The 56,090-nt window shown below is 52.8% G+C and carries 54 protein-coding genes and 1 pseudogene (1 of these 55 cut by a window edge); 28 read left to right on the top strand and 27 right to left on the bottom strand.

All coding sequences use genetic code 11. The annotated features are described in order from the left end of the window. From ACT3RQ_RS08490 to ACT3RQ_RS08480, 3 genes are all read right to left on the bottom strand, one after another. Positions 1-628, bottom strand: partial view of a class I SAM-dependent DNA methyltransferase gene (locus ACT3RQ_RS08490; RefSeq protein WP_444680301.1) — the 5' portion only. Its footprint begins 158 nt before the window's first position; 628 of the gene's 786 nt are visible here — the first part of the coding sequence; the start codon lies at positions 626-628; its stop codon lies off the left edge, out of view. Between the two features lie 136 nt (positions 629-764). After that, positions 765-1,220 carry a carboxymuconolactone decarboxylase family protein gene (locus tag ACT3RQ_RS08485; RefSeq protein WP_444680300.1) on the bottom strand — a complete coding sequence of 152 codons (456 nt, stop codon included), beginning with the start codon at positions 1,218-1,220 and terminating at the stop codon, positions 765-767. Positions 1,221-1,270: 50 nt separating this feature from the next. Next, positions 1,271-2,074: a helix-turn-helix domain-containing protein gene (locus ACT3RQ_RS08480; protein ID WP_444680299.1), complete on the bottom strand. Its 804-nt coding sequence runs from the start codon at positions 2,072-2,074 to the stop codon at positions 1,271-1,273. A gap of 316 nt (positions 2,075-2,390) precedes the next feature. Between ACT3RQ_RS08480 and ACT3RQ_RS08475 the strand changes: the two genes are divergently transcribed. Continuing rightward, positions 2,391-2,708: an antibiotic biosynthesis monooxygenase family protein gene (locus ACT3RQ_RS08475; protein WP_441680236.1), complete on the top strand. Its 318-nt coding sequence runs from the start codon at positions 2,391-2,393 to the stop codon at positions 2,706-2,708. Positions 2,709-2,744: 36 nt separating this feature from the next. On the opposite strand, the gene ACT3RQ_RS08470 is transcribed toward ACT3RQ_RS08475, so the two are convergent. Beyond that, the gene (locus tag ACT3RQ_RS08470) at positions 2,745-3,347 is read right to left on the bottom strand and encodes a YqaA family protein (protein WP_444680298.1); all 603 of its coding nucleotides are present in this window, start codon (positions 3,345-3,347) and stop codon (positions 2,745-2,747) included. A 224-nt stretch (positions 3,348-3,571) separates the two neighbouring features. Continuing rightward, positions 3,572-4,150 (bottom strand): annotated as a pseudogene (locus tag ACT3RQ_RS08465) (LysE family translocator); the annotation flags it as partial. Between the two features lie 145 nt (positions 4,151-4,295). On the opposite strand from ACT3RQ_RS08465, the gene ACT3RQ_RS08460 reads away from it, so the two are divergent. Further along, positions 4,296-5,153 carry a bifunctional transcriptional activator/DNA repair enzyme AdaA gene (locus tag ACT3RQ_RS08460; protein WP_444680297.1) on the top strand — a complete coding sequence of 286 codons (858 nt, stop codon included), beginning with the start codon at positions 4,296-4,298 and terminating at the stop codon, positions 5,151-5,153. 18 nt (positions 5,154-5,171) lie between these two features. Then, positions 5,172-5,684, top strand: a complete 513-nt coding sequence (locus ACT3RQ_RS08455; RefSeq protein ID WP_444680296.1) for an O-acetyl-ADP-ribose deacetylase — start codon at positions 5,172-5,174, stop codon at positions 5,682-5,684. On the opposite strand, the gene ACT3RQ_RS08450 is transcribed toward ACT3RQ_RS08455, so the two are convergent. From ACT3RQ_RS08450 to ACT3RQ_RS08420, 7 genes are all read right to left on the bottom strand, one after another. Next, the gene (locus ACT3RQ_RS08450; RefSeq protein WP_444680295.1) at positions 5,665-6,495 is read right to left on the bottom strand and encodes a phosphodiesterase; all 831 of its coding nucleotides are present in this window, start codon (positions 6,493-6,495) and stop codon (positions 5,665-5,667) included. The two genes, ACT3RQ_RS08455 and ACT3RQ_RS08450, sit on opposite strands and share 20 nt — an antisense overlap. Continuing rightward, positions 6,488-7,579 (bottom strand): ABC transporter ATP-binding protein, encoded by a 1,092-nt coding sequence (locus tag ACT3RQ_RS08445; protein WP_444680294.1) that lies wholly within the window; start codon positions 7,577-7,579, stop codon positions 6,488-6,490. The genes ACT3RQ_RS08450 and ACT3RQ_RS08445 overlap by 8 nt, the downstream gene beginning before the upstream one ends. A 53-nt stretch (positions 7,580-7,632) precedes the next feature. Further along, positions 7,633-8,421: an ABC transporter permease gene (locus ACT3RQ_RS08440; protein WP_172118221.1), complete on the bottom strand. Its 789-nt coding sequence runs from the start codon at positions 8,419-8,421 to the stop codon at positions 7,633-7,635. Further along, the gene (locus ACT3RQ_RS08435) at positions 8,418-9,308 is read right to left on the bottom strand and encodes an ABC transporter permease (protein ID WP_444630917.1); all 891 of its coding nucleotides are present in this window, start codon (positions 9,306-9,308) and stop codon (positions 8,418-8,420) included. The genes ACT3RQ_RS08440 and ACT3RQ_RS08435 overlap by 4 nt, the downstream gene beginning before the upstream one ends. A 2-nt stretch (positions 9,309-9,310) precedes the next feature. Next, a complete protein-coding gene (locus ACT3RQ_RS08430; RefSeq protein ID WP_444680293.1) occupies positions 9,311-10,327 on the bottom strand; it encodes an ABC transporter substrate-binding protein in 1,017 nt (338 codons plus the stop codon). Further along, entirely contained in the window at positions 10,324-11,361 is a 1,038-nt protein-coding gene (locus ACT3RQ_RS08425) for a substrate-binding domain-containing protein (protein ID WP_444680292.1), read from the bottom strand. The genes ACT3RQ_RS08430 and ACT3RQ_RS08425 overlap by 4 nt, the downstream gene beginning before the upstream one ends. 224 nt (positions 11,362-11,585) lie before the next feature. Beyond that, on the bottom strand, positions 11,586-12,506 hold the full coding sequence (locus ACT3RQ_RS08420; RefSeq protein WP_444680291.1) for a glutaminase: 921 nt from the start codon (positions 12,504-12,506) through the stop codon (positions 11,586-11,588). 345 nt (positions 12,507-12,851) lie between these two features. Here ACT3RQ_RS08420 and ACT3RQ_RS08415 point away from each other — a divergent pair, with 345 nt between their 5' ends. The 3 genes from ACT3RQ_RS08415 to ACT3RQ_RS08405 all read left to right on the top strand — a co-directional run bounded on the left by ACT3RQ_RS08415 (position 12,852) and on the right by ACT3RQ_RS08405 (position 16,537). After that, positions 12,852-14,213: a cytochrome P450 gene (locus ACT3RQ_RS08415; protein ID WP_444680290.1), complete on the top strand. Its 1,362-nt coding sequence runs from the start codon at positions 12,852-12,854 to the stop codon at positions 14,211-14,213. A gap of 152 nt (positions 14,214-14,365) precedes the next feature. Further along, on the top strand, positions 14,366-15,817 hold the full coding sequence (locus ACT3RQ_RS08410) for a cobyric acid synthase (protein ID WP_444680289.1): 1,452 nt from the start codon (positions 14,366-14,368) through the stop codon (positions 15,815-15,817). 159 nt (positions 15,818-15,976) lie between these two features. Beyond that, positions 15,977-16,537, top strand: coding sequence for a hypothetical protein (locus tag ACT3RQ_RS08405; protein WP_444680288.1), 561 nt, complete (start codon positions 15,977-15,979; stop codon positions 16,535-16,537). Positions 16,538-16,565: 28 nt separating this feature from the next. Here the strand turns inward: ACT3RQ_RS08405 and ACT3RQ_RS08400 are convergent, their stop codons facing one another. Both ACT3RQ_RS08400 and ACT3RQ_RS08395 read right to left on the bottom strand, forming a co-directional pair. After that, a complete protein-coding gene (locus ACT3RQ_RS08400; protein ID WP_444680287.1) occupies positions 16,566-17,747 on the bottom strand; it encodes a vWA domain-containing protein in 1,182 nt (393 codons plus the stop codon). A 3-nt stretch (positions 17,748-17,750) separates the two neighbouring features. Further along, the gene (locus ACT3RQ_RS08395) at positions 17,751-18,605 is read right to left on the bottom strand and encodes an AAA family ATPase (RefSeq protein WP_444680286.1); all 855 of its coding nucleotides are present in this window, start codon (positions 18,603-18,605) and stop codon (positions 17,751-17,753) included. Positions 18,606-19,169: 564 nt separating this feature from the next. On the opposite strand from ACT3RQ_RS08395, the gene ACT3RQ_RS08390 reads away from it, so the two are divergent. Continuing rightward, on the top strand, positions 19,170-19,775 hold the full coding sequence (locus tag ACT3RQ_RS08390; protein WP_172118208.1) for an OmpW/AlkL family protein: 606 nt from the start codon (positions 19,170-19,172) through the stop codon (positions 19,773-19,775). An 89-nt stretch (positions 19,776-19,864) separates the two neighbouring features. Here ACT3RQ_RS08390 and pepQ read toward each other — a convergent pair whose 3' ends face one another. The 7 genes from pepQ to ACT3RQ_RS08355 form a co-directional block, all read right to left on the bottom strand. Further along, entirely contained in the window at positions 19,865-21,163 is a 1,299-nt protein-coding gene (gene pepQ / locus ACT3RQ_RS08385) for a Xaa-Pro dipeptidase (RefSeq protein ID WP_444680285.1), read from the bottom strand. 14 nt (positions 21,164-21,177) lie between these two features. Next, positions 21,178-22,089 carry a LysR family transcriptional regulator gene (locus ACT3RQ_RS08380; RefSeq protein ID WP_172118206.1) on the bottom strand — a complete coding sequence of 304 codons (912 nt, stop codon included), beginning with the start codon at positions 22,087-22,089 and terminating at the stop codon, positions 21,178-21,180. A 49-nt stretch (positions 22,090-22,138) separates the two neighbouring features. Continuing rightward, positions 22,139-23,185, bottom strand: a complete 1,047-nt coding sequence (locus ACT3RQ_RS08375; RefSeq protein WP_444680343.1) for an ABC transporter ATP-binding protein — start codon at positions 23,183-23,185, stop codon at positions 22,139-22,141. 17 nt (positions 23,186-23,202) lie between these two features. Further along, positions 23,203-24,219: an ABC transporter ATP-binding protein gene (locus tag ACT3RQ_RS08370; protein ID WP_444680284.1), complete on the bottom strand. Its 1,017-nt coding sequence runs from the start codon at positions 24,217-24,219 to the stop codon at positions 23,203-23,205. A gap of 7 nt (positions 24,220-24,226) precedes the next feature. Then, positions 24,227-25,183 carry an ABC transporter permease gene (locus tag ACT3RQ_RS08365; RefSeq protein WP_172118204.1) on the bottom strand — a complete coding sequence of 319 codons (957 nt, stop codon included), beginning with the start codon at positions 25,181-25,183 and terminating at the stop codon, positions 24,227-24,229. After that, positions 25,180-26,229 (bottom strand): ABC transporter permease, encoded by a 1,050-nt coding sequence (locus ACT3RQ_RS08360; protein WP_172118203.1) that lies wholly within the window; start codon positions 26,227-26,229, stop codon positions 25,180-25,182. The genes ACT3RQ_RS08365 and ACT3RQ_RS08360 overlap by 4 nt, the downstream gene beginning before the upstream one ends. A 156-nt stretch (positions 26,230-26,385) precedes the next feature. Then, positions 26,386-27,957 (bottom strand): ABC transporter substrate-binding protein, encoded by a 1,572-nt coding sequence (locus tag ACT3RQ_RS08355; protein ID WP_441679828.1) that lies wholly within the window; start codon positions 27,955-27,957, stop codon positions 26,386-26,388. A gap of 290 nt (positions 27,958-28,247) precedes the next feature. Here ACT3RQ_RS08355 and ACT3RQ_RS08350 point away from each other — a divergent pair, with 290 nt between their 5' ends. Then, positions 28,248-28,748 carry a hypothetical protein gene (locus ACT3RQ_RS08350; RefSeq protein ID WP_444640290.1) on the top strand — a complete coding sequence of 167 codons (501 nt, stop codon included), beginning with the start codon at positions 28,248-28,250 and terminating at the stop codon, positions 28,746-28,748. Between the two features lie 26 nt (positions 28,749-28,774). Here the strand turns inward: ACT3RQ_RS08350 and ACT3RQ_RS08345 are convergent, their stop codons facing one another. Next, a complete protein-coding gene (locus ACT3RQ_RS08345; RefSeq protein ID WP_193053180.1) occupies positions 28,775-29,164 on the bottom strand; it encodes a glutaredoxin family protein in 390 nt (129 codons plus the stop codon). Positions 29,165-29,454: 290 nt separating this feature from the next. Between ACT3RQ_RS08345 and mpl the strand changes: the two genes are divergently transcribed. The 3 genes from mpl to ACT3RQ_RS08330 are packed head-to-tail and all read left to right on the top strand — an operon-like array spanning position 29,455 to position 32,107. After that, positions 29,455-30,840, top strand: a complete 1,386-nt coding sequence (gene mpl, locus ACT3RQ_RS08340) for a UDP-N-acetylmuramate:L-alanyl-gamma-D-glutamyl-meso-diaminopimelate ligase (RefSeq protein WP_444680283.1) — start codon at positions 29,455-29,457, stop codon at positions 30,838-30,840. Further along, on the top strand, positions 30,837-31,490 hold the full coding sequence (locus tag ACT3RQ_RS08335; protein ID WP_444680282.1) for a flavin prenyltransferase UbiX: 654 nt from the start codon (positions 30,837-30,839) through the stop codon (positions 31,488-31,490). The genes mpl and ACT3RQ_RS08335 overlap by 4 nt, the downstream gene beginning before the upstream one ends. Then, on the top strand, positions 31,487-32,107 hold the full coding sequence (locus ACT3RQ_RS08330; protein WP_172118359.1) for a LysE family translocator: 621 nt from the start codon (positions 31,487-31,489) through the stop codon (positions 32,105-32,107). The genes ACT3RQ_RS08335 and ACT3RQ_RS08330 overlap by 4 nt, the downstream gene beginning before the upstream one ends. A gap of 5 nt (positions 32,108-32,112) precedes the next feature. On the opposite strand, the gene ACT3RQ_RS08325 is transcribed toward ACT3RQ_RS08330, so the two are convergent. The 3 genes from ACT3RQ_RS08325 to ACT3RQ_RS08315 are packed head-to-tail and all read right to left on the bottom strand — an operon-like array spanning position 32,113 to position 35,310. After that, a complete protein-coding gene (locus ACT3RQ_RS08325) occupies positions 32,113-33,510 on the bottom strand; it encodes a bifunctional DedA family/phosphatase PAP2 family protein (protein WP_444680281.1) in 1,398 nt (465 codons plus the stop codon). A 28-nt stretch (positions 33,511-33,538) separates the two neighbouring features. Next, entirely contained in the window at positions 33,539-34,465 is a 927-nt protein-coding gene (locus ACT3RQ_RS08320; RefSeq protein ID WP_444640286.1) for a diguanylate cyclase domain-containing protein, read from the bottom strand. Continuing rightward, complete coding sequence (locus tag ACT3RQ_RS08315; RefSeq protein WP_444640285.1) at positions 34,462-35,310, bottom strand: hypothetical protein; 849 nt, start codon at positions 35,308-35,310, stop codon at positions 34,462-34,464. Before ACT3RQ_RS08315 ends, ACT3RQ_RS08320 begins: the two co-directional genes overlap by 4 nt. 198 nt (positions 35,311-35,508) lie before the next feature. On the opposite strand from ACT3RQ_RS08315, the gene ACT3RQ_RS08310 reads away from it, so the two are divergent. The 11 genes from ACT3RQ_RS08310 (at position 35,509) to lipB (ending at position 45,920) form a co-directional block, all read left to right on the top strand. Then, complete coding sequence (locus ACT3RQ_RS08310) at positions 35,509-36,816, top strand: glutamate-5-semialdehyde dehydrogenase (RefSeq protein ID WP_193053140.1); 1,308 nt, start codon at positions 35,509-35,511, stop codon at positions 36,814-36,816. Positions 36,817-36,862: 46 nt separating this feature from the next. Beyond that, a complete protein-coding gene (nadD, locus tag ACT3RQ_RS08305) occupies positions 36,863-37,522 on the top strand; it encodes a nicotinate-nucleotide adenylyltransferase (protein ID WP_441679478.1) in 660 nt (219 codons plus the stop codon). A gap of 86 nt (positions 37,523-37,608) precedes the next feature. Next, the gene (rsfS, locus tag ACT3RQ_RS08300) at positions 37,609-37,995 is read left to right on the top strand and encodes a ribosome silencing factor (protein ID WP_172118365.1); all 387 of its coding nucleotides are present in this window, start codon (positions 37,609-37,611) and stop codon (positions 37,993-37,995) included. Further along, on the top strand, positions 37,992-38,459 hold the full coding sequence (gene rlmH, locus ACT3RQ_RS08295; protein ID WP_172118366.1) for a 23S rRNA (pseudouridine(1915)-N(3))-methyltransferase RlmH: 468 nt from the start codon (positions 37,992-37,994) through the stop codon (positions 38,457-38,459). Before rsfS ends, rlmH begins: the two co-directional genes overlap by 4 nt. 70 nt (positions 38,460-38,529) lie before the next feature. Continuing rightward, entirely contained in the window at positions 38,530-40,437 is a 1,908-nt protein-coding gene (gene mrdA, locus ACT3RQ_RS08290; protein ID WP_193053136.1) for a penicillin-binding protein 2, read from the top strand. A gap of 3 nt (positions 40,438-40,440) precedes the next feature. Next, positions 40,441-41,601, top strand: coding sequence for a rod shape-determining protein RodA (gene rodA / locus ACT3RQ_RS08285; RefSeq protein WP_441679475.1), 1,161 nt, complete (start codon positions 40,441-40,443; stop codon positions 41,599-41,601). A gap of 103 nt (positions 41,602-41,704) precedes the next feature. Beyond that, positions 41,705-42,673 carry a lytic murein transglycosylase B gene (gene mltB / locus ACT3RQ_RS08280; RefSeq protein ID WP_444680280.1) on the top strand — a complete coding sequence of 323 codons (969 nt, stop codon included), beginning with the start codon at positions 41,705-41,707 and terminating at the stop codon, positions 42,671-42,673. Further along, complete coding sequence (locus ACT3RQ_RS08275) at positions 42,670-43,644, top strand: septal ring lytic transglycosylase RlpA family protein (RefSeq protein ID WP_444680279.1); 975 nt, start codon at positions 42,670-42,672, stop codon at positions 43,642-43,644. Before mltB ends, ACT3RQ_RS08275 begins: the two co-directional genes overlap by 4 nt. A 58-nt stretch (positions 43,645-43,702) precedes the next feature. Then, entirely contained in the window at positions 43,703-44,902 is a 1,200-nt protein-coding gene (locus ACT3RQ_RS08270; protein ID WP_444640304.1) for a D-alanyl-D-alanine carboxypeptidase family protein, read from the top strand. 55 nt (positions 44,903-44,957) lie between these two features. Beyond that, a complete protein-coding gene (locus ACT3RQ_RS08265; RefSeq protein ID WP_193053132.1) occupies positions 44,958-45,269 on the top strand; it encodes an HP0495 family protein in 312 nt (103 codons plus the stop codon). Next, positions 45,270-45,920 carry a lipoyl(octanoyl) transferase LipB gene (gene lipB / locus ACT3RQ_RS08260; protein ID WP_441679471.1) on the top strand — a complete coding sequence of 217 codons (651 nt, stop codon included), beginning with the start codon at positions 45,270-45,272 and terminating at the stop codon, positions 45,918-45,920. A 122-nt stretch (positions 45,921-46,042) separates the two neighbouring features. Here lipB and lipA read toward each other — a convergent pair whose 3' ends face one another. Next, positions 46,043-47,095 carry a lipoyl synthase gene (gene lipA, locus ACT3RQ_RS08255; RefSeq protein WP_444680278.1) on the bottom strand — a complete coding sequence of 351 codons (1,053 nt, stop codon included), beginning with the start codon at positions 47,093-47,095 and terminating at the stop codon, positions 46,043-46,045. Between the two features lie 167 nt (positions 47,096-47,262). Then, the gene (locus ACT3RQ_RS08250) at positions 47,263-48,249 is read right to left on the bottom strand and encodes a LysR family transcriptional regulator (protein WP_193053129.1); all 987 of its coding nucleotides are present in this window, start codon (positions 48,247-48,249) and stop codon (positions 47,263-47,265) included. A gap of 237 nt (positions 48,250-48,486) precedes the next feature. On the opposite strand from ACT3RQ_RS08250, the gene ACT3RQ_RS08245 reads away from it, so the two are divergent. From ACT3RQ_RS08245 to ACT3RQ_RS08220, 6 genes are all read left to right on the top strand, one after another. Then, complete coding sequence (locus ACT3RQ_RS08245; RefSeq protein ID WP_444680277.1) at positions 48,487-50,862, top strand: DUF3141 domain-containing protein; 2,376 nt, start codon at positions 48,487-48,489, stop codon at positions 50,860-50,862. A 305-nt stretch (positions 50,863-51,167) separates the two neighbouring features. Beyond that, complete coding sequence (gene topA, locus ACT3RQ_RS08240; protein ID WP_444621861.1) at positions 51,168-53,795, top strand: type I DNA topoisomerase; 2,628 nt, start codon at positions 51,168-51,170, stop codon at positions 53,793-53,795. Beyond that, entirely contained in the window at positions 53,792-54,250 is a 459-nt protein-coding gene (locus ACT3RQ_RS08235; protein ID WP_444621862.1) for a DUF6586 family protein, read from the top strand. The genes topA and ACT3RQ_RS08235 overlap by 4 nt, the downstream gene beginning before the upstream one ends. 91 nt (positions 54,251-54,341) lie before the next feature. Continuing rightward, the gene (locus ACT3RQ_RS08230) at positions 54,342-54,806 is read left to right on the top strand and encodes a 2-hydroxyacyl-CoA dehydratase (protein WP_444621863.1); all 465 of its coding nucleotides are present in this window, start codon (positions 54,342-54,344) and stop codon (positions 54,804-54,806) included. A 158-nt stretch (positions 54,807-54,964) separates the two neighbouring features. Further along, positions 54,965-55,594 (top strand): L,D-transpeptidase family protein, encoded by a 630-nt coding sequence (locus ACT3RQ_RS08225; protein WP_444621864.1) that lies wholly within the window; start codon positions 54,965-54,967, stop codon positions 55,592-55,594. A 209-nt stretch (positions 55,595-55,803) separates the two neighbouring features. Then, positions 55,804-56,067, top strand: coding sequence for an Lpp/OprI family alanine-zipper lipoprotein (locus ACT3RQ_RS08220; RefSeq protein WP_087107516.1), 264 nt, complete (start codon positions 55,804-55,806; stop codon positions 56,065-56,067). Positions 56,068-56,090: the final 23 nt, after the last annotated feature.

The raw sequence follows: 56,090 nt of genomic DNA, 5'->3' as shown, positions 1-56,090 counted from the left end.
GCTCGGCAAAACTAACCGCGACCATGGGGTGCTCATCGTTCCATACTTGGGTATCGTACGCGTTGGTTTTTGCAATACTAAGTTTGAGGGCCTGTTTTTCACCGCTACCGCTGTAATGCCACCCGGAACGAAACGTGAAGGCATCGTCGGCTTTTTTAACGGTGTGGCTCACAAACAGATTGTTGTCGATTTTATCTTTATCGACTGCGTTAAAGCAGAAAACCCCGCCACTCATTAAGGCGCTGTGCGCACTTTCAATACACGCTTTGAGCTTTTCAATTCCGTCGCTGTAGTGAATCGAATATAAAAAACAGGTAATCAAATCCTGCGGGTCGCTTACCTGGAAGTTGCCCATGTCCTGACACGTAAACTGAGCCTCAGGACAACGTGTGGCGGCAATATCCAGCATGGGCTGGTTAATGTCCAAGCCGCTGCTCACGTAGCCATTATCAATAAAATGGCGAACATGAGGCCCGGTACCACACGCTACATCGAGGTGAAGGTTGCCACCGTTACCAAAAATTTGGTGAAGCCTTTGCACGGCGTTGCTTTGCGCCCGGTAGTCGATGTCTTCGCACATCACATCGTAATAGCCAGAAAGGTCGGTATAGAGTGCGTTAAAGGACATGGCGGCCTGGGTAGCTTGGGAGTGAGGGTGGCGCATAGTAAACGAGTGGAGTGGCTTTTAGAAGCCAGCCGTGCGGAAGGGGATTTTGATCAAGACATCGCAGGCCGTCGCACAGGCTTGCGATGTCTTTTTCGGTTTATAGCGAGATGTCAGGCGCAAACTGCATACTTACCGCCACCCGGTTCCAACTATTAATGGCTAGAATCACCGTGGTCAGCTCAAGAAGGTCCTGCTCACCAAAGGCGGCCAGAGCATTCTGGTAGACGCTGTCGCTAACAGACTGTTGGCTGATTAAGGTAAGCGCTTCGGCCCACTCAAGGGCTGCACGTTCCTGTTTATTGAAGCAGGGGGCTTCCCGCCAGGCAGGTAGTACATCCAGTCTTACCTGATGCTCGCCGTCGTTTCGGGCTTCCTGAGTATGCATATGCTGGCAGAAGCAGCACTGGTTGATCTGGGAAACGCGTAGCTGAACGAGGTGGATGATGGCAGGCGTTACCGCGCTATTAGCCGCTACTTCGCCCAGAGGCACCAAATGTTTAGCAAGGCGAGGGGTTAGCTTGTAAACGGCTTGTCGAGAAATACGCTGAGACATGGCAGTGACCTCGTTGATTGGTGAGGTCTCAGCATATAAAGGTGTGCGTACTAGGCCTTGTAAATTTGCGACAACTTGCGCTGGCGGTAAGAGGCGGGTGTTTCGTTGGTAAAAGATTGGAAGGCGTGGGTAAAGTGTGGCTGATCATAGTAGCCACAGTGGAGCGCTATTTCTGATAGCGGCCGGTCAGCTTCAAGTAAGCACCGTCGCGCTCGGTGGAGGCGAGCATACGTCACCAATGTGCCTGGCGAGACACCGACTTCATGTTTTAATCGACGTTCCAGGGTGCGTCGTGTTAACCCAACATTGGCAGCTAACTGCTCAGGTGGGAGTTGTAACTGGTTAATCGCCTGGATAATTCCTGGTACGGGGCTTTTACTCGTTAGTTGACTTTTGAGTAAACCCAGAAGCCATGTTTCAAGCAGGGCTAATCCTTTGGGTGCATCAAGCTGATAAAGGCGCTCCACCACCGGCATTAAACTGTCCATCCAGGAGGGTTTTATGTCATCGCCCAAGCAAAGATGCGCGCCTATACACTGTTCCGGGGCTAAGCCCAGGAGGCTATACATACTGGCCGGTTTAAACCGAATGCCTATCCGGGTGGTGGACGTATCAAACGTCTCAAGCAACATGTGTCTGTTAAAGCAGAGCGTGACGATGGGACGAGAGCTTCCAAGGTGAATGGTGAGGCTGGCGCCTGCATCGGGATAAAGCTTTTCTACGATGGGATGCGCAAGGGGGCTTTGCCCGCCCATCGACCAAAGGCATTGCACCCATGTGCGAAGGTTGGTGTCGGGCAGGCGCTGCTGGAAATTCAAATGAACGGCGTTACCGGGCAGAATAAAGTGGGCCATGGCGACAACCTGCTTTGTTGATGAATGGACTTCATCGCATAAGCTGTATTAAAGCCTAAACACAGGGGCTGGGAAAGTGGCTATGCTTGGATAGTGAAGTTCTCACTTCGCAATGAACTGTTTAATCATTAATTCACGTGGTTGTGCCCTTCAAGCCAAGCGCCAAGCTGGGGCTCTTGCCCGCTGCGCCGTAGGTAAAGCACCATCTCACGCGCAACGATATTGATTTGATGAGTAAACACCAATAATTAGCTATGGAGTCTACTGCTTCGCCTACGGTATGCTTTTTGAACTGCTTTCAGCTCAAGAGAACTTCATGGCCCTTATCGCAACGACTCCAGAGCCCCCGTATTACGCTGTTATTTTCACCTCTGTGCGCACGGGTATTGAGGATGGCTATGATGACATGGCGGAGCGTATGGTTGAGTTAGCCATGCAGCAGCCAGGTTTTTTAGGCGTTGAATCGGCTCGAAATGAGGTGGGGGTTACGGTTTCCTACTGGGCTGACTTGGCCTCGATTAAAGCGTGGAAGGCGCATGCCGAACATAAAGAAGCGCAGCGGCTTGGGCATCAGCAGTGGTATCAGCACTTTAAAACTCGGATTGCCAAGGTCGAGCGGGATTACGGTATCTAGCGGATACTACTTCCCTGGTCTTCTGCTTTATGTCAGTTACATCATCAAGCGCGTGAGTGCTTGTAGCCCCAGAGCAATCAACAACACTATTACGCCGCCTATCAAGCTGGTAAACAACGCATGGCGCTTCCATAGCAACAGCACTCGATTACCGAAGCGATAAACCAGCCAGGCTAAGCCATAGTAGCGAAGGCCACGAGCAATTAATGCCGCCAGCAAGAACAGCAAGACAGGGTAGCCCGAAATGCCCGCCGTTATCATGGCTATCGGAAAGGGGATAGGCAGGATACCCATGGCTATAATGGCAGCGAAACCGTATTGATCAAAAAACAGTTGAAACGCCTGAAAGCTCTCCTGCATACCGGTGACGTTGATAAACCATGTGCCTACCGACGTAAATAACAGCAAGCCTACGCTGTAGCCCACCAGGGAGGCGATCAGACAGCCCAATGTAGTGATGGTAGCCAAAAGCCAGATCCGCTGCTTGTTGGCTGCCATTAGCGGGATGAGTATTAGCTCAATGGGAACGGGTAAAATAATGGTTTCAAGAAATGAGAACATGCCCAATAGCCATAGCATATTCTTTGAGCCGTTAATGCGCTCGAACCACACTTTAGGACTTTTTGAGATAATGGCCATGGATGGGGTCTACATCGGCGGACTAATACGGCGGTACATACTGGGTCAGTCCCATGGTATTGTCTAGCGCGAGTGGTGAGGTGGCGACACGCAGGCGGTAGGGTCATTTTGCTCTTCATCACTTCTCTGATTGGCTGAGATATAACAGATGCCCCCACACTCTTCTCCTTTCGCAGCTCCTGTTTTTTGGCGTGACCCAAAAATGCCGTATATAGAGCTTCGTAAAATAGGCAGCTAGCAGCCAATAACGCTGCAAGCAGTCGATTAATAGCGACTAACAATCGAGGCGTTTGAATGTAGCGCTTTAAGAAAGCCCCCGCGTAAACCCAGCTGGCTAACGATAACCAGCAAATAGGCAGGTAAAGTGCCGCGAACATGGCTATTTGAGCCGGGTCGTTACCCGTTGTATAAGCGCCAATGCCAGACGCCGATGCAATCCATGCTTTGGGGTTTAGCCATTGCATGAGCGCACCTGTCATAAAACCAGGCGGTTTGGTGGTTGCTTGCACAGACAACTTGCCGTCATCCATTGCTAACCTGACACTTAGGTAAAGCAGAAACGCTACTCCGGCCCAACGAAGTAACACTTCAAGTAGAGGCACGGTGGTGAGTAAAGCGTAAAGCCCTGCACCAATTCCTAGAAACAGCGCTATAAACCCTAGTGTGGCTCCTGTCACAAAGATTAACCCTTTAACAATAGGGTAATGGGTGCCGCTACTGAGGCATATCAAATTGACGGGGCCTGGGGAAATGGATGCGGCAAGGGCAAAGGCTGACATGGGTAGTAATAGTGAAACGTTCATATTGATCTCCAAAACAGTGAGTGGAGTATGCGATGACGTGGCGACGGCGTATTGTATAAAATTGATATGCGCAAGATTCGGGTCGGCAGGCCGCTAGGGAGCGCTTAAGCTAGGAGAGCTTCGGTATCACACAGAGGAACCGACAATGGATGATTATGCGCGTATCGAAAAGGCGATGGTCTACATGGTCGAGCGGGCGGTATTGCAACCCAGTTTGGAAGAGGTTGCGGCTCATGTGCATTTAAGTGCCTACCATTTTCAGCGCCTGTTCTGCCGCTATGCAGGTATTTCGCCCAAGCGCTTTTTGCAGGCCCTCACCCTGGAGCGGGGTAAGCAGTTATTAAAAGAGCCGCGGGCATTACTGGATGTTGCCCATGAGCTTGGGCTGAGCGGTGGCTCTCGGCTTTATGATCACTTTGTGCAGTTAGAAGCGGTGACGCCTGGAGAGCATAAACGTCAAGGGGAGGGCGTCTGTATCGAGTACGGCGTGCATGCAACGCCCTTGGGCAGCGTGCTAGTAGCGGTGACTCCGCGCGGCGTTTGCCGTATGGGCTTTGTGGATGCCACGAGCGCCGATGAACTGCTGGCACGGCTTGCCAAGGAGTGGCCGCGAAGCTCGCTCGATCATCGCCCAGCGGCGACGGCGTATGTGGTTGATGCGCTATTGGCAACTTCTAAAACAAAACCTGGTACGTTATCGCTTCACGTGACCGGTACCAATTTCCAAGTCGCAGTATGGCGAGCACTACTCACCATTCCTGAAGGCCAACTGGCAAGCTATACGCAGATTGCTCAAGCGCTGGGCATGCCTAAATCGTCGCGAGCCGTAGGCAATGCGGTGGGTGCTAACCCAATTGCGTTATGGATTCCTTGCCACCGTGTTATCCAGCAAAGCGGGGCGTTAGGCGGCTACCGTTGGGGTGTCGCTAAAAAGCAGATGGTGCAGGCCTGGGAGCTGGCGCACTTAACACCTGAAGTGGAGCCGCTCGGTGCATCTAAATAGCCAACAAGGAGGTTGTAAATGAACATTACCGCGATACAAGCCGATATCACTACGCTTCATGTTGATGCCATTGTTAACGCGGCCAACACCTCATTACTGGGTGGCGGAGGCGTAGATGGCGCCATTCACCGTGCGGCCGGACCGGAACTACTCGATACCTGTCGAACGCTGGGTGGCTGCGCCACTGGCGATGCAAAACTGACCGAAGGCTTTAAACTGCCAGCACGTACTATTATCCATACCGTTGGCCCTGTATGGCACGGCGGAACACGCGGCGAAGCTGAATTATTGGCGTCTTGCTATCAGCGCTGCTTGGCTCTGGCTGAATCGGTAAACGCACGCTCGGTAGCATTTCCGAGCATCAGTACAGGCGTATACCGTTATCCTATTGAAGAAGCTGCACGGATTGCTGTCTCAACGGTGAGCGAGATTCTAAAGCAGGGCTCTACCGTTGAGACGGTGACGTTTTGCTGCTTTTCTGCCGGGGATTTAGCGGTGTATGAAGCGTGTATTAGTCAATTAGACCGTTAGCGTCGTAAAACGGATAAGGGCCCGGGTACTGTTTAATAAAACCTTGGTGCGTCACCATGCCTGCCTCTGCTGACCATTGGTGTAGTAAATACCCTGGCGGCTCTAATTGGAAACGGGAAGGGCCGTCTGGGGTTAGATCCAGGCTGACATAATGCGAAACTCCAGGGCAGCTGATGGCTAACGTATTTCCAAAGCGTGCCTGAATAGTGCGGTGTACATGCCCGCAAAGCACGCGTTCAACCTGGGCATGCTTGTTAATTATCTCGGCCAGCGCGTGGGGCTGCTTAAGAGGCTGGCGATCCATATGATCAATGCCACTGATAAATGGATGATGATGGAGCATCACCAGCGTTGGGGTTTGCGGCTGTTCGGCCAGGGTTTTATCCAGCCAGCACAGGCTTTCCTCGCTTAGCTCTCCGTAAGGCTCGCCCGGCACGGAGGAGTCCAGCCCCACTAGGCGTACTGGGTAGTCATCAATTACCCACTGTAAATAATGAGCGTCTTGAAAGAGATAGTCATGCTCGGGAAAAGCAGTACGCAAATGATCGCGGTCATCATGATTGCCGGGGATCAGATAAACCGGCAGCGTTAGCTCCGCCAAAATCTGTTTAAACGTCGCGTACTCATCGGGGTGGCCAAAGTCGACCAGGTCACCGCTAATGAGTACCAAATCGGGGCGTGGCATTAGCTGATTGAGCGTTTGAATGGCTTGGTGTAGAGCACTGGCAGTATCCACTTGACGATAGGAAAGGCGCCCGCCAGCTTTGATATGCGGGTCACTGATTTGAGCGATAAGACAAGATTTACCCATTGGCCTGCTCCTTGGCGCTTGTGGCGGCTAGTTTTGAATGACTTAGCTCTGGATGAAAAAGCGCTTGCGGGGGCAGGTTCAAACCAATAGCGGCGCCAGTGGGCCAATGCTGGCGCGATGATGCCTTAACCTGAATCGGTGTAGCGCCTCCTGTATCAACCATTAACTGCTGAGACTGGCCTAGAAAAATACTTTGTAGAATGCGGCCTTTTACTTGGGCATCCGCTAGGGCGACCACTTCGATATCCTCTGGACGACAGTAAACGCTTAGTGCCTCTCGTAGGTGAGGCGCGGTCAATTCACCGCCTTGCACCGAGAGATGACCATCAGCCCCTTTTCCGATGACTTCCAAGCGATTCACCGCGCCGATAAAGTCGGCCACAAACGCATTGGCGGGCTGGTGATAAATCTCTTGGGGCGTACCCAATTGTGCAATTCTCCCGGTTTGCATCACTGCGATACGGTCTCCCAAGGCCATCGCCTCGTCTTGATCATGGGTCACATAAACCGCGGTTGTGCCCAGCTCGCGTAGTAGCTGGCCGATTTCCAGGCGCAGCCGGTCGCGCAACTTGGCATCCAGAGCCGCAAGGGGTTCATCAAATAGCAGCACTTTGGGGCGAACGGCAATGGCGCGCGCGAGGGCAACGCGCTGTTTTTGCCCACCTGACAAGGCATCAATACGCCGCTCGCCAAAGCCTTCCAGATCCACCATGCGCATGACCTCGGCCAGCCGTTGCTCAATCTCAGAACGGGGCAAGCGCTGTATTTTCAGACCGTAGGCAATGTTGTCGGCAACACTCATATTGGGAAATAGGGCGTAGTTTTGAAACACCATGCCGACATCGCGCTTTTCAATAGGCAGGGCAGTCACATCCTGTTCGCCAAATTGGACGCGACCGCCCTTATCCGGGCTTTCAAGGCCGCTGATGATGCGCAGTGTAGTAGTTTTGCCACATCCAGACGGCCCAAGTAACACTAAGGTTTCTCCTGCGTTAATGTGGAGATCTAGCGGTTGCAGGGCCTTGTGGTTACCTGAAAAAGTACGGCTGCATTGGGTTAGGGTGATGCTGACGGATGAACTCATATCGATCTCGGGGTTATCTCTTGGCGACGGGGCGAGTTAGATGTTCTGGTTGCTTAACGGCGTGGGCTGGAAAGCCGCCCAGCCCATTGAATAGCCACCAGCAGTGGGACAATCATCACTAGAAAGATCAGTGTATAGGCCGACCCCACTTCAAGGCGCATGGAGGCATAGCTATCGGCTAGGCCTACCGGAAGGGTTTTAGTAAGCGGGGTATGCAGCATCCAGGTAATGTTGAACTCACCAATTGATAGGGTGACGACCATCAGCGCGCCCGCCAAAATACCGCTAAGACAGTTGGGAATCACCACCGCAAAAAAGCGTTGTCGGAAGTTGGCTCCTAGGCTTGCTGCCGCTTCTTCAAGCAGCGGTAGACGCGCGGTTTGCATAACAGAAAGCACGGCTCGCACCATAAATGGCAGAGTGAAAAGTACATGGCCTACCAAAATGAATAGCCAGCTTCCACGGAATTCCCGGTAGCTACCGTAGGCAAGTAGTAAAGCGAGGGCAGTGGCAAGGCCTGGCACGGCCACCGGTAGCAGGAGCAGTTCCTCAATCGCATTGGCCCAGCGGCGGCGGCTGCGTAGCAAACCATAAGCCGCGGGCACGCCAATCAGCGTTGTAATCACCAAACAGGCCAGCGCCAGCTTGATAGAAAGCCAGATTGTGTTGGAGTAAAGCTGCCATACCTCACTTACCCAGCGCAGCGTCAAACCGCTTTTAAGGCCAACAAAGTAGTTCTCGGTCAGCCCAGCCATGACGGACATGACCACGGGGATGATCATGAAGAGGCAAACCAGCAGAGTGAAACTCAGCTGTAGGAAGAATCGGATACGTGGATTCATACGGGGGCTCCTACATTGCCGCCCGCCAACTTGCGGGCCAGACTTAATGCGACCCAAGTAATCAGCCCAAGCACAACAGATAGCGCGGCTGCCATGGCGAAGTTGGCGTAGTTGGTAAATTCGCCATAAATATCGAGAGGTAAAATGCTCAGTCGCGTGCCGAGCGTGAAAGCGGTACCAAATGCCCCCATGCTGGTCGCAAAGCAGATAGCGCCGGTCGAAAGTAAAGCGGGCGCAATACCCGGCACGATGACATCTTTAGTGACTTGCCATGAGTTTGCCCCCAGCGAACGGGCAGCCTCTTCAAGACTTTGGTCTAGATTTTCACAAGCCGCCATTACCGTGGTGATGACGCGCGGAATGGAAAAATAGAGATAGCCGATAAAGAGCCCGGCAAGTGAATAGGCAAACATCCAGCGCTCATCGAATAACCACAGGCTCAATTGAGCCAAAGCTCCCTGACGACCACCCAACATAATCACTAAAAAGCCGACTACCACGCCTGGAAAGGCAAGTGGAAAGGTGAGAATCGCGACCAATACCGATTTACCTATAAAACGGTGGCGTGCCAAAAAAAAACCGGCGATGCCTGCGATGCCCACGGCAACAAGTGAGACGGTAAAGGAGATTGTGACGGTGGTGACGAGGCTAATTAAGTACTGTCGATGGGTAAGAATGGTGAGATAAGCACTGATACCACTACTACGATCGGCTTCAGCGCCCATTAGAATCAGACGAGAAAACGGCAGTAGCCAGAAAGCGAAAAATACGGCTAGTGCTGGCGCTAAGGCGAATACCGCAATGAAGTTTTTACGTTTCGGGGTTTGGCTTATTGCTTGGGTGGCTGAATAAGCAGCCCCTGGGGGCTGCTTGGATATGACTGCCATGATTAACGAACCTCCGAAAGATACCGCTCGGAGAAGCTGCGCTGGGCATTGGCCATGGCGTCATAATCTACCGTGACGGCGCGGGCGTAATCACTATCGGGCAGAAAGACTTCACGGGCTTCTGCTGAGATAGCCTCTTCGCGTACCGGGCGTAGATAAGCATCTGCCCATACCGCTTGGCCTTGATCGGAAAGTACGAAATCAAGCACTTGGTGGCCGTTTTCCGGGTTAGGGCTATCTTTCACCAAGCTCATGACGTAGGGCACAACGACACTGCCTTCTTCAGGAATCACAAAGTCGATGTTGGCGCCATCGCTATAGCGGGCACGGTAAGCGTTGAAGTCGTAATCCAGCAGAATCGGAATTTCACCGGAAAGTACGCGGGCGTAGCTGGTTTGTTTTGGAACGATGGGGGCGTTATCGGCGAGCTGGTTGAAGTAATCAATGGCGGGGGTGAAGTCGTTAAGATCGCCACCCATCGCCAGGTTAACCGCGGTTGCCCCCACGTAACCAACAAAAGCGCTGGCGGGATCAAGATAGCCCACCATGCCCCGGTACTCAGGTTTGAGCAGGTCTTCCCAAGAGGTAGGAACGGGGGCGCCATCCAAGGCATCAACGTTGACCATAAAGCCAAGCGTGCCTGAGTGAATGGCAAACCAGTTACCGTCAGGGTCTTTAAGGCCCTCAGGTATTTCATCCCAATGGGCTGGCTGGTAAGGCTCAACGACGTCGGCTTCCATCGCCTGGATACCAAACGTCACTCCGTAGTAGACCACATCAGCAACAGGGCTATTGGCTTCTGCCACTAGCTGTGCCAGTGACTGGCCGGAGTTTTTATTATCTTGTGGCACCCTGATGCCGGTTTCCTGCTCAATCAGGCGTAGCTGTGTGCCCCAGTCCGCCCACTCGGGCGGGCAGTTGTAGCAAATAGCATTATCACTGTTTTGAGCCATCACGCTGCTTGAAGCGCTGATCAGCGTAGTGGCCAATAGCGCTTGATATAGATGCTTAACGTTCATGTGATACTCCTCGATGAAATACCTGGTGGGGTCTTTCTGGTTGTCGGAGCTCCGACACTTTCGCCCTTTCGTAATACATAGGGCAGGGGTGTAAGAACGGGTCTTTCACCCCGAATCATGTTCAACATCGTGTGAATGGCTGCACGACCAATATCCGCACGGGGTTGCTCAATGGTGCAAAGCGAGGGATAGAGATATTTTCCCAGGGCAATGCCGTCAAACCCCATAATGGATAGATCGCTAGGTACCGAAAGCCCGGCTCGTTGAAGTTCGCCTATCAAACTGATGGCGAGTAGATCATTGGTACAAATCAGCGCACTGAGTCCATCGGTGCCATGTAAATGCGGCGCTAGACTTTTCAGGTCTGCTTGGGTGTGACGGGGCATTTCAATGAGTGGATATGGGGGTAGCCCAGCTGTCTGCATGGCAAGGCGATAGCCTTCATAACGATGTTGCGCACGGTCGGATTGCAGTAATGGGCCGGCGACCATACCAATTTGCTGGTGACCCAGCGAAATAAGGTAGTGGGTGGCGGCTTCGCTAGCGGCGTGATTATCAACGCCGACAGAGGGAAAACCGCTTTTGCCGGGAGGGTTATAAACAAGCAGGCAGGGCGTAGTTTCTTGACGTAGCTGAGTAAGCACGGTGCTTTTATCAGCTTCAGCCACGGTTAGCACCAAGCCATCAACTCGCTGACGTAACATCTCTTCGACAATGTCGTTCTCGCGACTGGCATCGTATTCACTCGTCGTAACAATAAGTGAATACTCGCAGGCCCGAGCGGCTACTTCCATGGCTTGAAGCTGTTCCGCAAATACCGGGTTATCAAGACTAGGTACCATGACGCCAATCATTTGCGTTGCTTGTAAGCGCAACTGCTGAGCCACTTTGTTAGGCCTAAATGCAAGCTGTTGAGCTGCATGGAAGACCTTTTCCCGCGTTGTGTCGCGTACTAAATCAGGGGTTGAAAAAGCGCGTGCGGCCGTTGCTCGAGAGACGCCGGCGAGTTTCGCCACGCTGAGTAAATCTGCCATGCCAGCACCTGTTATTGGTGAAATGAGATCGATCTCATTGGTTGGGTGTCAGCCTAGCGAGGGACTGTTACGAACTGATGTCGAGGAGATGTAAATTTGGCAAGAATTTGATGGCAGTTTTACCATCAGTAGGATGTTGTCTGGTTAGCAAGGTAGAAATATTTTAGTTTTTTTATTACTAACCAGATTGTGAGTGGTGACTTGAAGGAGTAAAAACGATCAGATCAATGCCCAAACACTGACCAGCCGGTGCGTTGAGCAAACATTTCAAGTGCTTTCGTGCCCAGCAGACTATTGCCATATTCATCCAGGCCTGGTGACCAGACAGCAATGGCGCCTTGGCCTGGGGCGATTGCCAGGATGCCGCCACCGACGCCACTTTTTCCTGGTAGCCCCACCCGAAAAGCAAATTCACCTGAGGCGTCGTAATGCCCGCACATCATCATCAACGAGTTAATACGCCGAGCCCGTTGAGGGGAGACGACGCGAATGTTGCTGGGCTGGTTAACGCCATCAGACGCCAAAAATAGCCCTGCGTGAGCAAGCTGTTGGCAGCTCATGGCAATGGCGCACTGGTGAAAATAGGTGCCCAGAACTTTATCGACATCGTGGCGCAGGCGGCCAAATGCTTTCATAAAGTGGGCAAGCGAGGCGTTGCGGTCACGGTGCGCCATTTCAGAAGCAGCGACAGTATGGTCAAAGCAGATGCTGTCGTCGTCCGCGATATAGCGCACAAAGCTTAGCAGTTCGGCAAGCGTTTCCTTGGGTTCATGACCCATCATGATGGCGTCAACGACCGCTATCGCCCCGGCATTAATAAATGGATTCCGCGGTTTGCCCCCTTCGTGCTCAAGTTGAACGATAGAGTTAAACGGGTCACCCGATGGCTCACGGCCTACATTGGACCAAAGCGCATCGCCCATTTTTCCCAACGCAATCGTCAGCGTAAACACTTTCGAAATACTCTGAATCGAGAAAGGAGTGGTGGCACAACCGGCTGAGTAGCGTGCGCCTTCCACTGTAGCAAGTGAAATGGCAAATTTTTGGGGGTCCGCATGAGCAAGCTCAGGGATATAGTCGGCCACCTTACCACGCTCGGTTTCGGCGGCCATTGCCCTTGCGATCTCATTGAGTAAATCTTGCATTTATAGCCGTTAATTTTGGGTAAAAGAGGGCTGCCAAAATACCCGAAAACGGCGGCAATGTCTGCCAGAAGCCTATCGCTAGTAGGCCAGTGAAGAGCCTTGAGCAGTTAGATGGTTATTCTTCTTTATTGTACGAAATAGTGAAATAAGCAAACAATCGGTAAAGATCCCATTTTTTTAGTTTTACGATGGTAAAAGCATTTGCCGTTTCCTTTAATTATTACTCATAAAATTATTTTATTTTAACAAAGGTTTGAAAGGCTAAAGATTTAAAGCGTTTCGCTTGCGGTGCGTTAAGGGGCATCTAGACTTGGCTCTCATGGACGATTTAAAAGGAGAGCGCTAATGGCAAAGGAAACCGTCACCGATTCACTGCCCACGGCATCGTTTAGCGAAACAGTATCGTTCTTGTTTAAGGTCATGGCGCCCAATATTGCCAAGGGCGTCATTATTCGCCGCCCAGGCGTTATGCACGTTGCTGAGCGATGGGCACTGGACAAGCGCTCCATTAAACAAGTACAGGCGTTTAATAATAAATATGGAAAGGGCCCGCTACTTTTTAAAACACCGTTCAAACCCATGGCATTGATATTAGACCCGGATGATGCAACCCGGGTAATAGAGGAAACGCCCGAGCCCTTCGCCACGGCTGAATCAGCAAAAAAGAGCGCACTTGCCCATTTTGAACCGGATGTAGCGTTGATCTCAAAGGGTAAGGCCCGCGAAGAGCGGCGGCGGTTAAATGAAGACGTTTTAGAAAGCGGTTGTCCGATGCACCGTTTTTCTGATCACTTTACCCAAGTGGCTGAGCAGGAGGTAAACGCACTCTTAAAGGCCGTTTATCATCATAATAATAAGCTGGACTGGCCCTTGTTTTTTGATGCCTGGAACCGTGTCGTGCGTCGCGTGGTGTTGGGGGATGCTGCTCGGGATGATTACCCGCTCACCCAAGAACTTATTCAACTGCGTAAGGCTGCTAATTGGGGATTCATGCGTCCCAAGCGCAAGCGGTTACGGCAAAAATTTCATAATCGTTTAGCGCACTATGTCGATCAGTCTGAAACCAATAGCCTGGCGGCGAAGGTGTCCCATTACGCCATCGGGAGCCAGGCAAAACCTGTGGGCCAGATGCCTCAGTGGCTATTTGCGTTTGAGCCTGCCGGTATGGCGACGTTTCGAGCGTTGGCGCTGCTATGCGCCCATCCGGCTCAGGCTGAACGGGCTCAGCGTGAAATTAACCTCTCCCCACCGCCAGACAACCCCTTTTTACAAGCCTGTGTGCTGGAAGCCTTGCGGTTGTGGCCAACAACGCCCCTTATTCTGCGCGAAACAACAGAGCGAACATGCTGGTCGCAAGGCGAAATGCCTACCAATACCACGCTGCTTATCCATGCGCCCTATTTTCACCGTGATGACTGCACATTGGACATCGCCAACCGCTTTGCGCCCGATATTTGGCTAAACCCTGAGCAACTTAAACACTGGCCACTGCTGCCTTTTAGCGGAGGGCCGGGTATTTGTCCCGGAAGAAATATCGTCCTGCTGGTGACCAGTGCGGTACTGGCCGCGCTGATGAACAACCACACGTTTACGTTAAACCCGCCCGACAGGCTCACAGAAGATGAGCCCATGCCGGCGTTATTAAGCAACTTCCATCTCTGTTTTCAGGTTAAACAATCAGATGCTTTATCACGCCAGGAGGGCTGAGGGCGTGTAAAGCGCTTGTTTGTATCGCTAAGCCTGCTGGGGGCGCCGTCGCAAGGGTGGTCTTCTTTGCCCTTGATGTGCGTTGCATCCTTGTAGAGTGCTCGCTACAGTTCGGCCTTTGCTGGGCTAACTGAACGTATGGAGCATGTCGCATGGCCACCTTAATGATTCAAGGCACCACGTCAGATGCAGGTAAGAGCACCGTGGTCGCCGGGCTATGCCGAGTACTTAAACGTCGAGGCTTTCGTGTGGCTCCTTTCAAGCCTCAAAACATGGCATTGAACAGTGCCGTAACTGAAGATGGCGGAGAAATCGGCCGCTCTACCGCTCTACAGGCACAGGCCGCTGGCGTTGCGCCTCATAGCGATATGAACCCCGTGCTGCTTAAGCCGGAATCGGATCGTGGCGCCCAGATAATTTTGCGCGGCAAGGTGTACGGCCATATGGGGGCGCTGGATTACCACGCCTTTAAGCGGACTGCTCAGGAAAGTGTCATGGCCGCCTGGCATGCATTGCAGCGCCGTTATGATGTCATTATTGCCGAAGGGGCGGGCAGCCCTGCCGAAATTAATCTGCGAAAGGGAGATATCGCAAATATGGGGTTTGCGGAGGCGGCAGATTGCCCCGTATTACTGGTCGGCGATATTGATCGAGGGGGCGTATTTGCCCAGTTGGTAGGCACGCTTGAGTTGCTAAGTAAAAGTGAGCAGGCGCGTACCAAGGGATTTATCGTTAATCGTTTTCGCGGCGACATTGGCCTGCTGAATCCTGGGCTTGAGTGGTTGACCCAGCGGACAGGTAAACCTGTGTTCGGCACCTTGCCGTATCTGCAGGGATTATTACTGGATGCTGAGGATAGCGTAGGCCTCACCCAAAAAACAGCGCAGGTAGCGCCATTAACTATTGTTGTGCCGGCGCTTCCACGTATCAGTAACCATACCGACTTTGACCCGCTGCGCCTTCACCCTCACGTGGCATTGCATTTTATTGGACCGGACCAACCGATTCCCGCGGCGGATGTCATCATATTGCCGGGCAGCAAGAGTACTGCCCACGATCTGGCGTGGCTAAAGCGCCAAGGATGGGAGGTGGCCATTAAACGCCACCTTCGCTATGGCGGTAAGGTGTTGGGTATTTGCGGTGGTTTTCAGATGCTGGGCGAGTGGGTAGAAGACGCAGAGGGCCTTGAAGGCCCACCAGCGCGCGTTGCGGGGCTTGGGTTATTGTCGCTTACCACGCAGATGGTCTCGGGCAAGCAGTTGCGTAACGTTGTGGGTCAGCTGCTACCTGAAGGGGCCAGTGCCACCGGTTATGAGATCCATAATGGGGTTAGCGAGGGCGCGGCGCTGGCGAACCCGCTATTTGATTTGGAAAACCGTCACGAAGGGGCTGTTAGTGACGATGGACAAATAATGGGTACCTATCTGCACGGCTTGTTTGACCATCCTGATGCGTGCCAAGCGCTCTTGAAGCGCTTTGGGCTGACCGAAGTAGGCCAAGTGGATTACCTGGCCCATCGCGAAAAAGAGCTAGAGCGTTTAGCGGATTCGCTGGAGGCGCATTTGGAGATAGAGGCAATTATTAAGCTTATCCAGCAAGCTTAATGGTCTGATAGCAAGCGGCGCTGGTCGTTTGCCTTGCAGTTGTGTCTTTGCTGATGCTGTCATAAGGATAAATTCTGGCTGGTATGCCGCGTCGGTATCCTCTAACCTTGCGGCGTTAACGTAGCTGATACTGGTCGCAACAGCGTAAAAGAGAGCGTCATGAAGGTAGTTCAGATTAAAGAAGCGGGGCAGCGAGATGCCTGTTTAGCGCAACTGTGCGCTAGCGTTTATGGTCAGCAGGCAGGATTAACCCCGCTGGTGGTGTTTGCCGGTACGCGCAAGGTGCTGTTTACCCAGGAAATAGCCCGTTTGGTTGCGGGTGTAGATGGTGCTGGTAAGCCGTTGGCGCTGGCGCTGTTGGTATTGGATGAGGCGGGCGAAGGCATGACGATTACTCACGCCTGCGAGTTTGAGCAAGGCGCCAAGCAGCGGCTTATCAGCGAATTGGCGCTTAAAGCGCCGCTGCGCGTTGAGGTAGATAATGCGGAGCAGGAGGCGGTTTATCAGGCGAGTGGTATCAAGCGCTGGTTTGATGGCGCTGACAGCAAACGCATTGGCTTAAGCGGCCGCCATCCGGCCAGTAATGCAGGAGAGCTGGCCGCGACCGTTGTGTTGGATGAGGCGCTCATTTTACGACGCTTTAAGCACGACCCAAAAGCATTTGAAAGCGCCAAACAGGACTTTCTAAACGGCTTGAACCAGTTTCCCGCAACGCTCTGAGCATGCTTATCCTGTGAGCTGGCCGAGGCTACTTTTTGGCCAGCTCGCGCATGGCGCTTTCCAGCCCTTCCAGTGTCATGGGGTACATGCGGTCCTCAATAATGTCACGAATCAACTGCGTGGAATACGTGTACTCCCAAGCGCGAGGTGGCATGGGGTTAAGCCATGCCAAGTGGGGAAAGGTCTCGCAGACGCGTTTCAGCCATGTGCCGCCGGGCTCTTCATTAAAATGCTCGACACTGCCACCTCGGTGAGTAATCTCATAAGGTGACATGGCCGCATCGCCTACGATGACTACCTGATAATCCGCGCCGTAAGTGTGGAGCACGTCCATGGTGGGGATGCGCTCGCTGCCGCGTCTTGAATTATGTCGCCAGACCCCTTCGTATAAACAGTTATGAAAGTAGTAGTGTTCAAGATGCTTGAATTCAGATCGGGCAGCCGAAAACAGCTCCTCACAAACACGAATGTGGTCATCCATGGAGCCGCCTACATCCAGAAACAGCAGCACCTTAACGGCGTTGTGGCGCTCGGGGCGCATCTGAACGTTTAGTAAGCCCCCATCGCGCGCTGTTTCACGAATAGTACTGTCGACATCGAACTCTTCCAAAGCACCCAGGCGGGCGAACTTGCGTAGTCGGCGCAGCGCCATTTTGATATTGCGGGTACCCAGCTCCAGCGAATCGTCATAGTCGCGAAAGCGCCGTTCATCCCAGACCTTTGTTGCGCGGCGATGGCGTGAGCCTTCCTGGCCGATACGAATGCCTTCAGGGTTATAGCCATAGGCGCCAAATGGGCTAGTGCCGCCTGTGCCAATCCACTTGTTACCGCCTGCATGGCGCTCTTTTTGCTCCTCCAGGCGTTTTTTAAAGGCTTCGATCAGCGCTTCCAGGCCGCCTAGCGATTCAATGTTGGCTTTCTCTTCATCCGACAGTTGCTTTTCGAATTCCCGGCGCAGCCAGTCATCGGGAATCAACGCCTCAATGGCGGCATCCATGTCTTCAAGGCCTTTAAACCAGGCAGCAAACGCACGATCAAAACGGTCAAAGTGGCGTTCGTCTTTTACCATTACCGTGCGAGTGACTTGGTAAAATGCTTCCATATCGGCGAATACGACGCCACGTTCAACCACCGCGTGCAGGTCCAATAACTCACGCAGCGAAACAGGCACGCCTGCACGCTTTAATGCTTCGAACAGACCAATAAACATGGCTTAACGACCTGTGCCTTTCTGACGGCGTAACATAAACGCCAGGCGTTCAAGCAGCTGGGTATCCTGCTCGTTTTTAACCAGTGCGCCGGCCATGGGCGGCAGCGCCTTGGCTGGGTCGCGGTTGTAGAGCGCTTCCTGGGCAATTTCATCCGCCATTAGCAGCTTAAGCCAATCAACCAGTTCAGAGGTTGAAGGTTTCTTCTTAAGGCCGGGCGCATCACGTAGTTCGAAAAATACGTTCAGCGCTTCGCCGACCAGCCGCGGTGCAATATCCGGAAAGTGCACATCCACTATCGCCTGCAGAGTGGCTCGGTCGGGAAATTCAATGTAATGAAAAAAGCAGCGGCGCAGAAATGCATCGGGTAGCTCTTTTTCATTATTGGACGTGATGATAATAATGGGGCGTTGATTGGCTCGGATCGTTTCACCGGTCTCGTAAACGTGGAATTCCATGCGATCCAGTTCCTGGAGCAAGTCGTTCGGAAACTCGATATCGGCCTTGTCTATCTCGTCGATCAAAAGCACGACACGTTCATCGGCCGTAAAGGCTTCCCACAGTTTGCCGGGCTTTATGTAGTTGGCTACGTTCTCCACGCCTTCGACACCTAGCTGAGAATCGCGCAGCCGGCTAACCGCATCGTACTCATAAAGCCCTTGGGCGGCCTTGGTACTGGATTTAATATGCCAGGTAATTAGCTGAGTGCCCAGTGACTCGGCCAGCTCTTCCGCGAGCAGGGTTTTACCGGTGCCAGGCTCGCCCTTAATCAGCAACGGCCGTTCAAGAATAATCGCTGCGTTAACCGCTTGCTTTAGTGCATCAGTGGCAATGTAGGAAGAAGTAGAGTCAAACGCCATGAAGAGTGCCTCGACGGGTCGAAAACGTATTCAAACAAGTGTACGTGAGGGTAGGTGTCGGGGCCAACAGCCAATTCCGATGGCGTTAAATAGAAGCACCAAGACTCAATGGATACGCACGGTACCTTTATGGGGCAAAACTACCTAAGCACGAACAGGGTTGGTGCACTTTCTTCGCATGAGATATTGAGGTAGGCGAGTTGAGTACGGGCGCTTTGTATATGTATTTGTATTTTAATAGCTTTTAGGATAATGGCACGCAGTTCGCTATATCGTAAGTACGAAGCAAATGAACAGCATCACTAGCCACATTGGATGCTCTTCCTTCTTTGCTATATCGCCACGGTAATGACCGTTTTGCGATACACCGTGTGAGCTGGCGTGCTCCACTTGGGTCCCCTTCGGGGGGCTTTTTTTATGTGTGAAGAAAAAGAGCTAACATTTTCAACATATAACAAGAATGTCACAAAAAATTTGGAAACACTGTTCGATTGGTATATATTGTATAGGTAAGCCGGTTGGTCGGCACCAATCCCAAGCTAAAATGCATAGAGGGTGAACCTAATGAGCAATATGAAATTAATTTCAGCCGCTGTGGTAACTGCTGGCTTAGCACTGGCTAGCCAGGCTGCCTTAGCGTACAACGCTGGCGATGCATTTGTTCGTGGTGGCGTCGCTCAAACCGATACAGGATCAGGCAACGGTAATATCAATGGAGAGTCACTGAACGTTCAAAGCGAGACAGGCTTCACGTTCGGCGCTGGTTATCTATTTACTGATAAAGTGGGTGTTGAGCTTAATAGTTCTGAAAAGTTTGAACATCAGCTCAATGCGGCATCACAAGACCTGGGAAGCATTGACCGCTTACCCGTAAATCTATTGGTAAATTACTACCCCATGGGTGGGCTGGATTCACGTGTTCAGCCGTACGTTGGCGCCGGGCTTAACTACACACGCTTCTCGGGTGGTCCTGACAATATTGACGTACGCAGAAGCTATGGCGCTATCGGCCAAGCCGGTGTGGATTTAGCAGTCACCCAGAACGTGTTACTGAATGGCTACGTAAGCTATGCGGATGTGGATGGCGAGATCAAACGTGATGGCGAGCATATCGGTAAAGTCGATATGGACCCGGTCACCATCGGCGGTGGCGTGACGTTCCGTTTCTAAGGCATAAGCCAGCTTTAAAATATCATCTAACACCCGGCCGTGCGCCGGGTGTTTTTGTTACGGCTTAACAACAGGTTCTGCTACGGGCCTTATGGGGTCAGATTATCGTAACCATTTTCAGTGACCACTACGTTATCCTCGATACGAATACCACCGCAGGACATTAACTGATCCACCAGCGTCCAGTTAATTGGAAGCGATGTGTCGCGCAACGGGTTTAGGAGCATCGGAATAAAGTAGAGTCCTGGCTCAACGGTTACCACCATGCCGGGTTTCAAAATACGCGTTAAGCGCAGGGCGGGATGTTCGCTTGGGGCGGGGGCCGCTGAGCCATCAGGGTGACGTAAACCGGCTACGTCATGCACTTGAAGCCCCAGGGAGTGACCTAAACCGTGTGGGCAGAAGGCGCGAGTGACTCCTTCGCTTACCGCTTGCTCGACGGTGCCTTTAAATATGTCATGGGCAACGAGGACGCTTCCCAGGGCTTGGTGCATTTGCTGGTGTAGCTCAACAAAAGAGGTATCCGGTTCGATGCGACTAATAATGTCATCTTTTAGGTGATGTAGTGCCGTTACCAGTTCTTCAAAAATCGCGGGGGCATCAGGCCCTGCGTGGGTGCGGGTGATATCTGCGCAGTACCCTCTAAAGCGTCGCCCGGCATCTACTAACAAGCTGTAGCGCTGGCTGGGTGGTGTTATATCGTAATGTTGGTAGTGCAGGACGCCTGCATGTCCATTCAAACCAATAATATTCTGGTAGGGAACGTTAGATTCGCGCTGTCGGCTAGCCGCTAGGTAGGCCAGTTGTATATCGAGCTCGCCTGAAGCGCCAATAAAGGCGGCTTGGGCGGCCTCGTGACCTGCCATTGCAAGGTGATTGGCTTCTCGTAGACAGGCAACTTCGTAAGGTGTTTTGAACATGCGAAGTTCATCAAGCGCTCGCACAACCTCATCAGGGGCTGTTTCAGCGTTCAACGCTTGCTGAATATCGGGCGCCGTGCTTGCTATATCGCCTATGACAACGCTGCGGCCCTCTAAATGAGGTGCGCGTGCGTGGGCACACTGATGTACATCAATGACGGATAGCCAGGGCTCATCGGGTAGCAGAGTAGGCTGATGCCAAAAATCAGCGGGCGCATGCAGATAAAACTGCGGTTTTTTACCAGGCTCAATGACTAGCCAGCTGTGCTGAATATCCGCAAGGCCTACCCAGTGCATAAAATGGCCATAGGTTTGGAAAGAGGAGGCATGATCGTCAGCAAAATGATGGCTAGCGTGGCCGCTATAAATCACCAGACTGTCAAAGCCGTACTTTGCTAACACCTGCTCATAGGCGTGCTGTAAATGAACGATATGATCAAGCTGCAGGTTAAAAAGCGTTGTTGACATGAAAATCTATCCTGTTAACTACGTGACGGGGCGAGTTCGCTCCAGAGTTTGTCTAGCTCTGCATGGTGCTGATGCTGATGGCGGTATAAGCGCAGTTCCATGGGCACATCCCAGCGGCTATCGCCTGCTCTGACGAGGGTGCCTTGGGCGAGCTCCTGTGAAACGTTGCGTTCTGGCAGCCAGCTCATGCCATATCCCAGCAGTACCAGCTCTTTTATACCTGCCGCGTATAGATTTTCACTTTGTGCCACCAGGTGGGTGCTTTGAGGTAATCTGGCCAAGTGTGCCTTTATCGCAGAGCCCAGCAGGCCTCGCTTGGGGTAGGCAAGCCAAGGCGAGGGCTGTTGGCGTGTGCCTGGCAAAACGGTACAAGGCTCGCCTTGAGGGGCAAGGCCTGTCACGGGAATTAGCCGCTCATGGCCGATCACCCGATAGGTGCAAGCGCTTGTATCGATATCCAGGTCGCATCGCCCGACAGGCCAGTAACAGATAGCCAGGTCGCACTCTGCGCGCATTAACGCTTGAAAATAGTCGTGAGCAATCCACCCGGTAGCGCGCAGGTAGGGCTGTACATGGTCCTGCCAGCCGGTAGATGCTAGCCATTCAGGCAGAAAATTCCCCAGCAGGCTTTGCGGGGCGGCCACCATAATGCGCCGCTGTTGACCGGCATTAATCTCGCGCAATCGGTCACGCGTTAAACGAACGCGCTCCGTTACCTGTTCGCATAAGGTGAGGAACTCCTCACCGGCGGGGGTTAACGAAAGCGGTAGCGTTTGGCGATTAATGAGCGTAATGCCCATCTCTTCTTCCAACAGTTTAATCCGTCTAGAGAAGGTCGGCTGGGTTACGTTTTGATCATCGGCGGCACGTGAAAAGTGCCGAGTCCTGGCCAGGGCAATAAAGTCTTCTAGCCAGCGAATTTCCATGCTTTACCTCGCAGTGAGATGGCGTGACTGGCCAGTAAATGCCTACGCTTCATAGGCGGCCTTCCTCAACAGCGTGGCAGGCTACACGCGTGCCGTCATCCTGCATTTTTAATTGCGGGATTTCTTGAATGCAGCGCGCATTGGCATACGGGCAGCGACCATGAAAAACACAGCCGCTCGGTAAGTTAACCGGCGTTGGCACCTCACCTTTAAGGCGAATATGCTGCGGCCGGTCATCTTCAAGGCGCGGAATAGATGAAAGGAGTGCTTGGGTGTAAGGGTGGCGGGGCTTGGCGAACAGAGTCGAGGTCGTGGCTATTTCGCACACGGTGCCCAGATACATCACGGCAACCCGCGTACCAAAATGCTCCACTACCGCAAGGTCATGGGTGATAAACAGGTAGGTCAAATTGCGCGCGTGCTGGGCTTCCATCAACAGGTTCAGCACCTGTGCCTGAATAGAGACATCCAGCGCTGAAATGGGCTCATCGGCAACAATAAACTCAGGGTCCACTGCCAGCGCTCGCGCAATGGCAATACGTTGACGCTGGCCGCCGGAGAATTCATGACCAAAACGCTTACCCCAGTCTGGGTCAATGCCCACCGAGCTCATTACTTCTTCGACCTTATCGGCGATCTGCTGGCGGTTCCATGCGGGGTGGTGCAAGCGCAGTGGCTCTTCCAGTGTTTGCTGGATGGTCATCCGGGGATTAAGCGACGCGTAAGGGTTCTGGAAAATCATCTGCATGCGCTTGCGATACGGCAGCAATTGGCGCGAGCTTAAATGGTCAATGCGCTGACCATCATAGTGAATCTCGCCTTCAGATGGCGTAATGAGCCCCATGACTGTACGGGCAACGGTCGATTTACCGCAGCTGGATTCGCCAACCACACAGAGTGCCTCGCCACGCATTATCTCCAGGTTCACGCCATTAATAGCGTGTACGTGTTCCTGGTGACGAACGAGCTTGCCGCCTTTAAATCGCAATTGGTCAAGAAAATCGCCTGATAGCGAAAACCGCTTTTTGAGATCGCGGATTTGCAGAAGTGTCTGGGCTTCTTCGACGTTTTCAGCGGGGATGTGATGCTCTGCCATCGCACTTGCCTGCGTACTCATTGGCTTTCCTCCTTTAAACGACGATCTTCCAGCAGTTCAGCCACCATATGGCAAGCTACCTGGCAGTTGCCCGCTTGTACAAATCCGGGCACTTGCTCAATACAAGCGGGGCGGGTTTGCCCATCGGCGCGCTTAATAAAGTCGCAGCGCGGGTGAAAGGCGCAGCCGCTGGGGAGATTGGAAAGCGAAGGCATGCTGCCACGGATCTGATTCAGTCTTTCACCAGGTGTTGCCATCTGGGGCAGGGCATTAATCAGCCCTTGGGTGTAAGGATGCTGCGGGTCATTAATGATCTCACGCGTAGGGCCTTGCTCAATCACGCGGCCGGCATACATGACCAGCATGCGTTGAGTGACCTGACTCACGACGCCAAGGTCGTGAGTAATCAAAATAAGCCCAACATTGTGCTGTTCGCAGAGATCCAGCAGTAGCGCCATGATTTCTGCCTGAATGGTAACATCCAGTGCCGTTGTCGGCTCATCGGCAATAATGATGTCCGGGTCAAGCAGCAACGCAATAGCAATAATAATGCGCTGCCGCATGCCGCCGGAAAGTTCATGAGGGTATTGCTCCAGACGCTTTTCCGGTGAGGGAATTTGCACCTGGCGTAATTTATCCAGTGCAATGGCGCGGGACTCTTTAGAGGAAATTCGTCGGTGAGCTTTTAGACACTCCACCATTTGAGCGCCAATCGATAACACTGGGTTCAGCGTCATCATTGGGTCCTGGAAGATCATTGAGATTCGGTTGCCACGTATTTTACGCAGCCCGCGCTCCGACATGGTATTCAGCGTTTGTCCTTCAAACGTAATACTGCCACCGGCAATAAATCCGGGCTTGGCAATCAGGTTAAGCAGCGAAAACGCCGCAACCGATTTGCCAGCACCAGACTCGCCTACAATGCCTAAACGTTCACCGCGCTCTAGCGTAAAGCTAACGTCACGCAGTGCACGTACTTCGCCTTGGCGCAGGCCAAACCGTACATCCAGTTGGGAAACTTCAAGTAATGCCATGGTGCCCTCAGCCTTTATAGAGTCGTGGGTTCATGACATCGCGCAGCCAGTCGCCCAATAGATTGATAGACAGCACCAGCACTACCAGTACCGCACCGGGAATTAGCGTGATCCACCAGGAGCCTGATTGAATGTAGTCAAAGCCTGCCTTGATTAACGAACCAAGCGATGGGTGGGTCTCGGGCATCCCCAGGCCCAAAAACGACAGCGCCGCTTCAGAAATAATGGCGTTGGCAATTTGCACGGTAGAAATAACGAAAATAGGCGATAACGTATTAGGCAGCACATGGCGGAACATGATCCGTTTGCTGCGGAGTCCCATTACTCGTGCAGCGTCTACGTACTCCTTGTTTTTCTCGGCAAGTACGGAAGCGCGCACGGTACGGGCGTATTGTGGCCACTCGGCCAAGCCAATAATCAGTACCAGCATCAGTACCGCGTATTGACTATAAAATGAGCTACCCAGGGTGGCCTTCACCACAGCACCGACCACGATAGCCACCATCAAGGTGGAAAATGACAGCTGAATATCCGCCAGACGCATAAAAAAAGCATCCACACGGCCGCCCAAATAGCCTGCCATTAGGCCAAACGTTACGCCTAAAAGTGCCTGCAAGATCACCGCACCAAAGCCGATCAAAAGCGATACCCGCGTACCGTACAAAATAATCGACCAAAGGTCTCGGCCCTGGGCATCGGTGCCCAGCGAGTAGCGTTCGTCCGCTCCGTCGACCCAGAACGGTGGCAATTCGGAGGCCATAATATCGATCTGACGCAAATCGTAGGGATCGGTAGGTGCAATAAGAGGCGCGGCAAAGGCAGCCACTACCAGGCAGATAAATACCGCCAGGCAGAGCTGTGCCGTGCGGTCACTCTTGAAGCTGTACCATAAATAGGAGTCGCGAAAGCGTTGGAAATGGCTGGGCGATTTGCTCTTGGGCACGCTCTTTGTTGTCATCGTCATGCGGGTTTACCCGTCAGTTTTACGGTGGGGTTCACAAAGCCGTAAATCAAATCCACGATGGTGTTGGTCACCACGAAAATGACACCGACAATCATTAGATAGGCCACGATTAGCGGGATATCAGCCCGGTTGATCGCGTCCAAAAACATCAGGCCCATGCCCGGCCACTGGAACACGGTTTCGGTCAGAATGGTGTAAGCCACCATCGTGCCGATTTGAACACCGCCTACGGTGATCACCGGTAGCATGGTGTTTTTAAGCGCGTGGACAAAATAGACGCGGCGCATTGAAATGCCCTTGGCGCGGGCATACTTGACGTATTCAGACTGCAGTACTTCCATCATTTCAGCGCGGATCAAGCGAATAAACAGCGGCAGCATGATAGAGGCGAGTGAAATGGCGGGCAGCACTAGGTGTTGCAGGCCGCTCCAGGTGGCCAGGTTGGTATCCCAATAGCCAAACACGTGCACTAGGTCATAACCGCGCCCAAACGAGGGCATATTACCTTGAGTGGATAGCGCACTGTTTAACCAGGCCCCCCACGCGGTCCCTTCGGGGAAAATTGAGACGGTAATGCCGATAGCAAAAATTTGAATTAATACAATCGCGGTTAAGAACACCGGAATCGAAATACCGATAATCGATGCCCCCATAAAAAAACGCGAGATAATCGAGCGCGGTTTGATAGCGCTGTACACCCCGATAGGTGCCGAAAAAACCACGATAATTAAGGTGGCCGCAAAGACGAGCTCAAGCGTTGCTGGCAGGTGGCGTGCAATAACGCTGAGCGCCGGTTCGCGGTAGAAGTAGGAGTTGCCAAAATCGCCTTGTACGGCATTTTTGGCAAAGCGCACATACTGCACCATGAAAGAATCATTAAGCCCTAAGCGCTCGCGCAGGGCCTCTCGTTCACTTTCGGGGACCGATTGTCCAACCATCTGCTGTATCGGGTCACCCAGGTTATCCTGGATGGCGAAGGCCAGCACGCTGATGATGAACATCACCAATACCGCGTGCATCAGCCGCTTGATTAAAAAGGCAATCATGGCGTACGCCACCTATGTAATAGTGTTTAGCAAAGGAAGTAGAGGTCAGTGCCGTTAAACATTTCGCAATGGGTTTTGACACAACAAGCGCTTCGCCCTCCAGTTGGCTGGAGAACGAAGCATCCGTGCAGGCAATTTACAAACCGTTAGTCAAACTTAGCGGTTAATAACGAGATCGCCCAAGTAGGGGAAGTCGATGGCGTTAACGACAGGTTCAATCTCAACGCCTTCGGCAGCGGCATACGCAAGGTTCTGCCAATGCAGCGTGATAAAACCAACATCTTCATACAGCATGGCTTCTGCTTCACGCAGCATTTCATTGCGCCGCTCAAGATCGGTTACGCTGTCGGCTTCAGTGACCAGCGCGTCGATCTCTTCATTGCAGTAATTGCCATAGTTGTATTGGCCCGCACCGCTCTCTTCATCAATACAGAAGGTGAGGTACTGGAAGAAGTTGGCAGTATCTTCAGTATCCGAATGCCAGCCAAGCATGGCGATATCCGATTGACGGGTATCATATTCTGGCCAGTACTGGGCAAGCGGCATGGTGCGCAGGTTAACGTTGATATTGATACGCGATAGCATGTTCGCTACCGCTTGGGCAATTTGTGCGTCGTTGACGTAGCGATTGTTGGGCGCAATCATGTCAACGCTAAAGCCATCTTCATAACCCGCTTCCGCCATTAGCTCTTGAGCGCGGGTCAGGTCATAGCGTGGTACCAGATCCGGGTTGTGACCGGAGTAGCCTTCCGGTGAAAACTGCCCAGCAGGTGTCGCAAAGCCACGCATTAAGCGATCAGCGATGCCTTCCTGATTGATGGCAAGGTCAACGGCTTGACGAACGCGCACGTCTTTGAAGGCTTCAACTTGTTCTTCGTTAAGCTGGAAGCCGATAATACGCGTGCCCGGTACTTCGAAAAGCTCAACATCACTTGCTTCACGAACGCGCTCCAGATCATTCGGCGGCACAGCGTCAATAAAGTCGACGCCGCCCGAGAGCAAGGCTGCTACGCGCGCGGCGTTTTCCGCAATCGGCGTGAGTACAATGCTTGAGACATTGCCTTCGCTTTCAGTATCCCAATAATCTTCAAAGCGCTCAAAATCGACACGTACGCCTTGGCGACGGTCAGTAAGAACGAACGGGCCGGTACCGGAAACATTGCGTGAAGCAAACGAGTTGCCTGCTTTTACGATCTCCGCTTTATCGACGCCATTTTCGGTTTCACCAGTATAGAACTGGCTATCCATGGGAAAAATGTAGGTCGCCAGGTTGAGCAACAGCGGATAGGGGGTCGTCGTCGTGATTTCCACCGTGTAGTCATCAACCGCTTCGGCGGTAGCAATGGGCTCAAAAATGGCGCGGTAGTCAGGGCTCTCTTTTAAGCGCTCAATCGTCCATACCACGTCTTCAGCCGTCAGCTCGTTACCCGAATGAAACTTAACGCCTTCACGAAGCGTCATGCGCATATGCGTATCGTCTGTTTGTACCCATTCAGTTGCCAAGCGGGGCTCAAACTGAAAATCCTTGGTCCAGCGGACGAGAGGGTCAAACGCCAAGTGGGAGAAACGCAGCATACCGCCGGAAAGTTGTTCGTGAATATCAAGCGTTTCCGGATCGGCGGAGTAGCCAATGCGCAACGTTTCAGCGTTTGCTGTTAAAGGGAGCACTGCGCTACCCGCAACAGTTGCACCGATAATAGTGGCCAGTATCTTTTTTTTGAGCGCCATAATCGTTCCCGTCTTATTGATAATTTTATTGTTCACATTACCGTCTAAACGCTATTGGCGAGACAGCAAAGCAGACACGGTCAGCTTGTAAGCTATCCTATTAACATAGAGAGTGTTGAATGCGTCATACAATCGAAATAGTGATAGACCCTATTCAACTATTGAATGATTGGGCTTGTAGCAGTGAATAGTGGAGTGCAAGCTAGTCTAAAGTCGTAGATGAAAAATAAACGGGCGTTTGGTATCAGCCCACGAAAGCCATTAGTGACCCGCTGGAAGGCAGGCTGAAAATGATGAAATGGAATCAATGGATCATTCTGGTGTTAATCGGTTGGCTTCCATTAACCGCACAGTCTGACACTATTGACGGCATGCTGGACGGCGAGCCGCGGGAGTGGTTTGTGCTGAGCCAGGGCCGTGACTCCAATGCTTCTTTTGTAGAGGTTGGCGATCAACGCCAAATCACTATCACAGGGTTTGTCGAGCCTGACCAAAGGGACGCCTACGAAGGGTTGTCTATTAGCCTGGCGGTTGAAGACAACCAGCTTATCGATGCCCACGTGGTACAACTGATCGGTAGCACCACCGTACCGCCGCTTTACACCTCTGAAGGAGGCAGTGTTACCGTCACGTTGACGCAGCTTGAGCAGCAAGGCAGCCACATTCATATTGCTGGACGTGTCGAAGGCGTATTGGCGTTGCAAACTGCACTGGACGACGCGCCCAGCCGGGCTGAGGGAATCGACATCGATGTGCAGTTTGACGTTAATGCCTATCGAGCACGGTTCTAACAAGCACAGTTCTAATAAGCAGAACTCTAGGCCCCAAATTGCTGATGCAGCCATGCATTAATATCATCAGACTCATACAGCCACTCTTCGCGACCATCTTCATGGTGAATCTTTAAGCAAGGCACTTTGGTTTTGCCGCCGCCTTCAAGGAGGTCCTGCTTATGTGCGGGGTCATGCTGAACATCGCGCAGCTCAATGGTTAGTCCTAAGCGGGCAATTTCTTTACGCACCTTAATGCAGAAAGGGCAGGTACGGAATTGATAAAGGGCCAGGCGTTGGCAAGCCTGGTCGACGCGCGCTTGATCGGCGGGGGCACGCTCAATCGCGTTAGGCGTTGAGAGTTTTTCACTGATAAGCATGACCGGTGCCAGCACCAAACGAACACCACGGAAAAAATAGCGAATTAATACACGCATAATAAACTCCATCGCTAACCCTGGGGCATGGGTCAGCGTTCTTAGAAAAAGTACGTCATTGTAAACAGCGATGCTACGCGCCAACAGGTGGGCTTTAAACAAGCGTGCGCGCATCCTGCAATAATCGAACGCATTTGTCACTTGGCTACGCTCGCTATACGTATATTGGGGCATTTTCTAACCACCACGTGTGCTTAAACCCTTGCTTCTGGGTGAGTAAACAAGCCGAGCATGCTAGTCTTTTCAGCTATTTTAAGCTGTGTTTATTACGTTGTTCAGGGACAGAAACCATGCATCTTCATATTATCGGTATCTGCGGCACCTTTATGGGTAGTCTTGCGCTACTCGCGCGCGAGCAGGGCCATCAGGTTAGCGGGTCAGATGCAAACGTCTATCCTCCGATGAGTACTCAGCTTGCTGAAGCAGGCATTACGTTAATGGAAGGTTATCGAGCAGAGCACCTTGGTGCTTCGATTGACTTGGTGGTAGTGGGGAATGCGCTGTCACGCGGAAATCCTGAAGTAGAGGCGCTCCTTAACAGCGGTTTGCCGTATACCTCAGGAGCGCAGTGGCTTGCTGAGCATGTGTTACCAGGACGGCGAGTAATTGCTATCGCCGGTACCCATGGTAAAACCACCACCGCCAGTTTACTGGCCTGGCTATTGGAGAGCGCAGGCCAAGTACCGGGCTTTTTAATTGGCGGTGTACCGCGTAACTTTGGTGTTTCCGCGCGGCTGGGTGATCCTCAGGGGCCTTTTATTGTTGAAGCAGATGAGTACGATACGGCCTTTTTTGATAAACGCTCCAAGTTTGTACACTATCGCCCCGATATTGCTGTGCTCAATAATCTAGAGTTTGATCATGCGGATATCTTCCCGGATTTAGCTGCTATTGAACGCCAGTTCCACCATCTTGTGCGCACCGTACCCAGCCAAGGGTGCCTGTTGGTAGCCGATGAACAGCCAGCGCTAGAGCGAGTCATAGCGATGGGAGCCTGGACACCCATTAAGCACTTTGGTGAGCAGTCCCAAAGTGCGTGGCAGCTCTACCTTGAGCGCCCTGATGCCAGCCGTTTTCAGGTGATTCACCGCACAGACCGGGGCGAAGAGGATAGCGTCGTCGAGTGGTTGTTAAGCGGCGTTCACAACGCGCGAAATGCTTTGGCAGCGTTGGCGGCTGCCCACGAGTGCGGAGTTGATTTAGCCCGGGCATGCGCAGCACTAGCGCGTTTCGAAACGCCACGACGGCGCCAGGAAGTGCGTGGAGAAGTGGGGGGCGTTCAAGTTATTGACGACTTTGCCCATCACCCCACGGCGATTGCGGCGACCTTGCAAGGCTTGCGTGCCACAACGACCAAAGGGCGCTTGCTGGCGGTCATTGAGCCACGTTCCAATACCATGCGGTTAGGTGCGCTACGCGATCGACTCAACGACAGCATCGCTGATGCGGATCAGGTGTATTGGTATCAACCTGCCGGTATTGATTGGTCGATGGAGGCGCTGGTAGCTGAGCAAGGTGCTAAAGCCCATCTTTATCAGCAGATTGAAACACTGGTAGAGGCGGTTGTTCGCCATGCCGAACCACTGGATCGGATTGTGGTGATGTCCAACGGTGGCTTTGAGGGCGTACATGAACGTCTGCTAAATGCCTTAACGGCCAAGGAATTGAACACGTGAGTACAGATTCCCTGTTCAAAAAGCCGATCACCGTGGCATTAACGGGCGCTTCTGGGGCGCAGTATGGCTTGCGGCTGATAGACGTATTGGTAGAGGCAGGCCATGAAGTGTGGGTCATGATCTCCAAAGCGTCACACATGGTGATTGCCACGGAAACCGAGATTAGCCTGCCTGCTCAGCCAGAACGGCTGGCTGCTGCATTGAGAGAGCGTAGCGGCGCCGCGGCTGGCCAAATCCGCTGCTTTGGGCGAGAAGATTGGATGGCGCCTGTTGCCTCCGGGTCTGGAGCGGCCTCGGCTATGGTGGTGTGCCCATGCTCGACGGGAACGCTCTCGGCTATTGCCACTGGGGCAAGTAACAACCTGATTGAGCGGGCGGCCGATGTCGCGATTAAAGAGCGCCGAACGTTAGTGCTAGTGCCCCGAGAGAGTCCATTTTCGCCTATCCATTTGGAACATATGCTGGGGCTAAGCCGCATGGGGGTTGTCATTTTACCTGCCGCCCCCGGATTTTATCACCGCCCGCAATCCATTGATGATCTCATTGATTTTATTGTGGCACGCATTCTTAATCAGTTGGGCATTCAGCATACCTTGATGCCTCGCTGGGGCGAGGATGAAGCCGATAACATGTCTAAGGATAAGCAATGAACTGGGCCACGCTCTCTATATTTGTACCCACGTTTTTATTTGTGTCACTAACGCCGGGTATGTGCATGACGCTTGCCATGGTGCTGGGCATGACCCAAGGCGTAAAACGTACGCTGTGGATGATGATGGGAGAGCTGGTTGGCGTAGGGCTGGTCGCCGCAGCAGCAGGCGCCGGGGTAGCCGCCTTAATGCTCCGTCAGCCTGAACTCTTCACTGTGTTCAAGTGGGTGGGCGGCGCTTATTTGGCCTATTTGGGCATTATGATGTGGCGCTCTCGTGGGCGTATGGCGATACCCAGTGAACTAAATGCGGGGCCTGCCGCCGGGCGGCTAACACTTGCCATGCAAGGGTTTGTCACCGCTGTGGCTAACCCGAAGGGGTGGGCGTTTTTTATGGTACTGCTGCCCCCCTTTTTGGATAGCAGCCGCCCGCTGGGTAGCCAACTGGTTCTGCTGATTGTGGTTATTTTGTTGATCGAGTTTGCCAGCCTGTTGGTGTATGCCGTCGGCGGTAAAACGCTGCGTAAAACGCTGGGAAAAAGCGGCAATGTTCGTTTACTTAACCGCATTGCCGGCACGTTAATGATGGGCGTTGGATTATGGCTGGCGCTAGGCTAGGCCGCTTAAACCGGTGGGAAGAAAACCACGCGAAGGCTGATTAATACCAGCGAGGCCGACCCCAATAGCAGCCAAGGGCAGGGCGTTAATGGCTTTCGAGGATAGCGCTGCCAGCTTAAACGAACCAGCGCACAGATCATCAGCCCAAGCAGAGCGCCGCCGACCAGGTCACTAAACCAGTGCACGCCAATAACGAGCCGTGACAGTGCCATTGGCACCGCCAAAGCAATCGCCACCCAATAGATCCAGATACGTTTTTGGAGAGGTAGCTCCGAGGCAATAAACGCGGCGGCCAAGCCCAACACGACAACCGAGGTTGACGTATGGGCACTCGGATAAGAGAGCGAGCCGGTCAGGTAATCGGGGGTATCAGGCCGAGCACGCCCGAAAATGGCTTTACCCAGCGTGTTAAGAAGCGCTACGCCTCCCACCGCCGCTCCCCAATGCAGCAAGGCATCCCATCTTCTATAAAAAATCATCCATAGTGCCCACGGCAGCAACAGGACGGCAATGCCCAACTTGTCGCCAATCTTGGCAAATACGGCACCAATAGCGATAAGGGTGTCGCTTTGCAGCCAGCTAAAGAGCCGTTGGATATAGAGGTCGAGCGTCAATGGACCATTGTGATGCACAACCAGCAGTGTCCAACCCGAAAGGCAGGTTAAGGCAATAATAAATAGCAGCAGCGAAGCGAGAGGAACTTCGCCAGATTGGCTCATGACAAGCCAGGGGCGGCGCATAAACGGAATACGACGTGCTAAACGGGCGGTAGCAAGGTAGAGGCGTCCATGACGGCCCACCTGTGCTCGCCCCCAGGAGAACACTACCGCGAGTACCACCACGCTGGCGGCTATTATGATCAACGCAGTTTCGATGCCCGGGGGTAAATCAAGGTGTTCTTGCCATGTTCGTCCGAGCAAATAGCCTGGCAGTACATAGGCAGGTGCCCACAGTGCGGCAGATGTGATATTTGCCCATAAAAAATTACGGGGTGGCATCCGCATCATGCCCGCTATGAGCGGAATGACGGGTCTTACCGGGCCAACAAATCGGCCAATAAAGACCGAGTAAAGACCATAACGATCAAAAAATCGGGAGCCTCTGCCTAGCCATTCTGGATGTAGGGAAAGTGGCCAGCGTTGAGTGATTTGTGCATGGTGGCGATAACCAAGCCTGAAACTAATGCCGTCGCCGATCACCGCGCCTAAAAAGGCGGCCATTACTAACCACACTAGCCCGATAGACTCATGCCCCGCCAGGGAGGCCACTGCCGTAATCAGCACCACGCCGGGCACCAACAGGCCCACTAATGCTAACGATTCTGCAAGCGAAATGAGCAGCATCAGCAGAAGAAGCATGAAAGGAGAGAGCGAGAGCTGTTGAAAGGTTTCGACTAAAGACACGAGGGACTCCTGAAAGAGCGATACGCTGTCATCCGTTTGCCAGCGCATGAGCACGGGCGTGCAGGCGTTGTATATAGCGCTCGAAGCTCTCTTTATGAGGCAAACAAGCTGCAATGCGGGCTTCAAGATGACCGGTTTCAACCAATACACACTGGGAAAGTGCATGCTGTAGCCGCTCACGAACCAGCAGCGCACCGCTTTCGCTGGTGTCGGGCAGCACCAGCCAGAAGGTGGCCTCGCCAGCGCGCCCCAATATGTCATGATCACGGCAGCGACCTATCACTTCGCTACACAGTGTATCAAGTAGCGCGATTTTAGCTCGAGAGCCGAACTGCTCTTCGGCCATATCCAGCTGTGGCAGGTGAATGACCAGTACTGCCAAGCGCTTGTTAAGCATGGCAGCACGCTGAAATTCGTTGTTTAAGCGCTCCTTTAACGTTTCGTAGTTGTAGGCGCGACAGTGGCTATCATAAGGGTCAGTGGCCTGTAGTAATGCGCGGCGGCGAGCATGCTCCCATCGAGGGAGGGCCAGCAGTAAAAGCAAAATAACATAGCCGAGATAGAAGGGTGGCTCAGGTGTCGGGTGAGAGATAAACAACCAGACAAGGGGGCCAAGCACCCCCGTCAGCACCAAGGCAAGCCAAAGGGGTAAGAGTATAAAAGCAGAGGTGATGGGTAGGCCAAGCCAGATGGCTGATGCGTTAGAGATAGAAAGCGTACTTAATACCGTGAGGTAGGTGCTGCCTACCAGCAGTATTTGAGATATGTATCCCTTTAATCCCTGCCCTAAATGCATCAGTAGGGCCGCTAATAGCACCAGGGTAACAAACGCGGGTACCCATAAGCTCCGGTAGCTGCCCATTTTATAGAGCCATAACGCGTACCCCATCATTACTACCAGGCTGGTACTGTAAGTGATGATCATTAGCCGCTTGGAGAACGGATAGCTGTTCATGAGGAACCCAGCGTCTTGGGGGTATTGCAGAGGTGTTCAAGCGTTAAGGTTGAAGACTCAATATCCATTAGCGGCTCATGATGGCTCACCACATTTTCAGGAAGTGCTGCTTGGAGCTGCTTGCGACGGCGTGTGGCTTCTTGTGGCGAGCGAGAAAGCATCAAGGCGGCAAGCGTTGTGCTATTCAGGCGATAGGTGTTCTCAAAGGAGTAGGTTAGCTCACAAAGCTTTTTTGCGGTGGGCCAAAGCTGGCGCCGCTTAACCTGCAATATAAACAGCTCTGCGTAGATAGCCTCGCGCTCAGAGCGGGTTTGCTCACGAGGAAGATCGCGCAGCAACTGTTCGCCAGCCCAAAGATTAACCTTTGGGATAAGCCGCAAACGCTGGCCGATAGCCCCATTCATATCAACCAATTGGCGTGCGCTAGAAACCGCCAGCAAGCGCAGTATGCCCAATAACAGTAGTATTAGCCCCCCGGCTGGAAAGGATAATTGTGGCGCTATTAAGACGCCGCTAAGTAGTGCGGCCATGGCATTAAGTACAAGAATCCAGCGCGCCTGGGGTAGCATGAATATGGCCGCCCACGCCCAGATCAACATATCATGCTGCTCTGGTGCGCTGGCAATTAATCCCAGCAGTAATAAGCCCGGCAGCACTTGCCAGGGCAGCCCTCTGGAGTGACGATGACTAAAGTCCAGAAGCAGCGCCGTAATGCAAAGCCAGCTGACGGATAGCCAAAGTAGCAGGATGGCCATGGGCTGTGCGCCCAACGTCCAGAACGCTAGTGCAGCCGCTGCGGCGAGTAAATTGGCTCTAAGCAAGTGAATTTTGTATTTGCTTTGCATGGTGGCTTACTATTCACCTTCACGAACTCCATGTACGTTCCCCGTCGTCTAATCAGCGGTGACAGGACCAAGTGTGAAACTTAAAATGCTCATTATAACGTTTAAGTAGCGTAATATATTGCCTACTACTGGACACAATTACGACGCGCCTGACCAGATAAAATGATGGCGGCGTGCATGATGATAAAGGGAGACAGCATGAGCGTTTCAACGCCCTTACAAGATGAGGCTCAACAGCAACTCACCGCCGGTGATGTTCCCGCATACATGCAGGCGCTTGGAAAGGCAGCGCGTTCAGCCGCAAGTGAGCTACGTCGTGCTGATACCGGCATCAAAAATCGTGCCCTTGAGTCAATAGCGCAGCAGCTGATGACGGCTCGCGCGCGTATTTTAGACGCCAACGCTCAGGATATGCAGCGCGGTAAGGAAAATGGTCTGGATAGTGCGTTACTTGACCGCTTGGCGCTTGATGACGCCCGTTTTGATGCGATGATTGAAGGGCTGCGTCAAGTGGCCGCCTTGCCTGACCCGGTGGGTGAGATAGACGATATGAGTTACCGTCCCAGCGGCATCCAGGTAGGCAAAATGCGCGTGCCTTTGGGGGTCATTGGCATCATTTACGAATCACGCCCCAATGTAACGCTTGAAGCGGCCAGTTTGTGCTTAAAATCGGGCAATGCCTGCATTTTACGCGGCGGGTCAGAGGCGAGCGCGTCCAATCAAACCATTGGCGAATGCATTACGCAAGGACTGGTGGATGTGGGACTGCCTGCTAACTGCGTTCAGGTGGTGGCGACGACCGACCGTGCCGCCGTCGGCGCCTTGATCAGCATGCCTGATTACGTGGATGTCATTATCCCGCGTGGTGGGAAATCGCTGATTGAGCGAATCTCGCGTGACGCTAAAGTGCCCGTTATCAAGCACCTTGATGGTGTTTGTCACGTCTATATTGATACCACGGCGGATCCAGCTAAAGCCTTGGCTATCGCGGTCAATGCTAAAACGCACCGTTACGGCACCTGCAATACCATGGAAACACTTCTGGTTGATGCGCCGGTGGCTGATTTGCTGTTGCCAGAGCTGGCGCGGGCTTACGCAGGACATGAGGTTGAGCTACGAGGCTGTGAACGCACTCAAGCGCTGCTTCCTCAGGCCTTGGCGGCATCCGAGGAAGATTGGTACGCCGAATATCTTGCTCCGGTATTAGCGATCAAAATAGTGGATGGCGTGGAAGAGGCGATTGCGCATATTGAGCGCTATGGCTCGCACCATACCGACGCTATTGTGACCCAGGACTACTCTCTGGCGCGCCGTTTTATGGCCGAGGTGGACTCAAGCTCTGTGATTGTGAATGCCTCAACCCGCTTTGCCGATGGGTTCGAGTATGGGTTAGGTGCTGAAATTGGCATTTCGACCGATAAGCTGCATGCGCGAGGGCCGGTGGGCTTGGAAGGCCTTACCACGCGTAAATACGTTGTATTCGGCGATGGCCAGGTTCGCCAATAAGGCGTGTACGCTATGAGTTTTGCAGCGCTATGAGTGGTAGGTCGATATGAATTCAGTACCCATAAAAGCAGGCATGCTGGGAGGGACATTTGACCCTATTCACCATGGCCATTTGCGCAGTGCTTTGGAAGTGCGAGAAGCATTGGGCCTTGACCAGTTGCATATGATACCGGCGCCAAAACCACCTTTACGTGGTGCACCACAAGTGTCGGCAGAGCAACGAATGGCGTTGTTACAAGCCGGGATTGGCACTACGCCTGGGCTTTACGCGGATAACCGTGAGCTGCGCCGCGAAGGGCCATCCTACAGCGTTGATACGCTTGCTGAACTGAGGGCTGAATATGGTGAACAGGCACGTTTAGTCATGGTGATTGGGTTTGATGCCTTTTTACGCCTTCCTCAGTGGCAGCAGGTTGACACGTTGTTTTCTCTCGCTCACTTGGTAGTGATGGCCAGACCTGGCTATCAAACACCCTGGTCTGATGAATTAAGGGAACTGGTAGGGCAACGTGAAGTCGAAGGCGTGGACTCGCTGATGCAGCGCCCCAGTGGTGGCGTTTTACTGCTGTCGCTCCCTTCGATGATGGCAATTTCAGCGACCTATATTCGTCAGCGGCTTCGTGAGGGAAAAAGCGTTCGTTATTTGCTCCCGGAAGCGGTTGAAGAGGCCATTTTACATAAAGGCTTTTACCAGGACGTTGAATAGCGCTGGTAGTCACGCAAGAAGCCGTTACAATGGCCCGCTTTGCTAGCTGAATACCAGAACACCATACGAGGTTATCTGCAGGAGTCATGCACATCGATACACTGAAAAGCCTAGCGCTTGATGCGTTAGAAGACCTTAAGGCACGCGATATCACTCAACTGGACGTTTCCAGCTTAACTGAGGTTACCGACCTTATGTTGATTGCTAGTGGTACGTCTACCCGGCATGTTGCGGCACTTGCGCAAAACGTCGTAGAAAAAGCCAAGGCAGCCGGTCTTGCGCCGCGCGGTGTTGAAGGCGGTGATAATGCGGATTGGGTATTGGTCGATCTGGGTGACATTGTTGTTCATATCATGATGCCGGAAGCCCGTACACTTTATGACCTTGAACGCCTCTGGGCAGACCTGCCTAGCGATGCAAGCATGACGGATGAGGCACGCACGCTTTTTGAAGAGCGAGCCACGATGTCATGAAAATAAGGCTGTTGGCGGTAGGTACGAAAATGCCTGCTTGGGTTGAAGAGGGCATTGAAACCTACCGTAAACGGCTCCCTCGGGATTTCAGCCTTGAAATAGAAGAAATCCCGCTTGGCCAGCGCGGTAAAAATGCAGATATTGCCAAAGCGCGTGCTCAAGAGGCTCAACGCATTCGCGATAAACTGCGGGGTGATGAGTATCTGGTTGCGCTGGAAGTAAAAGGCAAACCCTGGACAACCGAACAACTGGCCCAGGAAGCGGATAGCTGGCGTATGGAGGGCCGCGATATTGTATTGCTGGTCGGTGGGCCTGATGGTCTTGAACCTTCCCTCTCTGCGATAGCCGATAAAGCGTGGTCATTGTCACCGTTAACGTTGCCGCACCCGTTAGTTCGTATCATGCTGGCCGAGCAGCTTTATCGTGCCTGGACGCTATTAGTTGGTCACCCCTACCACCGTTAACGGCTCAAAAGGTGGTGGTATTTGTTGGCTGTGTTGCGTCAATCGTCTGATTTGAGAGTCATCTGTTGCCATGCCCCAGCGCCGTGACACGCTAAAAAATTCTGAGCAAGAGTTGCGCATTTTTCGTGTCAGAACACTTCTTGCCGTTCTGGTCGTTATAACGCTTACCGGTCTGCTGGTAGGGCGTTTAGGCTACTTACAAATTGTTCAACATGAAATTTACACCACGCGGTCAGAAAAAAACCGTGTGCGTGTTGAGCCGCTGCCACCTAATCGAGGTTTGATTTATGACCGAAATGGTGTGCTGTTAGCTGAAAACCGGCCTACTTATAACCTGACGCTGGTGCGTGAGCGTGTTGATGACCTTGATGCAACGCTGGCCCTGTTAGTGGAGTTGCTGGAACTGCCAGAAGAAGATATCGAGGCCTTTAACGTACGTTCACGCCAGCGACAGCGTCCTTTCCAACCTGCGCTCTTAATGAGCGATCTGAGTGAAGCCCAAATTGCTCGGCTCGCGATTAATCGCCACCGCCTGCCAGGCGTTGAAGTCGAAGCCCAACTGCTACGTTACTATCCCGATTCAAACGTTATGGCCCATACGCTGGGCTATGTAGGGCGTATTAATGTTGATGAGCTGCAAAATTTGGATGCCGGCCGTTATGCCGGCACCCACTTTATTGGTAAAACCGGCATTGAACGCTTCTATGAAGAGGAGCTTCATGGCGAAGCAGGTCTGCGTAAAGTCGAAACCAACGCCCGAGGTCGAGTATTAAGAGAGCTGGGCCGCACCGACCCAGTGCCTGGGAAGAACATAACGCTGACAATTGATAAGTCGCTACAAACGCTTGCCTACGAGTTAATGGATGGGCGGCGTGGGTCGATCGTCGCTATTGCGCCTGCAACGGGCGAGATTCTGGCCATGGTGTCGACGCCTGGGTTTGACAGCAACCAGTTTGTGACCGGGATCGATGTTGCCTCCTATCGCGGCTTGCAGAATGACCTGGACTTACCTCTTTTTAACCGCTCTATTCGTGGTCACTATCCACCTGGCTCGACCATTAAACCCTTTTTAGCCCTCGCGGGACTGGCTGGGGGGGTTATTACCCCAGACAGCACGATTAGCGACCCAGGCTATTATCAACTGCCTAATGACTCCCGACGTTACCGGAACTGGTTGCGCTGGGGGCACGGTCGTGTGGATTTAGAGCGTTCATTAGCAGTCTCTAATAATACTTACTACTACACATTGGCCCATGATTTAGGTATCGATAATCTGCATGAACGGATGAATGGGTTCGGATTCGGGCGACGAGTCGCCTACGATGTTCAGGGTGAAAGCACTGGGCTGATGCCGTCTCGCGAATGGAAACGGGAGCGTTTTAACCAGCCGTGGTATCCCGGCGAAACCTTGTCAGTAGGTATTGGTCAAGGTTACTGGCAAGTAACGCCGTTGCAGCTGGCAAGCGCAACGGCAACGCTTGCCAACCGGGGCCACTGGGTAAAACCCCGCTTAGCTCTCCAGGTGGGCGATACGCTGCTTCGTGAAGATTTACCCGACACGCTGGACGATATTCAGCTGGAAAATGATGCCTGGTGGGACCGGGTATTTAGCGGTATGGAGAAAGTGCTCAGCGGTAGCGAAGGCACTGCACGGCGGACTGGCGTTGGCCTTGAGTATCGAATGGGCGGCAAATCGGGAACGGCTCAGGTGTTTTCTTTGGGCCAGGACCAGCGCTATAACGCCGATGAGCTTGAGGAACGCCTGAGAGATCACGCCTTGTTTGTAGCGTTTGCGCCGGTTGATTCCCCCCAAATTGCCGTGTCGGTTATCGTTGAAAATGCGGGCGGCGGCAGTACCCATGCAGCGCATTTGGCGCGCGCCATGACCGATGCATGGCTTTTAAAAGATGAAGCGCCTGACGCAGATGATGTACGCGACGTGTTGGAAGAAGATACCGCTCAAGTGGAGGGGAACTGACCTATGCCCTGGCAGACGCTTACCCGCCCATTGCGCCGTTATCCCGTTCGACCGCCCGATAGCGGTATCGCGCGACGTAAAAGTATTTGGGAACGCATCCATATTGACCCTTGGTTGTTAGGCCTTTTATTGGTCTTAATGGTGGGTGGCCTACTGGTTTTATATAGTGCGTCTGGCCAGCGTATTGAGTCGGTAATCGCTCAGGCGATGCGGTTTGGCGTTGCGCTGGCAGTGATGGCATTATTGGCGCAGCTGTCACCGACCACGTTTTTACGCTGGGCGCCCTTTGCCTATGGCGCAGGGGTTATCATGTTATTGGCAGTGGAAATTGCCGGTGATATTGGCATGGGGGCTAAGCGCTGGCTTGAGATCCCAGGCGTTATCCGATTTCAGCCCTCAGAGATGATGAAGCTAGCGGTTCCGTTAATGGTGGCTGCCTATTTGAATCGTTGCCAGCTTCCACCGCGATTAAAGGATATTGTGGTGTGCGCGGTGATCATTGGTGTGCCGGTTGTATTGACCGCTATTCAGCCGGACCTGGGTACATCGTTACTGGTGGCCAGTGCGGCTGTCATCGTGGTTTTGCTCGCGGGTCTTTCATGGCGCTTGATTGGATTTGTTGGTGGATTGTTGGCTGCGTGCGTGCCGCTTTTGTGGATGAACATGCACACTTACCAACGTCAGCGGGTATTAACCTTTCTTGATCCAGAAAGCGACCCACTAGGCTCGGGTTGGAATATTATTCAGTCAACCACGGCCATTGGTAGTGGAGGGCTATGGGGAAAGGGGTGGCTGGGGGGCACGCAGTCGCAGCTTGAATTTCTGCCTGAGCGGCATACTGATTTTATTATTGCCGTATTGGGTGAAGAGTTTGGGCTTATCGGGATGCTGGTTTTATTGGCGCTTTACTTGATGATCGTAGGTCGCGGTATTTGGTTGGCGGCTTCTTCACAGGATACGTTTGGACGTCTTTTTGCCGGTAGTATCATTCTCACCTTTTTCATTTATGTGTTTGTCAACGTGGGGATGGTTAGCGGTATTTTACCCGTGGTAGGCGTGCCGCTGCCCTTGGTGAGTTATGGCGGCACCTCTAGCGTGACCTTGTTGGCAGGGTTCGGTATTCTCATGTCTATTCATGCCCATCGTCGGCTATTGCCACGTTAGTATTTCAGTCAGGACGGTGTGTTTTCAAAGGAGTGGTGAGTTGATAAAAAGGGCCCGAAATAAAGCTGGCAGTTGTCTTGTTGCCGCGCTAATAGCGTGTTCGATGCCTGCCGTATTCGCTGAGGAGCATTCGGCGGAAGGGGTGGACCTGCAACATAATGAACGCACCCAGGTATTGGTAGATGAGTTAATCGCCCAAGGCATACCGGAAGCGTGGTTACGTGAGGCTTTCTCTCAAGCCACATATTCTCAAGCGGTGCTGGATGCCATGGAAGGCGCGGCAGAGCGCCGCTTAAAGTGGCACGAGTACCGCGATATATTTCTAACGGAGCAGCGTATCGAAGAGGGCGCTGCCTTTATGCAAGCGCACGCTGAGACCCTGGCACGTGCGGAAGATGTTTATGGCGTGCCGGGTAATGTTATTACCGCCATTATTGGCGTAGAGACGTACTATGGCCGCCATAAAGGGCGCCATCGCGTGCTGGACTCACTGGCTACGCTGGCGTTTTATCATCCCAGTCGAGGGGATTTTTTCCGTGGTGAGCTAGCTGCTTTTTTGCAGATCGCCCATGAGCAAAAGGTCGATCCGGCTGAACTTTATGGCTCGTATGCAGGCGCAATGGGGTATCCTCAATTTATTCCCACTAGTTACCAGGCCTATGCCGTTGATTTTGACGATGACGGCATTCGTGATTTATGGGAAAACCCAGTGGATGCCATCGGTAGCGTCGCGAATTATTTTGCTGAGCATGGCTGGCGGCGTGATGGTGCCATTTATCATGAAGCAACGGGACCGGAAGTGTTGCCCCAGGCGCTGACGTTTAACCAAACGTCTTCGCCGACCATGAGTGTGGCTGAGACAGCCAAGCAAGGGATTGAACCGCAAGAAGCGCTTAACGATACTTTGCTTGTGATGCCCTTGGTGTTTGAGATGGATGATGGACAGCTACGCTATCGGCTGGGTGAAAACAACTTTTATGTTATTACACGCTATAACCACAGTCATTTATACGCCATGGCAGTGACAGAGTTAGCTGAGGCCATTCAACAGCGGGCTGAGGAACAAGGATGAGCATGTTGCAATCAAGGACCTGGCAAGTAGGCAGTATGATCGCCTTGATAATAGTGGTAAGCGGCTGCGCGAATCGTGAAGCTCAGCGCGTTGCTACGCCAACTCAAACTCAACCTGACGCTGCACCCGCCGCAAGTACTACTGCCAGTGGAGGTGGGCGCTATGCCATGCATGGGGATGCGTATCCTGTTGCGCCGCCGGATGTATCCACCGTGCCGGATGCTGTACCACGTAATGAACCGCGTTCTGCGGGGGGCAACCGCTCAACCTATGAAGTATGGGGTGAAAAGTACCATGTAATGCCGGACGCTTCTGGCTATGCCAAGCAAGGTTTGGCCTCGTGGTACGGCGAAAAATTTCATGGCTATGCGACCTCAAATGGCGAGATTTACGACATGTATAAAATGTCGGCGGCGCATCGCTCGCTACCGTTGCCCACCTTTGCACGCGTTACCAGCCTGGACAGCGGGCAGTCGGTGATTGTCCGTGTTAACGACCGTGGTCCCTTTCATAGCGATAGAGAAATAGATCTTTCTTACGCAGCCGCCGCCCGGTTGGATATATTGGATAATGGAACAGGACGAGTAAAAGTCGAGGCCATTGAGCCTGACCGTTGGCTAGCTGAGCGCGGCGGAGCGCCCGCGAGTACTGCGCCGAATGCGGGTGCGCCCGTTGCCGAGCCCGCGCCAGCCGCATCTGTACCTCAAGCAGCTCCGTCTGTGGCCTCTAATAACCCCGCTGAGGGTGATGTTTCAGGCGGCTATTACCTTCAGATTGCTGCGCTGGAAAGCGCTGATAGCGCTCGTAAGCTTAGCCAGCGATTGACAGACGAATTGCCTCACAGCGTTCGTGTAATGAATGAGGCTAATGTGCATCGTGTGCAGGTGGGGCCAGTAACACCGGCTCAAGAGACCCAGGCTCGGGAAGCACTTCGCCAAGCGGGGTTTCCTCAAGTTTTTATCGTGAGATAATTCATTTTTTATATTCTTTGGTGCTTAGCGCCACTTTCTTGCAAGTGAGATGTTAGTGATGAATGTATTCGTGTCGATTCGCCGCTCTGCCCAATTATGTTTGTTTGCGGCCATGACGGCTGTTGCGTTGCCGGCTGCGGCTCAAGTCATACCTCAGCCGCAAACGATTATTCCAGCCGCTCCGCAGCTTGCTGCTAGTTCCTGGATTTTAATGGATGCCAATAGTGGGCGAATTCTAGTCGAACACAACTCAGACGAACGCTTGGCGCCAGCAAGCTTGACCAAACTCATGACCGCCTACCTTGTCGAGCGTGAGTTGGATCGCGATACCATCACGTTGGATGATCTGGTCAATGTCAGTGAAAACGCCTGGCGGACTGGTGGCTCAAAAATGTTTATTGAAGTGGGCAACCAGGTTCCCGTCGAGGAGTTGCTGCACGGCATTATTATTGTGTCAGGTAACGATGCCAGCGTGGCCATGGCAGAGCACTTGGCTGGTGGGGAGGCTCCTTTTGCTGACTTAATGAACCAGCATGCGGCTCGACTGGGAATGGAAAATACCCACTTTGAAAATGCAACCGGTCTTCCTTCTGATAATCACTACTCAACAGCGCATGACCTGGCGCGGCTTTCACGTCATATCATCAATGATTACCCTGAGCACTATGCGATCTACTCGCAGCGCCACTTTTCCTATGGTGGAATTGATCAGCCCAACCGTAACCGCCTGTTGTGGCGTGACCCGTCAGTAGATGGTTTGAAAACGGGTTGGACAGATGCTGCGGGCTACTGCCTGGTGTCGTCAGCTGAGCGCGATGGCATGCGGCTTATTTCGGTTGTGATGGGCACCAATTCGGATGAAGCGCGCGCACAGGAAACTCAGAAGCTTTTAAGCTATGGTTTTCGTTTCTACGAAACCATGAACCTCTACGAGCGTGGTGCTGTGCTTGCAACGCCGCGTGTTTGGGGTGGTGACATTAACGAATTGCGTGCGGGGGTGGATGAAGAAGTGTTTATGACCCTTCCGCGTAACCGTAATGAAGAGCTGCGTGCTCGTCTTAATCTACACTCTGATTTACAAGCACCTATTGCGGTAGGTGATGATGTGGGCACGCTAGAGGTCTACTTGGGTGAAGAGATGGTTGGTGAGCGCCAGTTGGTAGCGCTTGAAAATGTGGAAGAGGGCGGGCTGTTTAAACGCCTTTTTGATCAGGTTCAGCGCTTCTTCAGCGGTTTAATTGCGAACTTCACTGACTAAGTGATTCGGCTCAGGTGCGTCCTGGGCCTTTTTTACCTTCAATAAAAGGCGCGTTATGACTAAGGATACGAAAAAGGGATTTCGAGACCTGCGCGAGCCGGTGGCAGAAGAAACCCCCAAGATCACTTTTCCTTGTGACTACTCTTTAAAAATAGTGGGTGATGCTGCTGAGGATTTTACGGCTTGTGTTTGTCAAATCGTGGTGCGTCACGCACCGGATTTTGATGAATCGACGCTGCAAGTGGTGGATAGTCGAAACGGTCGTTTTCAATCCGTTCGCATCACGATTAATGCGACCAGCGAGCAGCAAATTAGCCAGCTGTTTGAAGAGCTAAAAGCCACTGGCCGTGTTCATATGGTGGTGTGAGTGAGTCGTTCTGCACCTGTTGAGCTGCACTGCTTGGGTCGCAGGCCGTATCTGCCCGTTTGGGAAGAAATGCGCGCCTTGACGGACTCTCGTGACAGTGAGACACCGGATCAGTTCTGGCTGGTAGAGCATGACGCTGTCTTCACCCAAGGACAGGCAGGCAAACCTGAACATCTACTGATGCCAGGCGACATACCGGTGGTGCAAACCGACCGTGGTGGGCAAGTAACGTATCATGGCCCTGGGCAGATAGTGCTGTATCCGTTATTGGATGTTCGGCGCAGTAAAATAGGCGTGCGTGACCTGGTGTCTGCACTGGAAAATGCAGTCATTACGGTGTTAGCCGACTATGGCGTCAGTGCACATGCACGCCCAGATGCACCGGGTGTGTATGTCAAAAGCCCGATGGGCGAGGCCAAAATAGCGTCGTTGGGTTTGCGAATTCGGCGGGGAGCCAGTTACCACGGCGTCGCGTTGAATGTGGATGGAGACCTTTCTGCTTTTCAGCGCATCAATCCCTGTGGCTACGCAGGTATGGCGGTCACTCGCTTGGCTGATCTTGTTTCTTTGCCTAATGAGCATTACGTAGGCCAACAACTGGCATCTGCGCTGGCACTAAAGCTAAACAGAGAGCTGGTGACTATCGGCTAATCGCAGTGGTTTCTATAGAGCAGACAATGGTAGTACATAAAAAGAAGCCGCCGCGATAGTTAATATTCGCGGCGGCTTCTTGTTTTAAACTTACTCTGATCAAGCCCGTGCTTAATTCTGTTTCAGCCTACATTTAGGGCGGGAATAATATTAGGGTCAGACTCCTGGCCTGGGATCGCTGCCGGTGAGGCCAGCCCGAGGTTGTTCTTTTCGAACACTCGGTCAGCGCGATAGCTTGAACGAACCAGCGGGCCAGAAGGCACTTCCATAAAGCCTTTTTCAAGCCCTAGCACACGGTAGCGATCAAACTCTTCAGGGCTTACCCAGCGCTCAACCGGCAAGTGGTTTTTCGTGGGGCGCAGGTACTGGCCGAGTGTCACAATATCGACACCAATTTCACGAAGATCATCAAATGTTTGCAGGATCTCCTCATCGGTTTCGCCAAGACCCAGCATAATACTGGTTTTGGTAATGACATCGGGGCGATGCTGTTTCGCGTAGGCCAAAACGTCGAGTGTTTTGCGATAGCCTGCACGGGGGTCGCGAACCCGGCTGGTCAGGCGTTCAACGGTTTCGACATTTTGCGCAAATACTTCCAGGCCCGAATCCACAACGCTCTCAATGGCTGCGTGTTCACCATCGAAGTCAGGCGTCAGCGCTTCAACGACCACGTCTGGTGTGCGCGCTTTAATAGCACGGATACAGCTTGCGTAATGGCTTGCACCGCCATCGTCCAGATCATCGCGATCAACCGATGTTAGGACGATATAGCGAAGCCCCATTAATTCGACGGACTTGGCGGTGTTTTCGGGCTCTTCGTGGTCCAGCCAGCCTTTGGGGTTGCCCGTATCAACGGCGCAGAAACGGCATGCGCGGGTACACACAGACCCCATCAGCATGATGGTGGCAGTTCCATTGCTCCAACACTCGCCCATGTTAGGGCAGTGTGATTCAGCACAGACGGTACTTAGACGATGCTCAGAGACATTGCGCTTAACGGCTTCAAAGCGCTCGCCACCGGGAATTTGAGCGCGCAGCCATTTGGGCTTGCGTTCAAGAGACGGGGCTTCAGCCTGCGCGCTGCGCACCTTCATGCCATCCTTGATCGCCGTTGTGCCGTGTTCATTACGGAATTTCTGGCCGCTGGGTACACGCTGTGTGGGGTTGTTGCTCATAGGAATAGAGCCTCTCTACTGTGCGGCAGGCAAGGCTTATCATAGAAACGTAAGCGCTTGCCCCCCAATCATGCCGATTAATACGTTGCCAATTAACAGATTACTAATTAATACATAGGTAGTAGGTGTAATGTAACATATCTGGTGATTAACAAGACACCGTCAACTTAGCTTACAGGCATGGGCAAACAGGCAACACCGTGGCTTGGTAAGGGGCTAGGAGATGCTGCAAAGTAGTCTTGATACTCAGTGACATGCTCGTGAATAAACCGCATGAAAAGCTCAGCCACAGGTGTGGGAAAGCGCTCAAGGCGATAAACCGTGCACCATGCGCGTCGGATGGGAAAGTCCGGTAGCGGCAGTTCAAACAAAAGACCCTGCTCAAGCTCTAGCTGTACGGCAAGCCGTGGCAGCACGGCCACGCCTAAATGCGCCATAACCCCTTGTTTGATGGCTTCGTTAGTACCGAGCTCAATACGGTGCGGCAGCGCGACTTTTTGATACGCAGCAAGCTGTTCAAAGGCATTGCGCACGCCGGAGCCTGGTTCGCGCATTAACACATAGTGGCGGGAAAAATCAGCCAGAGTAGGCGTCAGCATGGCGAGTAAAGGGTGGTCAGGCCATACTACTGCTATCAACTCATTATCGATGATGGGCGTCACGACTAAGCGATCATCCTCGGGCACCATGGCCATAATCACCAGGTCATCCTGCTGTTCGGCCAAGCGCTCAAGCGCCTGACTGCGGTTACACACCTTTAAGCGCACATGAATATCAGGATAGCTTGCGCGAAAGCGGGCCAGTATATACGGCACGATATACTGCGCTGACGACACGGCGGCCAGGTTGAGCTCCCCGGAAATTTTTCCATTGATGTCTGACAGGTTCATCTGCAACCGGGAGAGCTGACTAAAGATTTCTCTTGTTGATAGCGCCAGCGTATCGGCGGCAGGCAGCACATGCAGCGTTTTTCCCGCATATTTAAACAGCGGCTGGCCAAGTGCCTGCTCCAGTTGGCGTATCTGAGCGCTGACGGCGGGTTGGGTAAGCCCTAGCTGTTCTGCTGCGCGTGAGTAAGAGCGTTGGCGATATACCGCCTGGAAGACTTGTAATTGACGAAACGTTAGGCGATTGAGCAGCTTAGGGGATGACATAACAACCTCAAGAGAATTGCCCTCCGGCGGCGAATAAGACGGCGAGCGCTACGAATGACTAACGCTGCCTAAAAATGCTACCACTGTTTATGCCTGCCGTGTCGCTAGTTTGCAGCGCTTGCGGTAAATCAGTGGTGTTACCCATCGACGTCTGTTGAGAAGTGGCTTAAGCTATATTGCATCGCAGCATCATGGTTTTTAGGTTGATCGCCAGCGCATTCACCCTAGGGAGACTCTATGAATTTTCTCGCCAACCCTTTGCTTACCGCTAACTCATTAACACGTACCTTTTGGGGGCAGTCAAACGATTCCTCCACGCTGCTACCGGGCAGTGAGACGCTGTCCTCTTTCATGGACCCCTTTGGGGTTGGGCGTGCCGCGGCCGATTACTGGCGAGATAGCGTTGAGCGTAGCGTGCTCTATTGGGATGTAATGCGCGAGCGTGGCAACCAGTATCTGGAGCACATGGAACAAACCAAGCCGAGTGTGCTTGGGTTTAAAACCGAAGTGCTGCTTGATGGTCGCACGCTTGCCCAGCCGACCAACTATGAATTGCTGCGTGTATTGCCCCCTGAAGATACCGTCACTGACCCCAGCAAGCGCCCGTTCGTGGTGGTTGACCCGCGTGCAGGGCACGGTCCTGGTATTGGTGGCTTTAAGCCTGACAGTGAGTTAGGCGTGGCGTTAAAAGCAGGGCACCCTTGCTACTTTATTGGCTTCTTGCCTTTCCCTGAACCGGGGCAAACGGTTGAGGACGTTGTCGAGGCAGAAGTTGCTTTTCTACGCCATGTGATTGAGCTGCATCCTGATATAAGCGAAAAGCCCATGGTGGTAGGCAATTGCCAAGCGGGCTGGCAGTTGATGATGGCGGCCGCACTTGAGCCGGACGTTTTTGGGCCTATCTTGATCGCGGGGGCGCCGCTCTCTTACTGGGCGGGGGAGCATGGCAATGCGCCCATGCGTTATACCGGCGGCATGACGGGGGGGAGCTGGATCACCGCATTCACCAGTGATATGGGTAACGGCTTATTCGATGGCGCTTGGTTGGTGCAAAACTTTGAGCGCTTGAATCCTGCCAATACGTACTGGAAAAAGCAGTACCACCTGTACGCTAACATCGACACAGAAACTGAGCGTTATCTTGATTTTGAGCGCTGGTGGGGCGGGCACGTGGTTCTGGGTGGCGAAGAAATCCAGTACATCGTCGATAATTTATTTGTCGGTAACCGGCTGTCGACGGCCCAACTGGTAACCCGTGATGGGCGGCGGATTGATCTGCGTAATCTACGTTCACCGGTGGTGGTGTTCTGTTCGCGTGGTGACGACATTACCCCGCCCCCTCAGGCGCTGGGCTGGATCCGTGATTTATACGAAGATACCGACGATATCATCGCCAACGACCAAACCATCGTCTACTGCATGCATGATACGACCGGCCATTTGGGGATCTTCGTATCCGGCAGCGTATCCCGCAAAGAGCACTCTGAGTTTACCGCCAATATGGACTACATCGATGTGCTGCCACCGGGGCTGTATGAAACCTCGGTTACCGAGGCGCCAGAGGGTAGCGATGCCGCGCTGTACGAGCGTGACTACTTATTGGAATTTACGCCGCGTAACTTTGAAGAGCTGGATCGTGAAGTGCAGCATGATGCGGACGATGACCGGCGTTTCGCGACGGTTGCCCGAATTTCCGAGATAAATTTGGGCTTGTATCGTTTGTATGTGCAGCCCTGGTTGCAGGCCATAATGACGCCAGAAGCAGCGCGCTTTATTCGGCGTATGCATCCTATCCGCTTGGGCTACAAGCTACTGTCAGACCGCAATCCTTTATCTGTCCCCCTGCCGGTAATGGCGGAAGCAATCCGCAAGAACCGTCAGGAAATTGGTCCAGACAATCTCTTTAAAGCGCTAGAGACGATGCATTCTGACCAGATCGTCGCCGCCTTGAATGCCTGGCGCGATCTGCGTGATAGCAGTACAGAGCGTCTGTTTATGGATGTCTATGGCCAGCCACTGCTACAGGCGGCTGTCGGACTTTATGGTGATGCGCATGTACACCGCAGGAGGCCGGGCGCTGAGCCTGAGCATCGTCGCTTCCTGGCGCGGCGCCGGGAAGAGTTAGGTGAGCGCATTGCTCAAGGGGGCGCGCATGAAGCGATTATGCGTTCATTAATCTACGTGTTGGGTGGAGCACCCTCCACCGATGAGCGCAACTTCAAGCAGTTACGTGCCACAAGGACGAAGCTTGAGTCAGACATCGAGCTTTGCGAATTCAAGCGGTTGGTGCGCGAGCAATTCTTTATTTTAAAACTTGATCGTGAAAGGGCACTGAATACGCTGCCTGAGTTACTGGCCGGTGAAACCAACAGTGCGATTGATGGCTATATTAAAAACCTGGAGAAGGTGTTTGCAGCAAGCGGTGAGCTTACTGAACACGCGGCAGAACGTTTTGTACAGGTAAAAGCGTTGTTTGATAAAGCACGTCCGGCCAAGCCTGCGGTCAAAAAAACGGCCGTCAATAAGGCAACCACGGTTGAGAGCCCACCGCCGAGCGAGGCCAAAAAGACCGACACGTCAGTGAGCCAAGGCAAGGGCTCCCGCAAACGTTAATCGGATCCTGATTGAAAAAGAACGCCTCTACTTTACCGTAGGGGCGTTCTGCTTATGAAAGAAATAGTAGGTTGCTGATCTCGTAACGTCAGTCTAGTGTCTAGCTACTTCGGTATAAAAAAGTAAGCTTTTCTCACTACTGTTCGGTTGACACTGGCGCTAAGTGAAGGCCTGGGGTAGGGTAGGCGCATTTTTTCATCCGTATGTTTGTCTCGGCGAGTGAAATAACGCCGCAAACTCAAAACCATGCGGTACCGTATTCAGAGCGCGGGCTCTCGGCCCAAGCAATAGAAAAGTGGAGCACTATGGGCAAGTCACTGGTCATCGTCGAGTCGCCAGCGAAAGCGAAGACGATTAATAAGTATCTCGGCAACGATTTCATCGTCAAGTCGAGCGTGGGTCACATTCGTGACCTGCCGACCAGCGGCTCGGGCAAGGCTGCTTCCGACCCCAAGGAGCGCGCTCGCCAAGCCGCGGCAACACGTAAAATGTCTGCGGAAGAGAAGGCAGAGTATAAAAAGCGCAAGAGCCACGATCAGTTAATTCGGCGTATGGGTATTGATCCCAACAACGGCTGGGAAGCCCAGTATGAAGTGCTGCCGGGCAAAGAAAAGGTAGTGGCTGAGTTAAAGAAGCTTGCTGAAAAGGCAGACGCCGTTTACCTGGCAACGGATTTGGACCGCGAAGGGGAAGCCATTGCTTGGCACTTGCGGGAAACCATTGGTGGAGACGACAGCCGTTACAAGCGTGTGGTCTTTAACGAAATTACTAAAAATGCGATTCAGGATGCGTTTAAAGCCCCTGGTGCGCTCAATATTCCTCGTGTAGAAGCTCAGCAGGCGCGGCGGTTCCTGGACCGCGTGGTGGGCTTTATGCTGTCGCCGCTGCTGTGGGCCAAAGTGGCCCGTGGCCTCTCCGCTGGCCGCGTTCAATCTGTCGCAGTGCGCCTTATTGTTGAGCGCGAGCGGGATATTCGCGCGTTTATCCCTGAAGAGTTTTGGGATGTGCACGCGGATTTAGTCTCACCAGACGGCGAACTGGTACGCTTTGCGCTCGCCAAGCAGGATGGCAAGGCGTTCAAGCCAACGTCTGAGCAAGACACGATGTCGCGTATTGCGGCGTTGCGTAATGCAAAGCTTGCGATTACCTCGCGCGAAGATAAGCCGACCAGCTCCAAACCAACGGCGCCGTTTATTACCTCTACGCTGCAGCAGGCGGCCAGTGGGCGCCTGGGCTTCTCGGTCAAGAAAACCATGACCATGGCCCAGCGGTTGTATGAAGCGGGCTACATTACCTATATGCGTACCGACTCCACCAACCTCTCGAAAGATGCGGTTGAAAGTGCGCGTGAGTTTATTGGCAGCGAGTACGGCGAGCGCTACCTGCCCGAGGCGCCCAATCGCTATAGCAGCAAAGAGAGTGCTCAGGAAGCTCACGAAGCGATTCGCCCATCCAGCGTTGAGCGCAAGGCAACCGATTTAGTGGGTATGGAACGCGATGCTGAGCGTTTGTATGAGTTGATCTGGCGTCAGTTCGTCGCCTGCCAGATGACGCCGGCCGAATATCTGTCGAGCACATTGAGCGTTGAAGTGGATGGCTACGACCTACGCGCTAAAGGACGTGTTCTGAAGTTTGACGGCTATACGCGGGTCATGAAGCCGAGCGGTAAAAATGAAGACCAGACGCTGCCCGATTTGCCCAAAGGCACGCCGATGGCGATGGAAACACTGGACCCTCAGCAGCACTTCACCAAGCCCCCGGCGCGTTATACCGAGGCAAGCCTGGTTAAAGAGCTTGAAAAACAAGGGATTGGCCGTCCTTCTACCTATGCGTCGATAATTTCGACGATCCAGGATCGCGGCTACGTGCAGCTGGAAAATCGGCGTTTTTATGCCGAGAAGCTGGGGGATATCGTTACCGAGCGCCTGAAAGAGTCGTTTCCTGACTTGATGGACTTCTCTTTTACCGCACGTATGGAAGATAGCCTGGATGAGGTCGCTGAAGGCGAACGCAACTGGCGAGCGCTACTCGATGCCTTCTATGGTGAATTTCGTGAAGAGCTTGCCAAGGCAGAAAGCGATGACGGGATGCGCCCCAACCAGCCCGTGCCAACCGATATTGACTGCCCCTCGTGTGGCCGCAAGATGCAGATTCGTACTGCATCTACCGGCGTGTTTTTAGGTTGTAGTGGTTATAACCTGCCGCCCAAAGAGCGCTGCAAAACCACGATCGATTTGATCCCGGGTGAGGAAGCAGTAGCGGCGGATGCCGGTGAAGAGGCCGAAACCAACGCCTTGCGTGCCAAACATCGGTGCGATAAGTGCGGCACGGCAATGGATAACTACCTGATTGATGAAACCCGCAAGCTGCATATCTGCGGTAATAGCCCTGACTGTGATGGTTATGAGATAGAGCAGGGCAAGTTCAAGATCAAAGGCTACGATGGCCCGGTTATCGAATGCGATAAGTGCGGTTCACAAATGCAGCTTAAGTCCGGCCGCTTTGGCAAGTACTTTGGCTGTACCAATGGCGAGTGTAAAAACACTCGTAAGCTTTTGAAAAGTGGTGAAGTGGCGCCGCCCAAGATGGACCCGATTCCGATGCCGGAACTTGCCTGTCAGAAAGTGGATGACCACTACGTATTGCGCGATGGGGCAAGCGGCCTGTTTTTAGCGGCCAGTAAATTCCCCAAAAATCGTGAAACGCGTCCGCCTTTGGTGAAGGAGCTGAAAGCTCATGCTGACGAGCTGCCTGAGAAGTATCACTTCATTCTCAAAGCGCCCAGCGAAGACCCGGACGGCCGCCCAACTCAAATTCGTTTTTCGCGTAAAAGCAAAGAGCAGTACGTGATGACCGATGAAGAAGGCAAAGCCACGGGGTGGAAAGCAACGTTTGATGCAGGCAAATGGCACGTAGAGGACAAGCGTAAATGAGCGACCGCTCCCGTACTAATCAACTGCTCTATCAGGCCGAGCTGCTGGTAAGTATGCCTGTTGGTGAGGATGAGTATGCGGTCGCTCGTCAAATGGCGCTCGAAGAGAGCGCCTTGGCCCTGTTTGAACTGGCGTTATGTTCGCTGCTGAAAGAAGTCACTGAACATGCTCGTCTGGAAAACCATGCCTGGCGTGAGTTATTAGCCCTTGATGGTCCGCCCATGGCAGAGCTTCAGCGGCTGCGTGATGTGAGGCGCGAACCGGGTAGTTGGCTAAACTGGCTGGCGTTCAAATTAGAGCAGTTGCACAGCAGCGACGGGGCTGCACGACGCACCGTCAATCCCGCCATGATCGCCATGGGGAGTCAGAAACGCCTGGGAGAGCAATTGCTTGATTACATAAGCGATGCCAAGCAGGAAATAGCCGCCCTAAGGGAGACAAGCCAGGAGTGGTAAGCTGCCACATGACGAATCTATCCTGACCGGCTACGCTCATAAAGCAGCATACTGTTGCCGAGATGATAGAACGACTGAAAAGGAGACACGGATGCGCTACAACCAGGTCAAGGACTTAGTCGTATGGGCGGAAGGTTTTCACCAGCGTATGGCTCGTCAGTACAGCGAGGCGGCCGATAGGACAGATAATGAGCGTTTGACCATGGTGCTGACTTATCTAGCCAGCCGAGAGCTTCGAATGCAGCAGGGGCTTGATGACTTGTTTCACGACGGTTCTGATCATAGAGATGTGTTGGAGACCTGGTTTGATGAGTCAAGTGAGTTTCCTCAGCCGCCTGAGCTTGAGCGCCTTACGGAAAAGTCTGAATGGAATTCAGTCGATGAAATAGCGCGCATGGCTGTTGAGTCCAATCGAAAGCTTCAAGAGCTCTATGAGCATCGCGCTTCCAGAGCCGCTATACCGCCAGAAGCAGAGTTTTTTAATGCGCTGGCAGAGGGGCACGAAGCAGAAATTCGTAAGCTGGTCAGCAGTATGCAAAAGTTTGACGATATTTAGCGCTGCGTTGAATAGCGTTTCATTGGCAGGGCTTGGTGTGTCCACATGGTTAAATTGTTCTCAAAATCGCTGACAGACGCGGTGTATATAAGGTATAACACCTTCAAGAAATGCTTAGTTGGCCAGTGCTGAGCTAACCTGTTTTTGAGAGCTAACCTATGCCTTTAAACCGTCGCCGCTTTTTAGCGCTGGCGCTTGGCTGGCCAGTAGTGGCCAGCGCTGCTACGTCAAATGCTACGCTAAACTCACAGCCGATAGACCTGGTTGAGACGTTACTGTCTCGGGCTCATTTGCCCCGCTACAGCAACGAAGTATGGTTATTGATAAATGATCAAGAATCTACACTTAGCGTGTATCGTGGCGATACGCTGGTTGAGCTTTTTAGCCCGGTTTCGCTGGGTCGCTCAGGTGCAAAAACGCAGCGGGTAATGGGGGATAACGTTACGCCGCTGGGCGAATTTCGTATTAATCGTTTTAATTACGAAAGTCGATGGCATATCTTTATTGGTATCGATTATCCTACGCTGGCCCATGCGCGGATGGCGTTAGAAAATGGCATATACTCGCAACGCGATTATGAAGCCTATTTCGACTATTACCGCCGTTATGGCCATCCTCCGCAAAATACGGCGCTGGGTGGAGCCATTGGTGTTCATGGTATCGGCAGTGCAGACCCTGATGTTCATAGCCGTTACCACTGGACTCAAGGGTGCGTGGCGGTAACAAATGAGCAAATTGAGCGAGTTGTGCAGCTTGTTGATATTGGCACTCGCGTCGTGATCGGCTAGTCTTATGTTGTTGAAGGAAGTAAGAGGTTTTCTACAAGTGGCTATAGACAAGCGTTGTGGTCTATTATAAAACAGCGTTTGACTAGCGTGCTCATGCACAAGTCACTGAAAAGAACCTGCACCGCAGGTAGACAAAGCGCAGCTAAGCAATTAGCCTAGGTTTGTCATACCCTTAACGTTGTACCCAAGGAAGACTCAAGGAGAACATTATGACTTTGAAAACGACTCTGAAAATGACCGCCGCTGCCGCTTCTCTGGCAATCCTGGCTGGCTGTGCTTCTACCAGCGCTCTGGAAGAAGTTCGCATGACTGCTGAATCTGCACAGGCTGATGCCGCAGAAGCACGCAGCATGGCTTCACAAGCTCTGAACACTGCAAACCAGGCACAGCGTGACGCGAATGCTGCACTGCAGATGACTGAGCAAAACCGTGAAGAAATGAACCGCATGTTCCAGCGCTCCATGCAGAAGTAATTCTGCTTGGACCACTGGGTTGA

It is taken from the genome of Halomonas sp. AOP43-D1-4, assembly GCF_052446175.1.
Classification (GTDB): Bacteria; Pseudomonadota; Gammaproteobacteria; order Pseudomonadales; family Halomonadaceae; genus Vreelandella; species Vreelandella citrativorans.
This window is presented reverse-complemented; position numbering and strand designations above follow the sequence as displayed.

What these genes read in the sequence shown, in the direction of transcription:
- ACT3RQ_RS08485 (WP_444680300.1), bottom strand. Translation starts at nt 1,220, where the DNA reads ATGTCTCAGCGTATTTCTCGACAAGCCGTTTACAAGCTAACCCCTCGC.
- ACT3RQ_RS08480 (WP_444680299.1), bottom strand. Translation starts at nt 2,074, where the DNA reads ATGGCCCACTTTATTCTGCCCGGTAACGCCGTTCATTTGAATTTCCAG.
- ACT3RQ_RS08475 (WP_441680236.1), top strand. Translation starts at nt 2,391, where the DNA reads ATGGCCCTTATCGCAACGACTCCAGAGCCCCCGTATTACGCTGTTATT.
- ACT3RQ_RS08470 (WP_444680298.1), bottom strand. Translation starts at nt 3,347, where the DNA reads ATGGCCATTATCTCAAAAAGTCCTAAAGTGTGGTTCGAGCGCATTAAC.
- ACT3RQ_RS08460 (WP_444680297.1), top strand. Translation starts at nt 4,296, where the DNA reads ATGGATGATTATGCGCGTATCGAAAAGGCGATGGTCTACATGGTCGAG.
- ACT3RQ_RS08455 (WP_444680296.1), top strand. Translation starts at nt 5,172, where the DNA reads ATGAACATTACCGCGATACAAGCCGATATCACTACGCTTCATGTTGAT.
- ACT3RQ_RS08450 (WP_444680295.1), bottom strand. Translation starts at nt 6,495, where the DNA reads ATGGGTAAATCTTGTCTTATCGCTCAAATCAGTGACCCGCATATCAAA.
- ACT3RQ_RS08445 (WP_444680294.1), bottom strand. Translation starts at nt 7,579, where the DNA reads ATGAGTTCATCCGTCAGCATCACCCTAACCCAATGCAGCCGTACTTTT.
- ACT3RQ_RS08440 (WP_172118221.1), bottom strand. Translation starts at nt 8,421, where the DNA reads ATGAATCCACGTATCCGATTCTTCCTACAGCTGAGTTTCACTCTGCTG.
- ACT3RQ_RS08435 (WP_444630917.1), bottom strand. Translation starts at nt 9,308, where the DNA reads ATGGCAGTCATATCCAAGCAGCCCCCAGGGGCTGCTTATTCAGCCACC.
- ACT3RQ_RS08430 (WP_444680293.1), bottom strand. Translation starts at nt 10,327, where the DNA reads ATGAACGTTAAGCATCTATATCAAGCGCTATTGGCCACTACGCTGATC.
- ACT3RQ_RS08425 (WP_444680292.1), bottom strand. Translation starts at nt 11,361, where the DNA reads ATGGCAGATTTACTCAGCGTGGCGAAACTCGCCGGCGTCTCTCGAGCA.
- ACT3RQ_RS08420 (WP_444680291.1), bottom strand. Translation starts at nt 12,506, where the DNA reads ATGCAAGATTTACTCAATGAGATCGCAAGGGCAATGGCCGCCGAAACC.
- ACT3RQ_RS08415 (WP_444680290.1), top strand. Translation starts at nt 12,852, where the DNA reads ATGGCAAAGGAAACCGTCACCGATTCACTGCCCACGGCATCGTTTAGC.
- ACT3RQ_RS08410 (WP_444680289.1), top strand. Translation starts at nt 14,366, where the DNA reads ATGGCCACCTTAATGATTCAAGGCACCACGTCAGATGCAGGTAAGAGC.
- ACT3RQ_RS08405 (WP_444680288.1), top strand. Translation starts at nt 15,977, where the DNA reads ATGAAGGTAGTTCAGATTAAAGAAGCGGGGCAGCGAGATGCCTGTTTA.
- ACT3RQ_RS08400 (WP_444680287.1), bottom strand. Translation starts at nt 17,747, where the DNA reads ATGTTTATTGGTCTGTTCGAAGCATTAAAGCGTGCAGGCGTGCCTGTT.
- ACT3RQ_RS08395 (WP_444680286.1), bottom strand. Translation starts at nt 18,605, where the DNA reads ATGGCGTTTGACTCTACTTCTTCCTACATTGCCACTGATGCACTAAAG.
- ACT3RQ_RS08390 (WP_172118208.1), top strand. Translation starts at nt 19,170, where the DNA reads ATGAGCAATATGAAATTAATTTCAGCCGCTGTGGTAACTGCTGGCTTA.
- pepQ (WP_444680285.1), bottom strand. Translation starts at nt 21,163, where the DNA reads ATGTCAACAACGCTTTTTAACCTGCAGCTTGATCATATCGTTCATTTA.
- ACT3RQ_RS08380 (WP_172118206.1), bottom strand. Translation starts at nt 22,089, where the DNA reads ATGGAAATTCGCTGGCTAGAAGACTTTATTGCCCTGGCCAGGACTCGG.
- ACT3RQ_RS08375 (WP_444680343.1), bottom strand. Translation starts at nt 23,185, where the DNA reads ATGGCAGAGCATCACATCCCCGCTGAAAACGTCGAAGAAGCCCAGACA.
- ACT3RQ_RS08370 (WP_444680284.1), bottom strand. Translation starts at nt 24,219, where the DNA reads ATGGCATTACTTGAAGTTTCCCAACTGGATGTACGGTTTGGCCTGCGC.
- ACT3RQ_RS08365 (WP_172118204.1), bottom strand. Translation starts at nt 25,183, where the DNA reads ATGACGATGACAACAAAGAGCGTGCCCAAGAGCAAATCGCCCAGCCAT.
- ACT3RQ_RS08360 (WP_172118203.1), bottom strand. Translation starts at nt 26,229, where the DNA reads ATGATTGCCTTTTTAATCAAGCGGCTGATGCACGCGGTATTGGTGATG.
- ACT3RQ_RS08355 (WP_441679828.1), bottom strand. Translation starts at nt 27,957, where the DNA reads ATGGCGCTCAAAAAAAAGATACTGGCCACTATTATCGGTGCAACTGTT.
- ACT3RQ_RS08350 (WP_444640290.1), top strand. Translation starts at nt 28,248, where the DNA reads ATGATGAAATGGAATCAATGGATCATTCTGGTGTTAATCGGTTGGCTT.
- ACT3RQ_RS08345 (WP_193053180.1), bottom strand. Translation starts at nt 29,164, where the DNA reads ATGCGTGTATTAATTCGCTATTTTTTCCGTGGTGTTCGTTTGGTGCTG.
- mpl (WP_444680283.1), top strand. Translation starts at nt 29,455, where the DNA reads ATGCATCTTCATATTATCGGTATCTGCGGCACCTTTATGGGTAGTCTT.
- ACT3RQ_RS08330 (WP_172118359.1), top strand. Translation starts at nt 31,487, where the DNA reads ATGAACTGGGCCACGCTCTCTATATTTGTACCCACGTTTTTATTTGTG.
- ACT3RQ_RS08320 (WP_444640286.1), bottom strand. Translation starts at nt 34,465, where the DNA reads ATGAACAGCTATCCGTTCTCCAAGCGGCTAATGATCATCACTTACAGT.
- ACT3RQ_RS08315 (WP_444640285.1), bottom strand. Translation starts at nt 35,310, where the DNA reads ATGCAAAGCAAATACAAAATTCACTTGCTTAGAGCCAATTTACTCGCC.
- ACT3RQ_RS08310 (WP_193053140.1), top strand. Translation starts at nt 35,509, where the DNA reads ATGAGCGTTTCAACGCCCTTACAAGATGAGGCTCAACAGCAACTCACC.
- nadD (WP_441679478.1), top strand. Translation starts at nt 36,863, where the DNA reads ATGAATTCAGTACCCATAAAAGCAGGCATGCTGGGAGGGACATTTGAC.
- rsfS (WP_172118365.1), top strand. Translation starts at nt 37,609, where the DNA reads ATGCACATCGATACACTGAAAAGCCTAGCGCTTGATGCGTTAGAAGAC.
- rlmH (WP_172118366.1), top strand. Translation starts at nt 37,992, where the DNA reads ATGAAAATAAGGCTGTTGGCGGTAGGTACGAAAATGCCTGCTTGGGTT.
- mrdA (WP_193053136.1), top strand. Translation starts at nt 38,530, where the DNA reads ATGCCCCAGCGCCGTGACACGCTAAAAAATTCTGAGCAAGAGTTGCGC.
- rodA (WP_441679475.1), top strand. Translation starts at nt 40,441, where the DNA reads ATGCCCTGGCAGACGCTTACCCGCCCATTGCGCCGTTATCCCGTTCGA.
- mltB (WP_444680280.1), top strand. Translation starts at nt 41,705, where the DNA reads ATGCCTGCCGTATTCGCTGAGGAGCATTCGGCGGAAGGGGTGGACCTG.
- ACT3RQ_RS08275 (WP_444680279.1), top strand. Translation starts at nt 42,670, where the DNA reads ATGAGCATGTTGCAATCAAGGACCTGGCAAGTAGGCAGTATGATCGCC.
- ACT3RQ_RS08270 (WP_444640304.1), top strand. Translation starts at nt 43,703, where the DNA reads ATGAATGTATTCGTGTCGATTCGCCGCTCTGCCCAATTATGTTTGTTT.
- ACT3RQ_RS08265 (WP_193053132.1), top strand. Translation starts at nt 44,958, where the DNA reads ATGACTAAGGATACGAAAAAGGGATTTCGAGACCTGCGCGAGCCGGTG.
- lipA (WP_444680278.1), bottom strand. Translation starts at nt 47,095, where the DNA reads ATGAGCAACAACCCCACACAGCGTGTACCCAGCGGCCAGAAATTCCGT.
- ACT3RQ_RS08250 (WP_193053129.1), bottom strand. Translation starts at nt 48,249, where the DNA reads ATGTCATCCCCTAAGCTGCTCAATCGCCTAACGTTTCGTCAATTACAA.
- ACT3RQ_RS08245 (WP_444680277.1), top strand. Translation starts at nt 48,487, where the DNA reads ATGAATTTTCTCGCCAACCCTTTGCTTACCGCTAACTCATTAACACGT.
- topA (WP_444621861.1), top strand. Translation starts at nt 51,168, where the DNA reads ATGGGCAAGTCACTGGTCATCGTCGAGTCGCCAGCGAAAGCGAAGACG.
- ACT3RQ_RS08235 (WP_444621862.1), top strand. Translation starts at nt 53,792, where the DNA reads ATGAGCGACCGCTCCCGTACTAATCAACTGCTCTATCAGGCCGAGCTG.
- ACT3RQ_RS08230 (WP_444621863.1), top strand. Translation starts at nt 54,342, where the DNA reads ATGCGCTACAACCAGGTCAAGGACTTAGTCGTATGGGCGGAAGGTTTT.
- ACT3RQ_RS08225 (WP_444621864.1), top strand. Translation starts at nt 54,965, where the DNA reads ATGCCTTTAAACCGTCGCCGCTTTTTAGCGCTGGCGCTTGGCTGGCCA.
- ACT3RQ_RS08220 (WP_087107516.1), top strand. Translation starts at nt 55,804, where the DNA reads ATGACTTTGAAAACGACTCTGAAAATGACCGCCGCTGCCGCTTCTCTG.